Here is a 48,983-nt window from a genome sequence, read left to right on the forward strand (position 1 = left end):
ATTAGCTCAGTTGGTTCAGAGCACCTGCCTTACAAGCAGGGGGTCACTGGTTCGAATCCAGTATCGCCCACAACCTTTCAGACTTCCAAGCGGGAGTCTTTTTTTATGACGACATAGTTCGGGCGATTAGCTCAGTTGGTTCAGAGCACCTGCCTTACAAGCAGGGGGTCACTGGTTCGAATCCAGTATCGCCCACAACCTTATAGACTTCCAAACGGAAGTCTTTTTTTTTTACAAAAATTCCAAATTATGCGATTAAGAAGGATCAAGTCCTACCCCTTGGAATATAAGAGTTTTAAAATAAAGGGACCTGTCCTTGATTACTTAAAGCCGAGCCCCTTTATTTATCTCTTTTCCTTAAGCCAACTGATACGCTTCAGCCCTTAATGTTTGTCAACTATCTAAATCCGAAGTTTATACCCAAATTAAGACTGTTGAACTCGGCAAAAGTATAGTCTACATTTAATCTAAAAACACTTAGTTTAAGCTTTGTACCCAATGTTGCTCTCACACCCGAAGTGTTTTTTGAAACGGAAAACGGATCTTTTATTGTTTCCTGAAAAGGTCCGCTTTGAACTTTGTATGTTCCAAGAATATCTGTATTGGATTTTCCGGTAAGATACCCTAAACTTCCATAAAAATTAATAACAGGCAGTTTGGTAGAGGCTATAGCTTGGAATACCCATGTATTGGCATTAGTTTCAAAGTGTTGATTTTCACCATCCACTATTCCTGTATTGGTAAAATCATAACTACCATCTAAATGAGTATATCCCACAAGCCCTGAAATCGCTACCGGGAACAAACTATTTCCGGGCAACCATTGGGTAAACTCGTGCTGTATACCAAAACCGTAGAATCCAACTTTCACATCGTCTGAATCAACTTTCGGAAAAAAACGAGCCTTTACTTCGGTTCCTTTAAATAAGCCGACACTAAGCTGTACAAATGCTGTCGGTACAAAATTCACATTTTCTGAAGCCAGTCCGGTAGGAAGCGTAATATCCACACGCTCGGTTACTCCAGGAGCAACCTCACTTTCTACATACATTTCAATTCCCTCAATATCCCCCAAAGCCGTGGCAACCTGCTTGCTTGCTTTTCCATCGGCAAAGTGAAGGTTCTCATATACATCTGTATTTAATTCAAAGGCTTTTTTTTCATCCTTTACAGGGCTTATATTTCCAATAATGGATATTTCAAAACCCAAGAAGGGCTTTGCTTCAGCCGAATTAAACCATCCATTACTCATCCCATACATAAGTCCTTCACTGGCAGGAGCTAGATAATCATTTGTAAATCGTTGTGCATCATTCACACCTGCTGCAAGTAAATCATTAATATTCTGTTGTGCAGTTGACAAAAATCCTGATAATAACAGGGTAATAAGTAAAGTTTTTCTCATAGTAGTTGGTTTAAAATAATATATATATAACATGATACCCATCAGAAACCTTGTCTTGCGCCCTCAATTCTAAAAAGATAGGCACTAATCGCCATCCTAGTTTATCCTAGATACCATAACGGCTCCATTTTAAGTTGCTCCTACTTCATATCTGCCATAGGTTTATTAATTGTGCAACTATTAACTGGACATTACTTCCGGATGTCTACGGTTTTGATTTAGATCTCCGTTACATTTTTCGGGTAAAATCGTTGTCTTTTTCGTTTATTTTTCAAAATGTTAATTCCATTGTAAAAATATACAAAATATAATACGGCACCCCAACCACCTGTAAAAATTAAGTATTTATAAGAATTTAGAAATTGAAGAATAGACATCCTTGCATATCTTTTAACAACTAAGGCCTAAGCCCCTACAACCATTCTCTACCTTTAAAATCAAAACTGATTATCTCACCAATTCAATGAATAATCGACCCATTTTGACAGCACTTTATTTCAGACTTAGTAAGTCGGTGAGACTATCAAATTCATATCCCTTTTTTGTAAGCTTTCGGATCAATTCATCCAAATGATCGTAAAATTTGTCTGTTCTATCCGGGTGTGTCCCGATGTGTGTTAACAACACAAACCCATTTAAACCCTCCGTTTCCTCTAAGGACATAATGGATTCCATAATCTCCTCACTACTTCTATAATTACTCTCATTTGGAGTTGTATAATCAGCATGGGAAATTGTACCGGGTGTATAATTGATTAAACGTAAACCCATCTGGTTGGTCCATTGAGTAATAACTTTATCATGCCATTCATAAGGCGGTAAAAAATAGGGGGCATCCTCTTTTTCAATACCATATCTGGCCATTTCTTCATAGTTGGCTTTTAGGTCAGTTTTAAACTCCTCTACAAAAACTAAAGGTTTCTTTTCCGATGTCCAGTCGTTGTATAATAAATGTTGATCTGAATGGGCACCAAGATAATGGCCGTCTGCCAATGCCTTAGTGATAAAATCACTATTACTAGGATCACGGTAAAATTTTCCGGTGAGAAAGAATGCCCCTTTGATCGCATACTTATCGAGAATCTCAAGGATATGTGATGTCCCATCAGCATATTGATCTCCTGTAAATACCAATGTTAGGTTTTCTTCACCCCGATCTCCTCTGATTATTGCGCCATTTCTATCAACCGTAAGCTGTTTTTTTCTATGATTGGTCACATTCGCTTCTAAAGAGGAAAGGTAATATACTAAACTTGCGGTTCCATCCATGGTGGGCTCATTGGTAGAATAATCTCCCGCATCATCGTGATATACGACCAAATCTGATTGAAACTGTGCATATTCATCCGCCTGGTAGAGTTCAAGTCCTATAAGGCTCTTGAAAATAGATCCATAAACAGGCCCATCCACCAATCCTCCGTCTGTGGGATATCCTTCCAAAATAGTAAGCGAAGAGTGTGGTGATACTGGCGAATCTCCATCCTTGGGAAGCCCTACTATCATACTTGTTCCCCATGGATTTACACCAAACAACCAATCACGTAACGCAGCCTCCATTTCCAGATACTTGTCATCACCGGTGAGTTCCCGATACAATCTACATTGGGTAACAGCGGCGGTTACAAAATTATTGGAGCACCACACAAATGGTATACCGATAAAAAAAGGATTTTCTTTACCCCTTTGGTACAATAACTCAAGCCCTTGATCGTAATAATCACTCACTTTCTTCTTTTGATCCCCTGCCAGTGTTGAAGCCAATTCGTGGTGACCAACATTTAAAAATGGGTAGTATTGATAGTGGTTAACAGTATCCCGCCCCATCCATGGCGTAATTTTCTCCTCAGTAGCAAAAGAGAGTGCCTCCTCTCTATAATTGCTTTCTTTAGTTAATTTATACAAGACACTCGCCGCCAATTCCATATCATCAACCCAATTCTCTTCCTCGTAGAAATAGGGCCCCTTACACGGAGCTGTCTGACTTACTCCCGGATTTTGCTTACCATACTCAAAAGCATCTTCAGCGCGTTTTAACAGATCCTGGGTATAACTCGGGTAGAATTCCTCCAATACCATGGCTCCCATTGCAAATGCAGAGGCATACTTACCAGCTGTGGAAGCTACTCCCGTAGACCTGTTTTGGTACTTTTGTAAACCTTGTTTTTCAGCACTGGCCAAATATACGGGTCGTCCCTTTCGTTTCGGGTCGTAAACAGCAGTATCCTTATTCGGCAATCGAAAGCCTACATGATCTCGGTCATCCGCAATCTGATTATAGTATTCTGTTGGTGAAGGGTTCATCTTCTTTAGCCAATCAATTCCATATTTGGCTTCGTCCAAAACATCCGGAATTCCATTAGACCCAGGCAGACCATCAGCCCCATAGTAATCCCCAAAAGAGCTGGGGTTTTCTCTATAAGCAAATAGCAATTGAAAAACGGCATTGGCCGAAGTGGTTGTATACTGCAGGTAATCTGTAGCATCATGCCACCCTCCGGTAACATCGAGTCGTTGACCTGTTTTGGTCGGGTGGTAAATAATATACCCATCGTCCAAATGACAGGAATCAGCCAGATAGGGATTATAACCGCAGCGCTGTTGACGCATATATTTCATTAGAAAATCTGCGGTATGATCATAAACATTAGGATCTATTTTAAAGACAGGAGATTTGGTGTTATTGGTTTTGATATAATACAATCCACTGTTTTGAAAGTCCGAAAAATTTAAACGATATGAATGAGAAAAAGGACCAAAGTCCCCCTTTGCTTCTACCTTATCAGAGGTGTATATGAGCTTATCTGTATCCGCCTGGTAAATGGAGAATTCATAAATATCAGCTTCCCCTTTAGATCCAACAACAGCTACTTTTATAGCATCCGGCAAATATCCAAGATTGTTAACCCTAATCCAGGATTCTACTGGCTCTTTATACGGATTGCAACCAATCAATAAAAAGGATAACAACAGAAAAGTGAAAGCTTTACTCATAATAATTTCAATTGTACCGAAGATATCATCGTTCTTCTGCTATCCTTTTACAATGATTTCTTCCCCAGCATTGTATTGCTAACTTAAGAATTAATTTTTATTTATTATAATGAGATGATTTTTGTACAGAAAAAAAGATCAGACACAATTTAACAAATCGAAGATTCATATTGCAGTTCGTAAAAACTACCCCATAAAAAAACCACTACCGAAGCAATGGTTTTTTATGCATTATTCAATTTTATTTAAAACTTACGCTTAACTATCCTTTGATTGCCCAAGTCGCTCATGGACATACTCAATCTCCTTTTTATGATGGGGTGCAGGCTTACCATCCTTGTCCAAATTCACCATAATAATTTGATCAATCGTAATGATCGTTTGACGGGTCATTTTATTCCGAACCTCACAACATAAGGTTATTGAAGACCTGCCAAATTTCACAACTCCAATACCTATTTCTACAATATCCCCTTGTTTGGCTGATGACACAAAGTTGATCTCGGAAATATACTTGGTTACTACATAAGTATTCTCCAATTGAACAATGCTGTACAAGGCAGCTTCTTCATCAATCCAAGCCAACAATTTACCACCAAACAATGTTCCATTAGCATTTAAATCTTCTGGTTTTACCCACTTTCTGGTATGAAATCTCATCTGCTGTTTTTTTTAGTTCAATTTTAAAGTCCTATTATTAAATCGCAATTACTTCGACTATTTCAATGAAGCCGAGAACATCCAAACTAACTTTTCTTGTTCGGTAATATAATCACTCATCAAAGATACTGTACCCTCATCTCCTATCGAAGAAGAAAGCTCCAAAATTTCTCGTTCCACAATCAATAATTGTTTAAGTCCTTCCAATATAATGTGAAGTGCACCTTTACTGTCACTTACATTTTCGACTTCTTCTATGCTTGAAAGCCCTTTATAGGCACTAAAGGAATGTATGGGCACTAATCCTAAGGTCAGGATACGCTCCGCGATCTCATCGATATTATGAAGAGAATCGTTATACAGTTCCTCAAATTTTTCGTGGTATACAAAGAAATCACTTCCCTTAATATTCCAGTGAAATCCTCTTACGTTCATGTAAAATATTTGGTAGTTCGAAAGCAGTTCATTGAGCTTCTCTCCTACCTTTTTAGAATCCTCTCTTTCCAGTCCTATTTTATTCACTTCTGTTAATTTCATTTCGGTACATTTTTGATTTTAAATTCAATGCTAAGATAAAGAGATAACTAACTATAAACAATGTTTATCAATATCTCAATTCTATATAGCTATAAACTATAGTTATATTAAAATGTCATACAAAGAAACATAATGAGAAGGTGTCAAGGTCAAGAATTATGCAATAGATGATCAATAGGTGTTAAACTTACAATTTTAACATACTTTAACTTGCAATCTTATTAAATTTCCCGTCTTTTTGAGTTTTATAATACGATACAAATCTAAATTAAGAAGTCAATTCCTTTCTACTACTATGAAAACTAAATACATTATATACCTCTTGCTTATTATAGGTATAGGTGGCCTTGTTGCATATCGCATTAACAAGAACCAGCAAGCGAATCAGGGAAGCAAAAAAAACGCCCAAACTCAAACGCCACCCACTATAGATGGAATGGTCTTAGTTCCTACGGAATTCGAAGAGAATCTTTCTCTTTCCGGGACCCTGGAAGCCAATGAACAAATTGCGATTCGAAGCGAAGTTTCCGGATTGGTTCAGCGCATAAATTTCACTGAAGGTGGTACCGTTAATAAGGGCCAACTTTTAGTAAAGATCAACGATATCGAACTTAGAGCTAGATTATCCAAGACACAAACTGCAGAGAAACTAGCTCAAGAAAATGAAAGAAGAGCAGCATTGCTTCTGGATAAACAAGCGATAAGTCAAGAAGAGTACGACATGGCCAGTGCTGATTATTTTTCTGCAAAGGCTGAATCAGCCCTCATCAGAGCGCAACTTGAAAAAACAAGCATACAAGCACCATTTCCAGGGACAATCGGTCTTAGAAATGTCTCTGTCGGAAGCTATATTACCTCTAGTGAGGTTATCGCTAATTTAGTGAATACTGAAAAGTTAAAACTCACCTTTTCAATTCCAGAAAAATACGCCGCTAGAATTAAGATCAACGACGTATTTGATTTTACGACTTCGAGTAGCGAAAGGACACATCAAGCGGTTATCTACGCTATTGAACCTAAACTTGATTTACAGACCAGAACCCTAAAAATGCGAGGGTATACTGAAAATAAAAATCAAACACTCTACCCTGGGATGTTTGTAAATATTTCCCTCCCCCTAGAAACCATTACAGATGCCCTTATGGTACCATCTGAGGCTTTAATACCTATTCAAAACGGAAAGAAAATATTTGTTTACAGTGACGGTAAAGCTATATCAAGAGAAGTTCAAACAGGAGCCCGAACCAGTAGCATGGTACGTGTAACATCCGGTTTGAAACCCGGTGATACCATCTTGACCTATGGAGTAATGGCTTTAGAGAATGGATCACCTGTGAAGGTTCGTTTAAAAAACCCTTCTTAAACTGCTTTAAAAATGAACCTATCCACTATAAGTATTAAGCGCCCGGTGTTAACCATCGTTATGAATATTTTTATTATCCTATTCGGGATAATAGGCTATCTATTCTTGGGCGTTAGAGAATTTCCATCCATCGACCCTGCACAGGTATCTGTTCGAACCAATTACACTGGAGCAAATGCCGATATTATAGAATCCCAGATAACAGAACCTCTGGAGAAATCCATTAACTCCATTGATGGAATAAGAAATATAAGTTCTTCAAGTATCCAAGGAGCCAGTAGAATTAATATTGAATTTGAACTAGGTAAAAATCTCGAAGAGGCAGCAAACGATGTGCGGGATAAAGTTTCTCAGGCCGTGAGAAGATTACCTGAAGATATAGACGCTCCTCCGGTGGTTTCCAAGGCTGATGCTGATGCTAGGCGAATTATCGCAATGACCATTCAAAGTGATATCAAGAATATTCTTGAGCTTTCGGATTACGCAGAAAATGTTATCGCACAACGTATCGAGACTATCTCCGGCGTTAGTAGCGTGCAGATATGGGGTCAGAGGCGCTATGCCATGCGGCTTTGGATCGACCCAATGAAATTAGCCTCTTATGGCGCTACCGTTGCTGATGTCAAGGCAGCACTAATCGCGCAAAATGTGGAATTACCTTCGGGCAAACTTACAGGTGCGAACACGGAATTAACAGTTAAAACAATTGGTAATTTAGATACCGAGGAAGAGTTTAACAACATTATCATCCTTGCTACAAACGGAACAGTCGTTCGCTTAAGTGACATTGGAAGAGCTACTTTGGAGGGTGAGAATATGGAAACCAAGATGAGCGACTCTGGTCAGCCCATGGTTGCCATAGCCATCGTTCCCCAACCTGGCACCAATTACCTGGACATTGCCGACGAATTCTATGCTGAGTTCGAACAGTTGAAAAAAGATTTACCCCAGGGTTATACCTTAAATGTTGTTATTGATGATACCGTCTTTGTACGTAAGGCTGTTAGCGAAGTCGTAGAAACCCTAATGATATCCATTGTCTTGGTAATCTTGGTGATCTTTATTTTCTTCAGGAATTGGTCTATGGCTCTTCGTCCACTTATAGATATCCCAGTTTCTTTGATTGCAACATTCTTTATCATGTGGATGCTCGGTTACTCGATCAACGTACTAACGCTACTGGCCATAGTATTGGCTACTGGTCTGGTGGTCGACGACGGAATTGTAGTTACAGAAAATATCTATAAAAAAATAGAAGAAGGACTAAAGCCAATAGACGCCGCCATTCAAGGTGCGAAAGAAATCTTTTTTGCGGTAATTTCAATTTCTGTAACCTTGGCAGCAGTATTCCTACCCGTAATTTTCCTAGAGGGATTTGTGGGCCGGTTGTTTAGAGAATTCGGTGTGGTGATAGCCTCGGCAGTACTAGTTTCTGCTTTCGTTTCACTAACCCTTACTCCAATGCTAAACGCCTATATGATCAAAACCGGAAAGCAAAAGCATTCAAAGTTCTACCAGGTGACCGAACGTTATTTTGTAAGTATGAATAACAATTACGCCAATTCATTGGGTAATTTTATGAAGCGAAAATGGCTGAGTTTTCCGATCTTATTATTTTGTATGCTTATGATTGGTCTGTTTTACTCCTTGTTAAAGAAAGAAACAGCACCCTATGAAGATAGAAGTTTTGTCAGTTTAAATGTAACTGCTCCAGAGGGATCCTCTTATGAATATATGGATCAGTATATGACTGAGATTACCAATCTGATCAATGACTCTGTTCCGGAGAAAAAAGTAAGTCTAATCCTCACCTCCCCTAGTTTTGGAACCTCTTCAGTCAATAGTGGAAGAGCAAATATAGCATTGGTCGAACCTCATCTTCGAGAGAAGTCTCAAGCTGAAATCGCCACTGATTTAAGCCACTGGACCCAAAAGTACCATGGCTCAAAAGTCAGCGTGTCTCAAACACCTACTATTTCCGTTAATAGGAGAGGTGGACCGCCAATACAATACATCATACAAGCACCGAACTTTGAAAAGTTACAAGAGAAAATCCCGTTATTTATGAAGGAGGCGGAAAACCATCCAACTTTCTCGTATACAGATGTAAATTTAAAATTCGACAAACCTGAGCTCTATGTAAGTATTAACCGAGAAAAAGCCGAAAGTGTTGGAGTAAGCGTCAAAGAAGTTGCGGAGACACTACAACTATCTCTAAGCGGGCAACGCTTTGGGTATTTTATCAGAAATGGTAAACAATACCAGGTCATTGGCCAATTTGATAAGTCCGATCGAGAAACGCCAACTGATCTTACCTCAATATTCGTAAAGAACAACCAAGGACAACTCATTCAGCTGGATAACTTAGTTACTACAACTGAATTTAGTAGTCCTCCACAGCTGTATCACAATAACCGCTATATGTCAGCAACGGTTTCCGCCAACTTGGCAAGTGGACAAAGTATAGGCGATGGAATTGCAGCAATGAATGAAATTAAAGAAAAAGTGCTGGACGAGTCCTTCACCACGGATTTAGGAGGAGAATCTAGGGACTTTGTAGAGAGTAGTTCAAATACGCTTTATGCGTTTTTCTTAGCACTCTTACTTATCTTTTTAATCTTATCTGCACAATTTGAAAGTTTTATTGATCCATTTATAATCATTTTAACCGTGCCTATGGCTGTTGCAGGAGCCTTATTTTCACTATGGCTATTCGGACAGAGCTGGAACATATTTAGTCAAATTGGCACCATTATGCTTATTGGATTGGTAACTAAAAACGGAATTTTAATTGTTGAGTTTGCAAACCAACTTCGAGAAGAAGGAATGCCAAAAGAAGAAGCAATTCTCAAAGCATCCGCTTCACGTCTAAGGCCAATTTTAATGACAAGTTTAACCATTGCTTTGGGTGCAATGCCAATTGCATTATCTCTAGGTGCGGCATCCACAAGTAGAATCGGTATGGGAGTGGTGATTGTTGGTGGAACTATGTTTTCACTATTATTAACCCTATATATCATCCCTGCTATCTACTCCATGTGGTCCGGTAAAAAGAAACTAAGAACTGAATATGAAGCCAACTAAAATCACCCCTATGTCTAGTTATAAATATATCTTAGTACTGCTTTTTGGAATCTGTTCAACAGTAGGATACACCCAAGAAATACTAACAGCAGAACAGGCCCTGGCCACAGCATTGGAAAACAATTATGAGATCCGAATGGCTAAGAACGAACTTCGTATAGACAGCCTAAGTCACAGTCCTGGGTTCGCTGGAATGCTCCCTAGAGTGAACGCTTTCTTGGACGATAATAATAGTATACAGAACTTAGAACAAACCCGATCAGACGGAACCGTTAATTCTCAGGATGACGCCAAAAACAACAGCCTGAATTATGGGGTAGAATTGGATTGGACATTGTTCGATGGTTTTAAAATGTTTGCCACCCACCAAAGGTTAAAAGAACAAAGAAACCTAGGAAGCAATACACTGAAAGAATCCATCATAGGTAACCTTAGCGACGTTTTGATCACCTATTATGACCTTGTGCAACAACAGCAGCAACTCGCAGCCTTGGACAGTACTGTAGTGATTTCAAAACAACGAGTAACCTTGGCTCAAAATCGCTTTGACATCGGAAAGGCCTCCAAATTAGAAGTCTTGAACGCCGAGGTTGATTTGAACACGGATCAAACCCTATTCTTAGAGCAACAGGAGTTGTTTGCCAATACCAAGGTCGTACTAAATCGTTTGTTAGCTCGAGATATTCAAACTTCCTTTAGCGTAGAGGCCGAAATTAAAATAGATAGCGGATTGTTTTTACCAGATTTAAAAGCAATGGCCATGGAGAACAATCCTGAACTTCTGAGTCATATTATTCAAAACAAAATAGCCAAACTCAAATTTAAAGAAATAAGAGCTTCAAGATATCCCACTGTTATTGCAAGAACATCTTATAACTTTAGTGAGTCTGAATCGAGCTTGGGCTTTACTACCAATTCTTCCTCACATGGATTGCGGTATGGCGTTGGTATAAACATGAATATCTTTGACGGATTAAACCAAAACAGAAGTGAGAAAATAGCAAAACTAGAAATTGACAATAGTAAAATCCTCATTGAACAGCAACAAAAAACATTGCTTTCTCAATTGCATATTGCACATCAAACTTATCAAACCAATCTTAAGCTAATTGCATTAGAGCATAAGAACGATGCCATGGCGAAGGAAAATTTAGAAATCACCATGGAAAAATATCGTATTGGAATTATCCCTACAATTGAATTCCGGACAGCTCAACTCAATTACATAAATGCTCAGTTGCGTTATAGCAACGCCGTATTTAAAGCAAAATTATCTGAGATTTCATTAAAAGCACTCTCTGGAAATTTACCGTTGTAACACCTGTGGCGAGAATGCCTTAGTTAAATAATGCTTTCATGGTAGTGGCTTCATTGGGCTCTTCGGTACTTTTCTGATCCCACATATCCATAAAGCGCTTAGGACTCACCCATACCGTTTGTATCATTCCTTGATATCGGGATTTCATCTTGGGTGTAGCCGAGGCTCGAAGCTCTCTAAGTAAGTGCTGTTGATCTATTGCAACCTGTGGATTACGCCAGGTGCAGCTGGCTACATCAAAGCCTTTCATTGCAAAGAGGACTGCCGTAGGATCTGCACGTTCGTAATGCCAATCACAAATAAACACATCCTTTGGTATCAGATCAATGGCTCTATGGGTAGCGTTCATGCTAGCCTCCCACATCCCCATCCCAGTCGACTTGCCATCGATTAATCGATCTCCCCAAATCCAAAGTCTTTTACCCTTAGAGGCCAGATGATTTCTGATTTTAGTAACCTCTGATGCAAACAATTCTGCCTTATCCATACCCCCACATCTAGGACAATTGGGACTCCCAATATAAAACACCTCATCCATACCGGCGTGAAATGCATCTGCTTTAAAAGCTGCTACAACCTCATCGACAAGTGCAAATACGATCTTGTGTACATCGGGGTGCAATGGACAGTAGCTTTTGCAGTATAAACCATCATCGTTCGGCCACTGATACACCTTTGGTAATGTGACCTCCGGAGTTTCGTCAAACTGAGGATACACCTCCAATAATTTCCCTAGATCTTCAGCCCAAGATTGATGGCCTAAAAGGTTAATCTGCGGAATAATTGAAATTCCGTGTTTGGTACATATTTCCACTATTTTATCGACATCCTTTTGTGATAAAGCATCCTTCTCAACAAGTTCAGGATGAGTCTTATATTGGTAGTTGTAATCCACCCGAAGTATCAAGGTATTAATTTCAAGCGGACTCAGCTCCTTGTCTATAAAACTGACAAAGCGATCTACATTTTCTTCTGAGGGCGCTGCAATAGCTAGTCCTCGTAATGGTAATTGCTCCTGAGCAGAGGCAAAAAAGGCTATAAAAAGCAAGATGATGCTATAACGTCGCATATGTTATAATTTAAGTTTTATGTGAACTTTTGAAAGTAAAGCAGCAAAACCAATCATAAGAATGGCCCATGCTAATGAACCACAAATGGCTAAGAGCGCTGACTCTGATTGTTTGTAAAAAAATACATTCAACCCCAATCCCCAAATACTGTAATATATAATATCAGGAGCTAAATACGTCGTCAGTGAGTTTTGTCCGGCAGGTAAAAATAATTTGGTCCAAGCTGACCATTTTAAAACATCAATCACAAGGAATAACATACAAAAAACAAACACACTGATACCGCTGCAGTACATCGCCCAGCTAGGGGTTCCAAGAATTTTAGACACTATAAAATATTGGTGCAAAATCGCTCCCAATATCAGAAAAAACACTCCTATAGGGACAAGAATCCCCATGAGTCTAACCAGGTTATTTTTATATTTTTTCACCACCATTCCAACGACTAATCCACTTAGTACTATAGTAGGTATATTACCATCGAGAAGTACCCCTATATAAGGATCCAAAACATTAAGACCATCTAGACTACCGAGCTGTGATAGTATATTCAAGATCAAAAACAACAGCCATACTATAATCACTCCAACAAACTTACCCCGAGTACACACAAAGGTAGCTGAAGCGGAAAGATACCCCCAGCCAATAAGCCCTAATATCCCCCACCAACTCGTGTGAAGCCATTCAGGATTCTCTGTAGTTCCTGCTTTAAACAATACGACGAGTAAAACCAATGCTACTACCCCTAGTATTCTAAGCAATCTGAATATTCTGGTATTTTTTGAATGTCTGGGATACTGGTTCCAAATCAAAAAGACGCAGCCATAAACCAATAGGGCCCATAATTCTGCAGGCATGCTAGTAAGTTCTGGATTTAAACTTGAAATATTGACCATCAACACTCCGATTAGAAGAAGACTTAAAGTTCGAGTTAGGATATGAACCCATATTTTGAACCCATCATGTCCTTTTTTCTTCCTGGCCGCTATAGCATAAGGAATAGCAAGCCCCACCATGAATAAAAAACCGGGGAAAACCCAGTCTGCAAGGCCCATACCATCATCTGACGCTTGGGTATGTACCAACCACTTTGGGACGCCCGGGCTGTACAAATCGTTCACGAAGAGCATTAGAAAAAGTGTGATACCCCTCATGATATCAATGGACAGTATTCGGCTAGAATTCATAAGAAAAATGAATTGTCAAAACACCAAATAGACTTGATTGAGGGTGCTAGTATATTCGTATCAAAGCGATTACTATTATTTTTGGGAAGGTCAATACTTTTCTCGGACCACTTTGTGGCAGAAAAAAGATTACCTAAGTAGTTATATATCATTTTATGGTTTAATGGTTGGTTAGTTAGGTTCTAAAATACAAACAAATCAGTAGTATTCAAAAAATAGTTTAAGTCACCCCAAGAACAGCACTTAAGATTAGAAAGGATACCCAAAGGCAAAATTGAGAATCGGCTTACTCAGATCAAAATTATAGCGATCCTCATAAGGCTTGTGAATAGGAGCAGCCAAATCAAATCGAATCACAAAACCTTGGACATCCACACGCAGTCCGGCACCTACTCCAACTCCCAATTCTTTCATAAACCCGGAGGATATTTCTCCTCCCACAAGTGCTGGGTTACTTTTTATCAACCATACATTTCCGGCATCAGCAAACAGAGCGCCTCGAACAAATGACATGATGGGAAAGCGATACTCCAAATTTGCCTCTAATCGTATGTCACCGGTTTGATCGATATAAGAGGCGGTATTTAGTTCTCTATTGTCTGCATCGGGCTGATAGGTCCCTGGTCCAAGTGAACGGATTCTAAAAGCTCTGACACTAAAAGGACCTCCCGCATAGTATTGCTTCGAATACGGCATACTGATAGAATTCCCATAAGCATATCCAATACCACCAAACAGTCTGGCAACCAGAGCCTGATTCGCATCAAATCGGTATTGAACTCTAAAGTCAACATCGGTTCGAATAAATTGTGCGTATTCCATCCCCAGTATTTTCTCTGCCCCATTCTCACCGGCATCACCACTAAATAGACTTAAAGCATTCCCGGCCATCTCAAAATTGGCAGCGAAATAAATGGGAGCTTTCTTCTCGAGATCATTCACCTCATTGTATACGAATCCATAGTTTAATCCGGCTATAAATTTTTGTTCAAAGCTGTTTCTCAAATAAGGATTACTTGCTAGCAGCTCTTCAAAGGCCTGCGAGGTATTGGAGAGACTACTGTAATTAAAACCTATAGGTACCAGCTCGTGGTAGACGTATTTGTTGGCATTCCACGTATAGCCAAAGCCTGCAAGAAGCGAAATCGAACGGTATAGGTCTTGACGGTTTAAGTATTCAATTGCTGTAGAAATCCTCGTCTTTGGAACCTCGTAATCAAAACCAAAATCCAACTTAAAAGGGAATAATATTCTTGGGAATATCAAATCAGTCTTTAAACCTAATTGTAAGCTACGCGAACTAGAGCCTTCCCCCTCTCCACCAATTTGTTGCTCAAAACCAAAACGAGCTGTTGTACTGAGGATCTCACCTCCTCTAAACAGATTTCTGTTGGTATAGGTCAAGGCCAAGGCAGGTCCCACAAAGTTATTGGATTTAGAGTTTGCTTGCAGCTCAGCCCTTAGGGCATGTTTATTTAAAGGGGATAAGAAAATTGAAGCATTTAATAAGGCAACGCTATCACCTTCTATGGGTGCTTTAATTTCGTCATAGCGGATGGATGCATACTTATAAACCCCTATTTTAGAGAGTCGGTTAGTAGTGTACTTAGAGGTAGTCGGATTGTAATATTGATCCTTCTCAAATAAAATAAACGGCGCCAGTCGATCAGGCCTAAAGAAATCGTCATGCTGTATATAAGTAATACCTTGGTATTGTATGGTATCGGCAACTTCCGATTTGGTATCTACAGAATAGTTTGCATGTACCTTTATAAGGTTTAGTTTGTAAGGGATTTTGGAGGCATATGGTGTTTCATCCTTGAGCTTTAGATAGAGGTCTAACTTTTTTCCTTTATATTGATTGGTGTCCGCCTGAAAAAGCAAGAAATCATCATTGAAATTATAGAAGCCCTTAGCTTTCATATAGCTATCAATTCGCTCTCGTTCACTTTTAAACAAATCCAAATCAAACCGTTCCCCTGTAGAAATCAAACTCTCGGATAAGGATGTGTCTATATGCTGATATACTATGGTAGAATCCTGTAATAAATTATAAGAAGCAATGCGATACGGCTCGTTAACTTGGACCTTGTAATCTACAGATGCTGTATGCTTATTCTTTGTCAAGCTGCTACTGATAACATTCCTATAAAACCCTCTATTTTCCAGACGATTATCAATGAGTTCTTCTGTCTTTTGAGTATTGACATCTGATACGTAAACTGGCTTCTCTCCTATTTTCTTGTTGAAGAATTTATTGATAAAACCGGCATTCTCACGTTGTGCCCTATAATGTGACCTGAGCCCTAATCGCATTCCTAAAAATTTAGAATTTGGAATAGGTCTTAAAAGTTCCTCTAGCTCATCATTAATAAAACCGGGAAGTTTTAAACTATCGTTTTTAGTACCTAGTTCAATTTCAGCACCAGTATACAAATATTCATCTTCAGGAATATATTTTCGAACACCACATGAGTGAAGACATACCATCAAAAGCAACCCTATGAGTGGTTTGTAATTTTTCAATGTTTTATCTGTTTTTTGCTTCATCTTCACTTGTATCCATTAAAGGTCCCTCCTTGGGATCCGATTCTGTATTTATAGTATCCTCTTGCTTTCCCGTATTGGGTTTCGTCTCCTTATCCTCTTTGAATTCTTCTCTCATTTTACGTTCCCATAATTCCTTAAACTTATTGAATTCTTTACTAAAAATAAGTGAAATTCCGGTCACGATAAGCTCGCCGTCCACCACGCTCTCAAATTGATTTTTACGATAACCTCTCAGACGATAGCGACCATCCTTGGTAATTAAATATTCTAGGGCTACGTTCCCGATCACAGGAGCATTTCGACCTTCGGCACTACTGCTACCTTGAATATCTACCTCGCTTCCAACTTGAATCACAAGGCGATTGTCAAAAAGGCTTTTAGAGGCATTGATATCGAGTTCAGTGCGTTCTTGCGGGGTTTCAGATTGATAATCAGTATAACTATCCAATCCAAAATTTAAAGCGACGCCTGTATTCCCCATTAGCTTATTTGAGAAACTGTTCAACTGGTCGGACAACACATTATTGACGTTGTCACGAGCAATTGAAGCTGGTCCTCCTGCACTACCATCACTTCCGGAACTGGGAAAGAACCTATTGAGTACAAGTAACGAAAACACCTGCTTGTTTAATTCTTCTTCTTGATTGTTGAGTTGTTGAACATAACCATAAACATTCCCACCTAAAGCCCCTTGACTTTCCTCTGGCATATCGAGCTGAAATGATAATTCTGGAGCTAAGAGTTCCCCATCGACGTTCAAATACACCATAAACGGGAGTTCCTGACGATAGGATCGCATCACCTCTTCACTCACTCCGACAGTTTGAGTTGCCATAAGTGCAGCGGCCGAGGTCTGCACCTTATAGATTGCCTGAAGATCCAACTGTGCCTCCAAGGGATCTCCGTTCCAAGTTAGTCGACTTCCTTTAGCGATATCAAATCTTCGCTTTACAATATTGTACAAACTGGCCTCGTAATGGCCATCTTCTACCTCGTACTGCCCTGAGAAATTCATTCTTCCGTTAGGTGTCATCATAAAAGAAAACTCACCCATTCCGGTCACCTCTAAATTATCTCCACTGCGTTTATCCATGATGATTTTAAGGGTGGAGTTTTTATCAACTTTTAAGGCAACATCCAAATCGAAGCCCTCCATAAACTTAACCGCTTGTGATTCGGATTGATTTGCAGTTAGTATATCATTAGTGTTGGATTTATTTACAAACACAACAACACCTTCTCTTTGATTGATATCCAGTTCGGACTCCGGAACAACCATGGTAAAGCTGGAGCCCTCATCAATTCTCAAGCTTCCCCTAACCACTGGAATTTCTACATCACCCTTAATGGTGAGATCAGTACTTAAACTCACATCTCCATAGAAGAGCTCATTTTCTTCTACCGTAGAGTGAAGGACATTAAAATGATCCGCTGTCATCACTAGATCAAAACTCGGTTTACTAAGTTGTTCTGTTCTTATACCTCCATCAAGGGTAAAAGCACTTCCCTGTACATCAGTAAACTTAATCGTATTGAAGTAAAAACCATCATTGTCAAAGCTCACCACTTCATTTTCAAGTTTAAACTCAGTACCAAGAGTTGTTGGAGTTAGGCTTAGCTGATGAAAATCAAATTCTCCTTTATAGATCGGATTCGAAGCCATCCCCGAAATACTGGCATGTCCACTGATATAACCATCCGCCTTAGAGATCGCTTCTTTCGCAAGAACCTCCACCGCTTCCATTTGTATCTCATTGATATCAATTGCGAAGTCCAATTCGCCATCATTTTGCATTGCTAAATAATCACCCCTCATATCAAAATCCACATAACCGTCCTTTAAGGAAAGGTCGAGGGTATACTTGTTGGCTTGACTCGCTAAGGCTTTCATGGACAAGGTACCTAGTGGGAGCTGCATAGCCTCAAATTCCTTAATATTCAAATCAGCCTGAATTCCTGTTTTAGTGAAAACGTGATCTACTTCAAGATGTCCATTTAAGACACCCTTAACCAGTGATTCACTTGGATTCAAAAGATTCATCACGGTGGCCAAATCAAAATTCTCAAAAAGCAACCGCAGAGAGACCTCTCCTTGTGGGGTATCCTTGTTTTCCAAGGTAATATGTTGCTTTCCGTGATTGAGATCAAAATCACGAACACCTATATAATCTGTTGTATACATAATTTCATTGGACGATGCAATAAACCACGGTTCCTTGTTGAGAATAAGCCCTTGTGGTCGAATCTTTAAATGTATACTGTCATTTTTAAATACAACATCTGAATGTACATCCACAACCGCTGTCAGGGAATCCAAACTTTGAAAGTGCACAGCGAGATTGTGATTTTTATAGACCGCCTTTAGACCCGTGTTTCCCATGGCAATCGGTCCGGCATTGACTGCACGCCAATCAAGCCCCAGATCCATCACTTGGGCAGCTCCTTTGACATCTAACTTTAAACTGTCAATTTCATTATCCTGGTAATTTAAATGCGGTATATCCACATGTGCTGAAAGCGTTTGCTTGCTTTGATCAAAATCCAGCACCAAACTAATGGTATCCATAGACTTCAGTCCCGGTAGCAATACTTTATTGAGCAGTGGACCATTTTTTACATGCAATCGCAGATCGACCAAGGCATTTTTACCTACTAAGGAAGAATCCACAACAATGGAGTCCGAGGCATAACCCATGAGGTAGTCTTCTATGGCGCGCCTAAGCAGTTGTGGATTGACATTGGAGTTCAATTTCCCTTTTATGATGTCATGATTAATTTTAAAACTAGTTTGATTTTCAGATACTCCGGCACTTAGTTCCAACACCCCAATATCATAGGTGCTGTTTTGAGCGATAACCACCCCATCTTCCAAACGACTCTCCAGTGTAAAGTCCTCTAAACTCCCTTGAAATTTTGCACTCAGGTTAAAAGCAGTTCTTATGTCCTTATTAGTAAGCCCAAGTTTATAGAGATTGGCGCCTTCTACATCCATAACCAAGTCGGCAATAGAATTCACAGAGTCCAATTTCACATCGACAGCTGTGTGCATGTCTATATTCTCATCTTTGAAAACCATAGTAACACTACCCTTCCCATTGGTGATTTGGCCAACTAATTTTAAGGGACTAAGATCATAGCCACCATAGCGAAGAGAATCAAAATCAGAAGTCAACGAAGCGGTTAGATCATTTAATGAGCTTCCACCACCCATGCTTTTTATGGAAACACTGACCGGTGTCAACAACGAATCCCCAATGATACGACCGAGATTCAATTCTTGGGTTCGAAGATCTACGGCATATTTGATGGTGTCTGAATTTAAAAAGTTTCCAGCAAAGTATACATCACCCTGGGTAGAGTTCAGATGTAAATCTGCTATGACGCCTTCAAGTCCTCCGGACAAACTCCCTTTTAACTGCAAACTATCGGGTAGTTCCAGTCCCAGCTCCTCTTTGGGGATAAATCGGTAAATAGCATCATTATTAGATTGTATATCCAGATCAGGAATCTCTACTTGCAATTTGTCAGTGTCCAAAACTGAGGTGGCAACTCCGTTTAGGCTAACAAGACTGTTTTGCCATTTCAGTATAAAAGAATCTATGTTTAGACTGTCTAAGCTCCCATTGGAAGTGAGCTTTCCGCTTAGGCGATCAGTACTCAGTGCATTTATATAAGGGTTTTCTAATAGTTCAGGTTGAAAATAACTCAGATCATTTACATCCAATTCGAAAGGGAGGTTTAAAGAAAGTAGCGCTGATTCTGGATTATTTATAAGCGCATCAACAGAAGTATATCCAATGCTAGCATCTCCTGTGACTCTTGTGTTTGAAGTCGAAAATTCAAATCCAGATAAGGTGGCGGACTCCTTTTCAACCACCAGATCAAAGGCTATGTTTTTTAACCAAAAACGCTTAGCATCCCTAAAAGTAAAATTCTCAAGATGAGCCCTCAGTTCCTTTGGTGCGTAGTGCAAATGGTCAGCATTTAGGGTTAAGGCTTCTATCTGAAGATCGGAAGCGTTGAAATTTTGATGTGGTGCTACCATACTATCCCTATAGTAGACCTTGTTATTGACAAGTGAGATTTCTTCTACGTCCACCTGATAATTAGGCCATACCAATGGAACTTCTGCATTTTGAATAACCGTATCTTGAACTACCTCAGCAGAAGAAAGATTTGTATAGGTGATATTTGTATTCTCCAAGGCAAAGGAATTCAAGGCTATCTTAGCCTCTGGGAGATTGAAATCCCCATCTTTTAAGGATGAATTACCTAACTCCAAATCAAGTGAAACCTTCTCCAAAGGCAAGTCGTAATTGAATTTGATATTATTAAGATAAAGCTCTTGTATCCTTAAGGTCGGAGTTGTTGAATCCTCTTCTGCAGGTTGTGTGCTGGGCGCAGTAGCTTTGTTTTGCTGATAGACCAACTTACTGTCACCCAGTTTCAAGGATTCCACATCAAAGTCCATGTGCTCCAAGTCAAACACATCCATTTCCAGCTGCAAACTTCCCAAATCAAGATCCGCCAATATACCCTGTTGTAAATCCTGATAACGCAATTTAATATCACTCAGGGCCAAGGCATCTATCAAGAACACTGTAGCCGAAGTTGTGTCTACTGCGGTGGTATCCTCACTTGCAAAAGCCTCAACGATATAATCAAAGTTAAAAGTACCTTCAGCATCCCTATATACATTAGCACTAAGGCCATCCCAATCAATATTTTTAATATGTATTTTAGTTCCTCGTATCAACGGCATCAAGGCTACAGACAATTGTAAATTCTTAGCATAGACCAAGCTGTCTCCTTTTTGATCTTCCATATACAATCCTTCTAAGGAGAGATCACCTGAAAATGTGAGATACAATTTCTCAATGGAGACCTCTGTTCCAATTTTCTCTTCAATATAAGTAACAGCTTTGGAGACTATGAGGTTCTGACCCCATTTGCTTTGTATGAAAATAATAAGGATTCCAAAAAGCAAAATGAGAACCACAGCTATACGTAGCAGTATGCCTAGCCATTTGGGTTTAGTAATCTTTTTTTTATCTAACATACCACAATGAAACCTTAGAAGGTGGTGGTTCAGGGTACCGACAAATATACGTAGGTAATTGCGGAATCAAAAGGTATACACTATTATCAATGCAATAAAAATCTTGTGAATCGTTTAGTAATAATACTAAAGCAATACCCATGGTATATAACTGACCTAAGATCCTATAAGTTACGCCGCCTTACATAGTATTACTGAATAGCAGATTATAATCAAAGGGAATCCGAACAAATCGAAAACAGGCAATTTTAACAAGTAATTAGGTCAAAAATTACCAATATATCAAAGAGTCAACTTATATTTGAAAAATAACACGCTAAATAACAATCTAAACATGAATAAAGTTTTATTCGCAGGGCTATTCTTAGCCATGTCATGTAATAGTGCGCAGCACAATGACAGCACTACAAGCAGCGATGTAGCCCAAAAAGAGGTAGCTACTAAAGAACAAAGGGTTGCATACGCAGAAACCATCACCGAAGAGGATTTAAAAAAACATCTCTACATTTATGCTTCCGATGAATTTGAAGGAAGGAACACCGGTGAACCTGGGCAAAAGAAAGCAGTTGAATATATCAAAAATCACTACCAGGATATAGATGTTGCTGCAGCACAAGGGGGCGAAAATTATTTTCAAGATGTCCCTTTAGAAATCAGTGGAATCCCTACTGGATCTATCACTATCGCAGACACTGATTACACCTTAGGAGAAGGGATCATCACCTTTTCTACGATACCAAACCAATCTTATGATGTAGTCTATGCAGGCTTTGGTATCGAGACTGACGGATATTCAGATTACAAGGATATTGATGTCAAAGGAAAATATGTCCTCATCAAAATTGGAGAGCCAAAAGATGCTAACGGAAACTATATCCTTAGCGGAGATGATCAAGCCGGGGTTTGGTCCAACTGGAGAGAAACCCTAAGTCAACGCGTTGATATCGCTACGGACAAAGGTGCTGAAGGAATTATCTATTACGATGATCAGTACTACAACCGTTCAAAACGCAGATATGATTATTTCATCCAATCAAAAAGTGGTGGAAATATGGCGCTAAAGAGCGACGAGAAAAAACTCCCTTATATATTCGTCAATAAAGATGTTGCAACCAGTATCTATCCTGAGATCGACAGCAATAACACTGCAAAAGATTTAGAAGAGCAAATCACCTTAAATGTTAAGAGCGTTACTAAGGATGTAGATTCTGAGAATGTAGTTGCTATTATCAAAGGAAAAAGCAAACCTAATGAATATGTTGTCATTTCATCTCACCTTGATCACGTAGGTGTAGATCCAAGCGGAGATGTGTTCAACGGTGCTGATGATGACGGTAGTGGTACCGTAGCCATGTTAGAAATAGCTGAAGCATTTAAAAAAGCAGCAGCAGATGGTAATGGTCCTGAAAGATCTATTGTATTCTTACACGTAACTGCCGAAGAAAAAGGACTTTTTGGTTCTCAGTATTACACGGATAATCCAATTTTCCCATTGGCTAACACGGTAGCTGACCTTAACATCGATATGATCGGTAGAATAGATCCTGAAAGAGAGGGAGACAGAAACTACATCTACCTTATTGGATCTGATAAACTCAGTACAGAATTACATAACATTTCTGAAGCTGTAAATAAAGAGTTTACGCAAATAGAATTAGATTACACTTATAATGATGAAAACGATCCAAACCGTTTCTATTATAGAAGTGACCATTACAACTTTGCAAAACACAATATTCCAATTATATTTTACTTTAACGGTACTCACGAGGACTATCACAAGGTTACTGACACTCCAGACAAGATCAACTACGATCTTTTGAGAAACAGAGCGAGATTGGTTTTCCATACCGCTTGGGAAGTTGCTAACAGACCAGATCGAATTGTAGTAGACAAAGCTACTCCACAAGAGTAAAGAAGGTTAAAAGATAGAATACTGATTAATTGATTAAAGTGCTTTTTCCAGCAATAGAAGAAGCACTTTTTTTATGCCTCAATTTTAAACTTTCCTTAAAGCAATGGACTTGGTAAAAATGAAAGTAATCAGATCGATCTTAAAATAGGAACAAAAACTAATGCAAAGGCAACGAAGTTAGAAGTGGGGTCTGGTGTATAATTAGAAAAAGCTCCTTAAAAAAGGAGCTTTTAGAAGCATTTGGGTGGAAGACCGGGTTCGAACCGGCGACCTCTGGAACCACAATCCAGCGCTCTAACCAACTGAGCTACAACCACCGTATAATTGCGGATGCAAATGTAAATTAATTTACCTCATTTGCAAAGAAAATTATCAACTTTTTTAGATCACATCACCTAACTCATTCACTCCCAACAATCGTTCTACAGTAAACCCTTCAGCGTGACTCACTCCAATGAGCCTTCCAAGATCTTTTGCCCTGTAATCAACACTGTCAAAAAAGTTCTTACTCGTTATTGGCGTTTCAGGTTCTTCGCTGTTTGGATCATAGAATTGCGAAGAATATGCCTTGATAGCTTCAATCTTTTTATCGATAAATCCGCTGACATCCACCACAAAATCAGGAGTCAAATTCTGCCATTGGATATAGTGATATACCTGTTTAGGTCTCCATTGATTCTGAGACGCACCTTGATGGGTAGTCTGAACCTTTATCAGGCCACTCAAAAAGCAGGCGTCACTGACAAGCTTACTCCCTTTTCCATGATCGATATGTCGATCCTCAACAGCATTACACAACACAATTTCCGGTTGGTACTTGCGTATCATTTCAATAATTTTCAATTGATGTTCCCTATCGTTGACAAAAAAGCCATCAGCAAAGCCTAAATTTTCCCGAGCAGTCACACCAAGTATTTTGGCTGATCGCTCTGCTTCGGTTGCTCTAATGGCCGCTGATCCTCTGGTACCCAACTCACCTCTGGTCAAATCGACAATACCCACTGACTTTCCCAGTGAAATTTCTTTGGCTATGGTTGCACCACATCCCAACTCCACATCGTCAGGATGTGCTCCAAATGCCAGAATATCTAATTTCATTAAAGTGTGCTTTTAAAGTGTCATGTATCGCAATACATTTAATTTATGCTTTTAGTTGTTGAGCTCTTACCTTTGCAACAGCCTGTTCAAAATCAGCAATCAAATCTTTCCTATCTTCAATTCCTACTGAGAATCTTAAAACACGATCACTAATCCCCTGAGCTTCTCTTTCCTCTGCTGTCAATAAGGCGTGTGAGGTTTGAGCTGGCGATAGTATCGTACTCTCAACACCTGCTAAGCTCATTGCAGGTTTTATAATTTGTAATGCATCCAAGAACCTGGAAACGTCGATATCCTCCTTTAATTCAAAGGACATCATACCTCCGTAACCCCTCATCTGCTTTTTAGCAATGGCGTGATCTGGATGTGACGAAAGTCCTGGATAAAACACCTTTGAAATCGCCTGGTTTTTGCTGAAGTATTTCGCAAGCTTTTTAGCGTTTCGATTCTGAGCTTTAACACGAACTCCCAACGTCTTAATACTACGTTCTAGTAGCCATACCGTATAATCACTCAAGGTACCACCTAGGTTTTTAGCTAAGGAATGTATTTGTTGTATATGAGCCTCGCTACCGCATACGGCACCTGCAAGTATATCACTGTGTCCACCTAAATATTTGGTAGCACTGTGAATAACGATATCAACACCAAGTTTAATTGGATTCTGATTTACAGGAGAAGCGAACGTATTGTCAATCATCGACAAGACTCCTTTTGACTTTGCCATCTCGGCTATGGCTTGAATGTCCAACACGGATAATAAAGGATTCGAAGGAGATTCCAAATAGACAACCTTGGTATTAAACTCTAAGGCTCTTTCAAAATCATCGACATTTTTTCCCTGAGCAAAACTATATTGGATTCCAAAACGCTTGAACTCCTCTACTATAAAGTTATGCGTTCCTCCATAAAGCTCCTTTTGAAGCACGACGTGATCACCAGATTTCAGAAATGCAAGTACGGCGGTGCTAATGGCGGCCATACCGCTCCCAAAAATAAGTGCTGATTCCGCAAACTCCAAGGCTGCTAATTTCTTAGCTAATGCTTGTTGGTTTGGTGTGTTAAAATACCTTGGATAGCGTTTTTCATCCACATGCTCAAAAGGATAGGCGGTTGAGGGAAACAGAGGAGAAATTGCTCCTCCAAATTGTTTGTCCTCAAGTTCACCTGCGTGTACACATGTAGTATTGAGTTTAAAGTTTTCCGTTTTCATTAGTTTTTTTTACTTAAAGTTCAAAGTTAAAGCTTTTGTCTTTAAATAAATATCCAACTTACAAGAACATCTGTTATATTATTCCACTATCAATCAATATTTTTCTTCGAATACATTTTCTTAAAGCGCCAGTAACTAATAGCCCCAATTATAAATACAAAGGCTACTGAATAATATACCGAATTTGGTGTAATCACCTTGTCTCCACTCGCATATGAATGTAGCCCAACCAGGTAGAAGTTTACTCCGAAATACGTCATCATAATACTTGCAAAAGCAATAACACTGGCAAAACTAAATGCCCACTTACTTCTTAGTCCGGGCACAAGACGCATATGGATTACAAAGGCATAAACCATGATACTAACCAGCGCCCAAGTCTCTTTAGGATCCCATCCCCAATAACGTCCCCAACTTTCATTAGCCCATTGTCCACCAAGGAAATTTCCTATTGTTAACATCACTAAACCAACCGTCAAGGCCATTTCGTTGATAATAATAAGCTCTTGGACATTAATAGCCATGCGTTTCTTATTTTTCTCAGTGGTGAAAATCATTAGGAACAGGGTAACCAATCCTAAGATCATTCCAAGAGTGAAAGGACCATAACTTCCCACAATTACCGAAACGTGGATCATTAACCAATAACTATCCAAAACCGGCTGTAAATTTGCGATTGCCGGATCGATCCAGTTTAAGTGTGCACCAAACAGTATAATTGCGGTTACAAAGGCTGTTGAAGCCACTGTTAAATCACTTTTACGTCCAAATATTAACCCTAAAGCAGCAGTACTCCAACCTACAAACAAAATACTTTCATAGGCATCACTCCATGGCGCGTGTCCACTGATATACCAGCGTGCAATCAAACCTGCAGTGTGTAGCAAGAAACAAACCAAGAGTGCTACTTTACCTACCTTAACAATGGTTTCATAAATGGAGTTGTTCTTGAATATTTGTAAGATTATGACCGTAAACAATACGATTCCGACAAGGAGATACCACACTAGAAGCTCTTCAAATATGTTGTATTTATTATACTTCAGTTCAATATCAATTTTACGATCAGAAGGCATAACCTCTCCACCGTAGTTTCTTTGGTTTTGCTTGAAAGCATCGAGTAACTTATCCGCTTGATCGTAGTTTCCTGTGCGTTTAGCATTCTCTAAAGTCATTAAATAAAACGATAATGACTTATTGATGAAGTTTGCATAAAGACTATCCTTCACATGGAACTCCCCTTTATGGTAGTCGGTAAGGGAAATCCACTTGTTATTTTCATCTTCAGGCAAGGGGAAAATTCGTAAGATGTTCCCTCCTAAGGCCTGATTTAAAAGTCCTAGTTTTAAATCAAAATTTTTAAAATCCTTCTGAAATTGATTAGGAGTATTTGTGCTATAGGCCTCCTCTAAATATGGGCCTAATTTATAGTCAAGACCTTCGAAAAAGTCGACGGCCTTCAAGTATTCTTGACCCTCTGCTGCGTTAACAATTTTACGAATACTATCATTCTTCTTTGTAATATAGACAAACTCCACATTATACCACAGTGGAGGGTTTTGTAACATGGAGAGCAAAATCTGATTTTCATCCATTCCCATAAATGTTTCAGAACCATGTATTTTACGCATAAGTTCAGAAGCAAAGGTATTTACAGGCTTCATCCTTCCCTCGTAATCCTGAATCACCAAGGCTCCAAATTTGGCAGCGTGTTCTTTACTGACCACAGTGGTTTTCAAAATAGAATCCACCTCATGTTTGGTAGGAGCTCTATGCAGATGTGAATTATCAACTGCCTCTACTTCCTCTTGTTGCACATGGGCATGTTCGTGCTCATCTTTGTTTGGCTCATTTTCATAAACCTGAGCCCACGTATTTCCTACAAGAAACAGCACAAGAATTGCAGTCATTCCCGCTTTCTTAGCCTTAACTTTTTTAAGCATCTTTCCTAATTTTCTAAATCTCGTATTACCAACAAACATAATAGCGATAAGACCTATGTACAACAATGTATATCCAAGATAGGTAATCCAAGTTCCCCACCAATCGTGATTTACAGACAGTATGGTTCCTTTTTCATCTGGATTAAAACTCGCTTGGAAAAAGCGATGTCCGCCATGATCAAGCACGTGGTTCATATAAATATCAAAGTCAAAGGTGCGTTCATCATTAACAGTAATCCTACTCATATAAGAGGAATACCCTTTTTCTGTACCAGGATACTTCTCTGCTATAAAGTCGTTTAGGGTAATACTAAATGGCAATTCTACTTTAATAGAGCCAAAACTTAAGTGGAAATCTAAACCACCAACACTAATGGATTCCGGTTTACTGATAATTCCACTTCCCCCTAATAGACGTACTTGCTTGGTTTCACCATTGGTGGTTACATCCAAAATCAAAGCATCAGCTTGATTCGGCATTTTTTCTTCTGTTTCGACGATTCCGTAGTATCCGTTTACTACAGGATCTGGAAGAACAAATTGCATTCCTGCCATGGAGTATAATGAACGATACATAAGTGGCTGTACACTATCCTTTGTCACCTCTCCTTGAAACTGATCAGCCATTCGCAAATAAGTGCCTTCAAATGGCGGTTCAATAGTACTTAAGGAATCTGTAACGGTTATATTGATTGCCCCTGGGGTGTGCTTGTTTAAAGCAAATAAGATATTGTGAATATTAGTAACTTCTCCTTCTTTAAGGTAATGATCGTGTCGATCTCCTCCTCCGGCTTCAACGATCTTGAGGTGAGTTTCCCCATTTTCATCTTCAATTAGGCCTTCTTCAGCACCTTGTATGAATCCCGCATAGGATATTTTGAAATCCTGTCCATTAAAATCTGACTTCCAAGGCAGGGAAGTTTTACGCCCCATTTTAGAAACCATAATCTCGTCTTCTAACGATTTTCTTTTAGGCTCACCGTCGATTTCACCATCTACAAGTACAGTCACATACTTTTTCTGGGTCAACATATAGTCCACAGTTTGACCTTCTCTTATCGGCATAATGCCTTCATAACCAATATAACGAGTAACCCCTGCACCCACCAGAATTATGATAAATGAAAGGTGAAGCATTAGGACGGGCCAATTTTCTTTTTTAGATAAGTTATAACGTTTAATGTTACCACAGAAGTTGATCACAAAGAATAACATGATCAGTTCGAACCACCAGGTGTTATAAATCCAAATTTTTGAAGTTTCTGTATTGTACCAACTTTCAATAAAGGTACCCATGGCCAAGGCTACTGCAAATACTACAAACAAGATGGCCATTAATCGCGTAGAGAATAGTACTTTCTTAAGGGAGTCTAACATTAGATATGCTGATTTTACCAATTGATTTTCCGATGGCAAAAATAAGGTCTTTTTAGGAGTTTAAACGTTAAATATTCGTTTAATTACATTGGACTTGTGGGGAATCCGACAAAAGTACCCGAAATAGGATCGAGGTAGTTGTAATCCACCAATAATCCAAAATAAAATTCAGGAAATCTAGTCCGTTTAGCTAACCTAAACAAATTTTAAAAGCAGTACAATTTGGCCAAGGTGGTAGGCATCATGTTGTAATATTCCGTGGATATGTTTGTAGTAATCCATCATGTTTGGCCTATACTGTTTCGCTAAATCTTCTTCTTTCACGTTTTCCAGATAAGACATCCAATCTTGTTGGCTTTGTCCTAAGACTTTTACGGTTTTTACCCAAGCATCTTCAGAGGTATCTTCAACCTCTTGAAAATAATTGTTTTCTGGGCTTACCAATTCATCACCATTCACGCGCCTCAAGACATTCTCCCTCCAGCTGATCATGTGATTGACAATCTCCCATATAGTATTACAATTTTTAAGCGGTCTTGACGACGCCATTTCCGCATCAATTTTACAAAGGTTTGCAACAATGGTCACATCCAACCATGGATTGCCATCAAACAAATCTTCAAATAAACTACGAATTCGCATCCCTTCACTTCCTTCCATAAAAATCGATTGAGATGGTTTTAATTTACATGTTTACCTGTGAATAATATACTGTTTTGCCACTATTTAGCACGCTCCTACTCACAGTCCCAACGAAAGTTCGCTACCTGATATCCTAAGGTAGGCCTGTAATTATAATGCCACCATTCAGAAGTAATGGCACCAAAACCAAAGGCCTCCATTCCAGATTTCAAGAGTTTTCTGTTGTCCAAGACCTCAATAGGTAGATCCTGATAGGCATGTCTAGCTTTCCTTCCAAAAAAGTCAAAGGTCGTTCCCATATCGAGTTGCTCACCATCCAAGGTGGTCAAGGTAATATCTACTGCTCCTCCTTTATTGTGGATAGAACCTTTAGCAGGATTTGCAACGTAGGTGGCATTGGGAACAATCTTCCACATTTTCTTTTGCACATCATGAGGTCGGTAACAATCAAAGAACTTAATGCGATATCCTTGCTCCATAAAAGCTTTGTTCGCCTTAAGTAATGCCTTTGCCGTAACGGCACGAACGTAGCACTCCCCACATTCATACACCTGAGCTTTTAAAAAGTTATTCTCTGTAGCATAGCGCATATCATAATCAAAATCATCGCTATAATCCGCCAATCGTACGAAGGTGGTATCCGCAAGTGTGTTTAAATCAGGTACTTGTTTTTTCGCCACCTCAGGAACCTTTACAACAGTGTCCACTACTGCGGTAAGGTCTACAGTTTTAAGCTTCGGCTGCTTAATGGATTTCTTTTGTGACGGCTCCTTACAACCTATAAAGAGACCTACTATACTGAGTACTAAAAACAACTTCATATAAAAACTTATTTATCAAATGTAGAAAAAATTTAGGGACTACCTAAAAGCCCGAACGTCAAATCAAAAATTCAGGACCCCTAATTTTAAACATCTATTAAAAGGAAGGCCAAAATTTTCATTATCCTTAAAAATAAGTGATTTACGTAGATTTAATTGAAGTTAATTAGTTTGTAATAAGTATTAATACGTATATTTGATACGTAAATCACTTACTTATGAATAAAATTATTGTTATCGGAAATGGAATGGTCGGGTATAAGTTCTGTGAAAAACTAGTGAGTTCCGAACGAAGTGATGAATTTGATATCACGGTTTTTGGAGAAGAACCAAGGCCGGCATATGACAGAGTTCATTTGAGTGAATATATGAATGAGAAATCTGCGGAGCAGCTTTTACTTGCCTCGACAGAGTGGTATCAAGAGAACAATATCAAATTACATACTTCTTCTTTGGTGTCAGAAATTGATCCGAAGAACAAACAAATTACCACCTATAAAAATGAAGTCTTCCCTTATGACTCACTTATTATTGCAACAGGATCTTCAGCTTTTATCCCGCCTATTGAAGGACTCGATAAAAAAGGCGTTTTTGTTTACAGAACCTTGGAAGATTTGGACGCTATCAAAACCTACGCAAAACACCTCAAAAAGCAAGGACGAAATGACGCTGTTGTCTTAGGTGGCGGCCTACTCGGTTTAGAGGCCGCAAATGCAGCCAAGGCCTTAGGACTAAACACCCATGTCATAGAGTTTGCTTCACGACTAATGCCAAGACAGCTGGATGATACAGCTAGCGCTTTATTGGTTTCAAAAATTCAACATTTAGGTATAGGTGTACTATTAGAAAAATCCACCAAATCCATCCTAGGAGACTCCTCCATAGAAGCTATGGAGTTTAGTGATAACTCCCAATTAAAATCCGATATCTTAATTATTTCTGCAGGAATACGCCCCAGGGATGAGTTGGCTAGAGCTGCCGGAATTACTGTTGGTGATCGCGGAGGAATCCAAGTGAACAACAGAATGCAAACTTCTGAAAAAGATATTTATGCCATAGGAGAAGTTGCGCTCTACAACCAGTCCATTTATGGATTGGTAGCCCCAGGCTATGACATGGCAAAGGTGGCAGTAGCACAACTACTAAAGGACTCGGAGTCCATCATGAACTCAGAAATCGACATGTCCACTCAATTAAAACTCATAGGGACTGAAGTGGGAAGTTTTGGCGATCCTTTTATCTCAGATGATAGTGTGTCTGTGATTACCTATGAAAACAAGTTCAAGGGCATCTACAAACGAATCAATATAAGTAAAGATGGCCAAAAACTATTCGGAGGAATCCTAGTTGGAGACACCTCAGATTACAATGGTCTTTTCCAATTGTACAGCAACCAAATGAAGCTTCCAGAAAATCCAGAAGACCTCATCCTTGGTTCGCGAGGTTCTCAGACTAGCAGCTCAGCTAATGTGCTAGATTTACCGGATACTGCACAGATTTGTTCCTGTGAGAGTGTCAGCAAAGGACAAATATGTGGATTAATTGCTGATGGTAGTTGTAACAGCCTCTCTGATGTGATAAGCGTAACAAAAGCCACAACAGGTTGTGGCGGATGCAAGCCCATGATTAGTGACCTGGTTAATGGCACTTTAAAATCGATTGGAAAAGAAGTAAAGCAAACTATTTGTGAGCACTTTAATTTTAATAGACAAGAACTCTATGACTTGATCAAAATCAATAAGATCACCACATTTGATCAAGCCTTAGACCTTTTTGGTAATGGATATGGATGTGAAACCTGTAAGCCATTATTGGCCTCTCTTTTTTCGAGCATCTATATGGAAACAGCTAACAGACAAGTCGAAATTCAAGATTCTAACGATCGCTTTTTAGCAAATATTCAAAGAAATGGCACCTATTCGGTTGTTCCCCGTGTTGCAGGTGGTGAAATTACCCCAGAAAAACTGATCGTTCTGGGAGAGGTCGCTCAAAAATTTAACCTCTATACCAAAATAACCGGGGGGCAACGTATCGATATGTTCGGAGCTCAATTACATGAGCTACCTCTTATATGGAAGGAACTTATCGAGGCTGGATTTGAAAGTGGACATGCTTATGGCAAATCATTGCGCACCGTAAAAAGTTGTGTAGGTTCTACCTGGTGTCGTTTTGGAATGCACGAAAGCGTGTCCTTTGCCATTGAAATTGAAAATAGGTATAGAGGCCTGAGGTCACCACACAAACTCAAAGGTGGTGTTTCCGGATGTATAAGAGAATGCGCGGAAGCCAGAGGTAAAGATTTCGGACTTATTGCTGTGGAAGGAGGTTGGAATTTATATGTATGTGGTAATGGGGGCGCTAACCCTAAACACGCCGTACTGCTAGCGCAGCAACTGGATGAAAAGACCTGTATTCAATACTTAGACCGCTTTTTGATGTTTTACATTCGTACTGCAGCACCACTGATGCGAACTGCGGCATGGCTTGAGAAATTAGACGGAGGAATAGATTATCTAAAAAAGGTGATTGTAGAGGATTCTCTAGGAATAGTCACAGAACTAGAACATGAAATGCAAGGCTTGGTAAATCGCTACGAGTGTGAATGGAAAGAGGCCATAGAAGATCCAGAAATGAGTAAGCGCTTTAAACATTTTATCAACTCTGACCATAGTGATGACACCCTAACATTTGTACCCTTACGAGACCAGAAGATGCCCAAGGCATGGACCTAATTAAATCGAAAATCAAGCTTAAACTGACCGTGATTTTAAAATAATTTCAAAACCAAAATGATACACTATGGAACAACTGCTCCAACAATACGACACCGTCCCTCAACACAAAGTTATGCATTGGTTTAAAGTGGGAATAGTTTCTGATTTCCCGGAAAACGCAGGCGCTTGTGTGAAGTACAAATTAAGACAAATAGCTGTCTATAATTTTGGACGAGGTAATCAGTGGTATGCCTGTCAAAATCTGTGTCCTCATAAAATGGAAATGGTTCTTTCCAGAGGAATGATTGGCGATCTTAGTGGAATTCCTAAAGTAGCCTGCCCCTTGCACAAAAAAACCTTCTCTCTAGAAAATGGAGAAAGTTTATGTGGAGATCAACTCAAATTAGCCACCTATCCCGTCAAAATTGAAAATGAAAATGTGTATATTGGCTTTGTAGATTAATTACACCAATAAATGAGTCAAGAAAAATTTCATCAAGCCATTCAACAGATCGATCAACTCAATGCACAGGACCCAAATACTGAGCATTATAAGGGCAATGACTATCCGAAAGAATTGTTATATGCCCAGCGTATGAGTGAGGCCCTTGACCGATTTGAACCCCAGGCCAAAGAAAGCCTTAAAATTGCGGCGCGAGCGCAGCATATTGCACGTTGGAAAATTGATCGCCAGGTTTACCCTATGGATCGTGCAGGATACCTAAGATGGCGTACAGATCTCAAAAAAATGCACGCGGAACTCACGGGGTCAATATTAGATAAAGTAGGCTATGACCCAGAGTTCATTAAAGAGGTAGGTGATTTAATCCAAAAAAAATTACTCAAGAAAAACAATGATACTCAAACCCTTGAAGATGTGGTTTGTCTGGTGTTCTTGGACTATTACTTTGTTGATTTTTCTGAAAAACACACCGAAGAAAAACTCATCAGCATTCTTCAGAAAACTTGGGCCAAAATGTCCGAAAAAGGACAAGCAGCTGCCTTAGCTTTGAACCTAAGCACTCCTACTCGTGCTTTGATCGAAAAGGCTTTGTCTTAGAAATAGAAAACGCAATAGCACGAGGTGATGAATGTGGAGACAAAAAAACTGGATCAGACTACTTTTGTTAGATTGGAAAGACTATTCTTGATCACCATTACTTGCATTGGCATTTGTTTTTTCGTTGGTTATGGCATGGTCAACACTCAGTTAGAGGATCAGGAGAATAACACCGCCTTACTCAACACGACTTTAAAGCAACGGATACTGAGTCAGAAAATAAGTAAAGCGCTGGTCACGACTCCATATAAAACACCAGAAAAAGTAACTAAGGTAGAATTAAGCACCGCTTTAACGCAATGGAAGGGTGTTCACACTTCCTTAATTCACAAATTACAAGATTTAAAAACCCAAGACAGGGAGTTTATCCCAGCATTAGATGAATCTTTCAAAGACTACTATACGGCTGTCAAATCAACTATTGAACAACTTAAGACACCAAGCCAAACTTCTGCAATTCAAACCGAGGTAGAAGGTGTTTTAAAACTAGAAAATAAGTATTTAGGCGAGCTCGACCCGCTTATCAAACTTTACCAAGATCGTATTGAGCAAAATATACAAAGCCTTCAAACCCTTCTGATAGTCCTACTAGCCCTTGGGGTTGTGATGCTTTTAGTTGGCTTTTTCATCATTCTAAGACCAGCAGCAAAATACAGTAGTAAAATCATTAAGGAACTATTATCATCAGAGAGGACTGCTCAAGAGAAAGCGCGAAGTTCTGATATTCTCAGTCAAGAAAAACAACACTCAGTCAATCAGTTACAGACGCTTAATTCCGTAATGGAGCAAAGTTTGCTATATGCTAGAATTGACCCACAAGGATATATCATCAGCGCGGGAAGTAAATTCTCAAGGTTTTTTAATTATAATCCTAATGATACTGAAATTCAATTTTCAGAACTTATAGCCAAAGAAGAAAGGGATCAAGAGTATTTTAACAACATCCTAAGCACCCACAAAAATACAGGTTGGCAGGGAGAGATCCAGGGAAGCAATCCAAAAGGAGAACCGTGTTGGTTCGAGATATCCATCAATCCCTACCATGGAGAAAATAACGACGAGGCTTTGCTTGTAATTTGTTTTGATATTACTCAACGAAAAAAGGCCGAAATGCGGATTAGCCAACTCACCAAAGAACACTTTGAGTTGGAGATGAATCGACAAAAGGAGCTTTCATCCAAAATTATAGAAAATCAAGAACAGGAACAGGACCGGATTGCGAAAGATATACACGATGGTATTGGACAAATGCTAACAGGCCTGAAATTTACCATAGAGAGTGTTCAACCTAACAATATTGAAGCCACAGCGGAGAAAGTCGAACAATTAAAAAACTTGACCTCCGAAATCATCACAGGGGTGCGCAGTGCAACCTTTAACCTGTCACCGCCGGAACTTGCCGACTACGGTATCGCCGCCTCTCTTTCCAAGTTAAGTCAAGAGCTCTCCAAATTTACAGGTAAAGAAATTATCACCACAAACAAAACAGACTTTAATTTACGGCTCGAACCCTTGGTCGAAATCAACATCTACAGAATCGTTCAAGAGGCCGTTAACAACGCTATTAAATACGCAGAATCTTCCCAGATCATAATCAGCATATCTCATAGTGAAGATATGCTAAGTATTGTCATCGACGACAACGGAAAAGGCTTTGATCCGCAGGATGCCCAAACTCAAGATACACACCAAGGCATGGGAATCACCTTTATGAAAGAACGCATTGCATACATCAATGGGCGTTTATACATCTCCTCTAGTGAAAAAGTTGGTACTCGAGTGACTTTAAACATTCCTGTGTAGGTCCATTGCGTCAAAGTACGTATTTTACACTACTTTTGTACTTAGAAACAGATATGATGGGAAAAATCAAACTAATCCTTGTAGATGATCATCCACTAGTTATCACTGGAATCAAAGCCATGTTGGAAGATTCTACTGAATTTGAAATTATCGGTGATGCTAATGATGGTGAACAGGCGTTAGCATTAGTGAAAAACATTGTACCAGATCTATTGGTGCTCGACATTCGAATGCCAAAGCTTACAGGAATTGAAGTTGTTCAAAAATTAAAAGCCCAGGGCTCATCAATAAAAACTTTACTACTCTCCATGCATGATTCAGAAGAATATGTCCTGAATTCAATTAAGGCTGGTGCAGACGGCTACCTACTTAAAGGGGCTACTAAAGAAGAAATAATTAAAGCCTTTCGCATTATTGCAAACGGGGGGAAATTCTTTACCGGAGAGGTTTCCTCAAGTATTATCAGTACTATTATGCATCAAAAACCATTGCAGCCAAAGAACGATTTTAATTTGACCAAGCGCGAATTGCAAATTTTAAACCTGGTATTACAAGGAATGAGCAATCAAGAAATAGCTGATGGATTAGAAATCAGTAAGCGTACTGCCGAAGTGCATCGTTTTAATCTGATGAAAAAAATGGATGTTAAGAATCCTGTGGAACTCGCCAACAAAGCACGTGAGTATCAATTGGCCTAAGGGCTATTCTGAAATTGTGAATTTCTACCCCCTAAATTTTCCGGAAACGCATTTCAAAACGCTGCTGTTTCTAATTTGATAATTCTTCTGAAATAAGCAGTTCTCATTTTTATAAATTAAGTATTTCTACTTAATTTTAATCCAGAAACACGAGTTAGACTGAATATGAATCACAATCAAATTGAGCGCTGATTCGAGCGTGAATATGACTGTTGCAATCCTAGGACACTTTTAGGTTTTGCACCACGCTATGCTTCCGTAGCATTCAATTTATGATTGAGAGGTCTTGTTCAACTGAATTCGAAAAATACAAGCGATCCAACAGCCTAATATCATCAAAATCAAGGGGGTAAATTTAAGAATATCAAAACTACTACCCTCCTAAATTAGGGCATTGGCAAATCGTCATGTGCATGTTCGTATTGTAAAAATATTTATTGAACTTAGTAAAAAATCACACATATGAGAGGGAAAGAAACAGTAAAAACAACGTGTTCCTATTGCGGAGTTGGGTGTGGGATACTTGTCACAAAGGACACTCAAGGCAAGGTCGAAGTTAAAGGAGATCCGGACCATGAGGTTAACCAAGGAATGTTGTGTTCCAAAGGGATGAATTTACATTATGTCGCCAATGATATCTCTGACAGAATCCTCTATCCTGAAATGCGATGGAGTAAATCACATCCGAGAGAACGCGTTGCTTGGGATGAGGCTTTAAAAAGAGCTTCAGCAGTGTTCTCCTCAATGATAAAAAAATATGGACCGGACAGTGTTGGCTTATACATCTCAGGACAGTGTTTAACCGAAGAATACTATATCGCCAATAAATTGACTAAAGGATTTTTAGGCACCAATAACATAGACACCAATTCTAGACTATGCATGAGCTCTAGTGTGGTTGGTTATAAAAACACTTTTGGGGAAGATTCCGTTCCCATATCCTACCAAGATATAGAACTTGCAGATTGTTTTTTACTTGCAGGTGCCAACCCAGCTTGGTGCCATCCTATTCTATTTCGGCGAATCGAAAAGCACAAAGAGCATAATCCGGATGTAAAAATCATCGTGGTTGACCCTAGAAAAACAGATACTGCTAATTTCGCAGATCTCCACCTTCAACTCATACCTGGTACAGATATAGTACTGTATAATGCCATTGGCAGGCGTTTATTAGAGCGTGGACTTATCGACTATGAATTCATCAAAAACCATACAGACAACTATCAAAACTACAGAGAGCAAATACTTTCGGTGAGCTTAAAACAAGCCTCAAGAGTATGTGGAGTACCTGAGAAGGACATCAAAAAGGCTGCGGATATGATCGGTTTGTCAGAAGGATTTATCAGCATGTGGGCCATGGGCCTGAATCAAAGTGTCATTGGGACTGATAAAAATGTCGCGCTGATCAACCTCTCCCTTATTACGGGCCAGATTGGTAAACCAGGGGCTGGACCTTTTTCACTAACAGGGCAACCCAATGCTATGGGCGGCCGTGAAGTCGGTGGTATGGCCAGTTTGCTCGCTGTTCATAAAGAGCTAAGTAACCCTCTACACCGTAAAGAAGTTGCTGACTTTTGGGGCGTCAGTAAGATCTCTGCTAAGCCAGGTTTATCAGCCACCGAAATGTTTGAAGCCCTAGAAAAAGGTGATTTAAAGGCGATCTGGATAATCGGGACTAATCCTCTGGTAAGCATGCCTAATGTACGAAGGGTTGAAAAGGCTTTAGCTAATGCTAAATTCGTCGTGGTACAGGACATTTCTCATAAATCAGACACGACAAAATTTGCCGATTTACTTTTACCAGCTGCCGGTTGGTTAGAAAAACAAGGAACCATGACCAATTCTGAGCGAAGAATTAGTTATTTACCTAAGGTCATCCAAGCGCCCGCAGAAGCACGGCCCGATGTAGAGATTCTTTGCGAATTCGCCGCTCATATGGGCTTTAGAGGATTCAACTATCAATCCAGTGAGGAGATTTACAGAGAATACTGTAAGATGACCAAAAACACGAATATCGATATTTCCGGGCTAAGTTACGATCGACTTAAAACCCAGGGGAATATGCAATGGCCGGTTCCCAGCTTTGCACACCCCGGTACACCAAGACTATTTGTGGACCATAAGTTTTTCACCCCGAATCAAAAGGCTAAATTCAATGTTCCATACAGTGTCAATAACGCCTCTATACCTACCAGCGCTGAATACCCTCTAATTCTGACCACCGGACGTATTAGAGATCAGTGGCACAGCATGACCCGAACTGGAAAGGTGGCGCGGTTACATACGCATTATGCCCAACCCAAAATTGAGATTCATCCTGTGGATGCCTATATCCATCACATCAAGCATGGGGATATTTGTGAGGTAAAAAGTAGAAACGGTAACATACGTCTAAAAGTTAAGATTACCGATGCGGTACGCGAAGGTGTTTTGTTTGTGCCCATGCACTGGGGGAAAATATTACAAAGTGATCTCGGCAGAGTAAACAACCTTACCAACACCATTGTCGATCCTCAATCCAAAGAACCTGATTTTAAATTTACTGCGGTTTCAATATCAAAGTATGTAAAGCCTGTAGAAAAAATCTTAGTTATTGGTGCAGGTGCTGCAGCGTTTCGGTTTATTCAGAATTTCAGGGACCTAAACTCCACGGACGAAATTGAAGTCTTCTCACAAGAACCCCATCCTTTCTATAACCGGGTACTTTTACCAGAATACATCACCGAAGAATTATCATGGGAGCAATTGAAGAAAATAAAGCAGGAGCAGCTCGGTAAACTCAAAATTAAAATTCATCACAACAGCAGTATTGTCGAGGTAGATAAGGTTAACAAAATCGTTGTCGATGTTCATAAAAGACAGTATAGTTATGACAAACTTATACTAGCCACGGGAAGTAGTCCTTTTATTCCTTCAGATGCACAGTTGGAGTTGCCTGGTAGATTTACCATGAGAACCAAAGCTGATGCAGATCGTTTTAAAGAACACCTGAATCATATCCCGCTTCCGACACCACAAAAACATGTCGTTATCGTCGGTGGTGGCCTCTTGGGGCTGGAATTAGCAGCAGCCTTAAAACATCAAGGTTTAAAAATCACCATCATACAAAGATCCTCTCGTCTTATGGAAAGGCAGTTAGATAAAACCTCAAGTACATTACTAGCCTTGGATGTTCAAGAACGAGGAGTTCAAATCTATTTTGACAACGAAGTAAGCACAGTATTTGATTATGCCGAAAATAAAGAATTGGCCATCACTCTTAAAAGTGGAAAAATGTTTACAGCTCATGCCGTGGTATATTCTATAGGAACGCTTCCCAATATTGCGATAGCCAAACAAGCAAAATTAGATTGTGGTAGAGGGGTAAAAGTAAATGAGCACTTACAAAGCTCTGACCCCTCTATTTTTGGAATCGGTGAAATCGCCCAATTTAACAATCAATTATTTGGCATAACAGCGGCAGCCGAAGAACAGGCAGATGTATTGTCTAATTATCTCGCCGGGGACATTAGCAGCGTCTATAATGGTTCTGTACCCATGAATATTTTAAAGTTCAATGACCTCAACCTCTGTAGTATTGGAACACTTAAAGTCCCGGAGAATGATCCCTCCTATGAAGAGATTGTATTTTCAGATTTCAAGAAGCGTTACTATAAAAAATGTATTGTCAAGGATGATCATTTGATTGGCGCCATCCTTATGGGAGATAAAAATGAGTTCGCAGAATTCAAAGAAATGATTTCAAAGGGAATTGAGTTATCCGACAAAAGAAACCATTTGTTACGATCCACCGCCAACACTAAAGAAGTCAAGGGTGCGCTCGTTTGTTCATGTGGTCAAGTGGGACTTGGCAACCTTCAAGAAGCCATCCAAGCTGGCCATACGGATTTTACCACCTTATGTCAGCAGACAGGAGCAGGTCTGGGTTGTGGCAGTTGTAAAACAGAAATAAGAGAACTGCTTAAAAATAAAATCGCACTAATTTAACAGCCATGAAAAAGGATTATTATAGATTGCTGATAAAGGGGGGCGTGCTCTCACCGGGGGAGTTAAAAATGATTGTTAAGCCACTTATGGAGGCGGGATTAAACCATATCAGTTTTGGTTCCAGGCAAGATATTTTATTTGCAACCGACCTATCGGTAAAGGATATAGTGTTTAATGCCGATGTATACTGCATAGACCCACATCAAAAAGAGGTAGAGAATATAGTGTGTTCCTATGCATCCACTGATATTCTAGCAAATACGCCTTGGCTTACCGGTGACCGTTACCTATACATCCTAGAGCAGTTTAAATTCCAACCAAAGCTAAAAGTAAACATCGTTGATCCTCTACAACGATTAGTTCCATTATTTAGTGGCCACATTAACTTTATAGCCTCCAAACACGAGGATTACTGGTATTGCTATCTTCAAATGCCGAATTGGAATTCCCTAGAACTTTATCCCGCATTAATATACAGCTGGGACATTGCTACCATAACCAAAAGTATCGAAAATTTAGTTCAGGAAGAGCTAGAATCCATAGACACCCTTTTTGAACTCATTAACGATAGCATAGAGACTAACAACAGAACCATTGACTGTCCTTTAAACAATCCATTTCAACCCTTCCCCTATTATGAGGGGATGAATAAAATGAGTACTGACAAATACTGGTTAGGCTTGTACTGGCGAAATAATAACTATGATCTCCCATTCTTACTTGCCTTATGTGAGCTTTGTGCGCAGTCCAAAATAGGAAAAATATGCATCACGCCTTGGAAATCCTTTATCATTAAAGGAATCCCTGTAGAGTCCAAATTAAAATGGGAAAAATGCTTAGGTAATCACGGTATTAATATTCGCCATTCTCAACTGGAACTCAACTGGCATCTTCCCGTTGGAGATCCTAAGGCGCTCAAACTGAAAAATTATTTGGTCTCCAAATTGGACAGTTATGATATCAGCACCTATGGCCTTACCATTGGTATATCTATGGACAGTAGCAAGGTGATTCACTTCACTTCCATTGTAATTCAGCGCAATCCTCCGGCACTTGATCAAGCCCATCTCAAACTTAGGGCTACCTATAATTTACGCTTTGCAAAAAATTTCGACCCTAACACCAGGGTCTATATAACCTATGCCATGGATATAGATAAAATGGAATTGCCGGGCCTGTTAATGGAACTCAGTAAACAGTATTTTCAAGGTCTCGATGAGCTCGTAGAAGATTCTGAAAAAGTGATAAAAGTAGCAAACACTCCACAAGCAAAACCCCTTAGTGACCGAACAGTTTATCAGTGCAGTGACTGTCTTACTGTATATGACCAAAACTACGGAGATCCGAGTCAGAATATAGCAAAAAATACTCCATTTGAACTCTTGGCAGAGACTTATCATTGCTGCCTTTGTGAGGCTCCAAAATCAAATTTCAAACCTATACAACAGCCGAGGATCACTACAAATTAATCACGAAGAACTCCTATGGACTCAGTGCTGTGTTTGTCCTCTTAGGATTTTAAAGACATGAAGTAAGTTCGGAAAGACCGCTTGCATGGATTCTCGAGCACCATTAGTAGAGCCTGGCAAGGCCATCACCAAACAATTGCCTATGGTTCCAACGACACTTCTGGATAACATAGCGTAAGGCACCCTTTGTTGACCATAGGCTCTTATAGTCTCTTCGATACCTGGAATTCTCCGTTCTAATAATGGCTCAAGCGACTCAGGTGTGACGTCTCTTAGAGAGAGGCCTGTCCCACCTGTAAAGATTAACAGATGATGATCCTTGGAAAGGCTGCTTGCACGTTGAGAAATGATATTACTTTCATCAGGAATAACTTGATAGTGCTTAACTTTGACTTGATATTTCTCTAATTCAGCAATAATAGCCTTACCGGCGGCGTCTGATTTAGATCCATCCGAGATACTATCAGAGCAAACGACCACAGCTGCGGTAAGCCCACTTGGGTACATTCTTTTATCTGCAACATAAGGATTTTTGCTTTTTATAATTTTAGGAGCTCCAAGAGTTACACTCCCTTTTGGACTAATCAACTGCATAAGGCTTACACCGGCTACCGAAAGACCATACAAGACTTGACTATCTAGAGTCGTTTTGTGTATGGCTTGTATATTGAGCTGATAAACCAAGCTATCCGCAACCCGCTCTTCGGAGAGGGTAATGGCATCAAATGCTGCCATATGCACCCCGGGAATCACTCCAGAGGCGTTCTTTACCGCCAATTCTACGGCGACTTGAACCGAAGCAAATACAGATGCATTGTAAACCTGCCATGCCCTTTCATCCATCTGAATTTCGATCTGTGCGATGGCTACACAATTTGCTGTAATATGATGCCCTATATCGTCCATACTGCTCAAGGAATTAACACCTTTAAATTTTATATTTTCCTATTATTTATTGACCTTCCACTGATGGGTCTGGTCTTGGAATAATTCTTTACCGAATATTGGAACTTCCGATTTGATGCGATTGACAATTTCTTCAGTAGCCTGATACACTCCAGTTCTATGAGGAGAAGAAACAAAAACAAAAAAGCAAATCTCTCCCACTTCTACCCTTCCTATACTGTGGTAAATATGCATACAGTTAAGATCATATTTCGCAAAGGCATCTTCACGAATTTCGTGGAACTTCTCATCTGCCATCGACTCATAGGTCGTATATTCAATTGCAGCCACCGTCTTATCATCCTTGCGATCAGCTCTGATTTGACCTAAAAAGATATTGTGTGCTCCAATAGAGTGTTTGGATTGATGTTTTGCAATAGATGCTGCGATAAACTCTGGAGATATGGCCCCTTCTATAAATACTTTTTTCTTCTTCCGCTCCATATTGTTGTTTTTCCTTTTCGTAAAATTACTGAACTAAATCCAGATATTGAACTTGATCTCCAATTTCAATAAACTCCACATCTTCTGGGATGTATACCAGCACATTTGCCCCAATTAAACTCTGAAGTAAGGACGAACTTTGATTTTCAAATACTTCAAGAATTCCATTAGTGCAGGTACCTCTTAAAAACAAGGCCTTATTCGACCTATTTACAATCCTTTGATCACAAACTCCTATTTTAAAACTAAAGGATGTTTTGCCAAACCTTCGTCTTAAGGCGGGTGTTACATAGACCTGAAAGTTAATAAAGCATGCCGCCGGGTTTCCGGGAAGTCCGAAAATCACTTTATCGCCTTTTAATCCAAAATAAATCGGTTTCCCAGGTTTTTGATTGATTTTATAAAACTGTTCCTCTACATGATTTGCCTCAAATGCCATATGCATTAGATCGTAATCTCCCACGGAAATTCCACCGGTGGCCACTATAAAATCATGGCTTTCAAGAAGCTTTCCAACGGTGGACACACAAGCTTGAACATCATCCTTTACATAATGCAAAGTGACCTGTTCTACTCCAATACTCTTGAGTAAGAATTGTAAAATAAAAGAATTGCTATCATAGGTTTTTGCTTGCTCCCAAGGATCACCGGGTTGCAAAAGTTCATTTCCACTGATCAAAACGGCTACATTTGGCTTTTTATATACCTTTATTTTAGCGACTCCCAAGCCCGCTAAAAAAGAAAGAGCCGCTGTATTGAGTACGACTCCTTTTGACAAGACGACATCACCACGCTTTATGTGTTCTCCTTGAGCCTTGATATTGGTTTTCTGCTGAAAATTAACCACCTGAATGTGTGAGGTCAGATCCTCCACATGCTCCTTCATAATGACCCTATCTGCGTCTCTAGGAACTCTAGCGCCTGTGTAAATTCGGACAGCCTCTCCTTTTTGAAGAGAAACCTCCTCACTTGAACCCGCTTGTATTTCTCCTTTTATAGTGAATTCATTTTCCGCCCATGTTCGCACTGCAAATCCATCCATGGCAGATTGTCTAAAAGGTGGTAAATCGATATCGGACACCACATCTTGGGCTAAAACAAAACCAAGTGCATCAGTGATGCCTAACTCACAAAAATTATTGGATTTAACATGCTTCTCGATAAGGGATAATGCCTGCGCAACAGTAATCATGTGATTCGATTTAGACAAACAAATTTAAGCAATACTTTACTAATCTTTATGTAATTCACATAAAGAAATTCAAGAGTAACCGGTCTTAATTTAACTAATTTTCAATTGGATAAAATCCCAGCTAAGTACACGTTTTATCTACTGCTCAATCCAGTCTATTACACTTTGGTCTGTCGGTAATGTTGTGGGAGAGATCACTTTGGCTAATTGCCCATTTTCATTGATAAGATATTTCTGAAAATTCCATGCAACCTCTGAATCTTCAACCCCATTTTTCTCTTTTTGAGTTAAGAACCTATAAAGGGCGTGCATATCATCCCCTTTCACTGAAATCTTACTCATCATAGGAAAACTAACGCCGTAGTTAGCTTGGCAGAATTCAGCAATTTCTTCATTGCTTCCCGGTTCTTGATTGCCAAAATTATTAGCAGGGAATCCAACAATGACAAAATTTTGATTTTTATAGGTGTTGTATAAACTTTCTAATTGCTCATACTGAGGCGTTAAACCACATTTACTAGCCGTGTTTACAATCATAAGCTTTTTACCTTCCAAGTCACTTAATGCAAAATCTTCTCCGTTAATATCTTTAACGGTAAATTGATAAATAGAAGTGTCATTCATTTCTTTCACATTTTGAGCGCTCACTACGGCTGAGCACCATAACAAGCATAAGACTATTATATTTTTCACAGGTCTATTATTTAAAAACAAGGTACAAAACTTTGCAGAAAAACAGTCTTTAAATACTGCTAAATTTAAATTCTACAATCTTGAGTTAGCAGCAGATAATATTTCACGTACCCTATCTTTCAACGAAATAGGTTCTATAATTGTTGCATAGTCAGCAAACATCAAATACCAACGTGCAAAATCGTTGTCTATATTAGAAGTCATAAAGGTCATCTCTACCTTATCCCCTTTGGGAACTTCTGACAACAAACCATGATAATTTGCATTGCTTTTCATATAACGAGCTACTTGCTTATCAATCAGAAGAACGATTTTCGTTTTTTCATTTTCTGGCCTTTCTACCCTATAATCCTCTATGGGTCCGTGCGTATATAAATAAGGTATTGACGTCCTTTTAATGCGCTTCATTCGGTCAGTTCTAAACTGCCGATAATTCTTTCTAAGATGGCAATACGCCATCAAATACCAATAATTATGCTCGTGGAACAGCCCAACGGCTTCTATACTTCTCTCGCTAGGCGCATCCGCTTCCAACGACTGGTAAATCAAAAATAATTGTTTTTTTTCGGCAATACTCTCGAAGATGATCTCAAGGGCGTCAGGAATGTCCTTGTTAAACAAATTTCGAGATTGATTGATACTAACTTTAGACTCAATGGCATCTATCCAATCACGTTCCCCACCGCGAAGTACGGATTTAATCTTATACATGGCAGATTTAAAGTAGGCCCCCAAGGTATCGTCGGTGAATTGCTCCATGAGTTTCTCCGCAGCCACAAAGCTGCCCGCCTCTTCCCTAGTAAACATCACAGGAGGTAGTCGATAACCTTCCATGATGCTGTAGCCCACTCCGGCCTCACTAACAATCGGAACCCCCGAAGATTCCAAGGTACGGATGTCCCTATAAATTGTTCTTAAGCTCACCTGGAATCGATCTGCCAAATCCTGGGCGCGAACAATTTTTTTGGACTGTAGTTGGATGTGTATGGATACGATTCTATCGAACCGTTTAACGGTTTCATCACTCATAACTGATTGGGCTATAGCCCAAAGATAAAACATCCATTGAAAGTATCGCTCTTCAAAGGTCATGAGTTTCTTTATTATATAATAAGTTAAAAACCCAAGAACCGCCAACACGCGGTCTATACAAGGATTGAATTACAAATGATGTGACTATTCTCATAATGATCTGATTTAAAATACCCTACAAAGGAACACTTCCTTTGTGACAGCCCAATGTCATCATGATTTACATTTTTTTTAATTATTTTTTTCACTACTGACATACCCTTGTCATATACCTCTTATACTTTTGGAGAGAAATCAAAATCACACAAATCTATTTATTATGGAAAATTCAAAAACACAAACCCAACAAGCAACAGTTATGACCCCTAAAGAACTCTTAAACCATTGGCAGGGACATCGTGGGCTTACCAGAAGAACAATTGAGGCCTTTCCAGAAAAAGAATTCTTTACCCATAGCATTGGAGGTATGCGAACCTATGCAAAATTAATTCAGGAAATGCTAGCCATTGCAGGGCCTGGAATTAAGGAAATAGTGGACGGAAAAACTGCAAAATTTGAAGAGTTTGATTACCAAAACAAAAAAGAGAATTATTTAAAAGCCTGGGATGAGACCACAGAGGTTATCAATGAGTATTTCCCTAAAATCAAATTGGAAGATTTTCATAAAAGCATCAAGACCTTTGGTCAATATGAGGGCACAGTCCTCTCCTCCATATTTTATTTCATCGATAATGAAATCCACCATAGAGGACAGGGGTATGTCTACTTAAGGAGTCTTAATATAGAGCCGCCTTATTTCTGGGAACATTAATAAATACTATTTATGCCAGTTTATATATTCAAGACAAACGTCATCAATCAATCACAAGTCAAAGGTTTAAAGTCTAACTTAAATCAATTGGCTCGTAAAAACGAACGTTGGAATTTTGACTTGGAGGATTGCGATAAGATCCTCCGAGTTGAAACCAGGGAACCATCCGCAAAGAAATTTGCCAAAGCCCTTGAGATACAGGGCTTCCATTGTGAAGAACTTTAATAAGATACCAACCACCAAAACTCTGGGGTCAAGACGCAGAAAATACCCAATATTATTCAGTTCTTTGGCCCCATATTTTTTGAGACGGATCCTCTTTATCCTTATGTCAGTCGGCTGTATTCTTGTCTTGAGCACATTATTTGTATTCACGATGGTATTAAAAGATCCTTTTGAAACTTCAGAGGGAAGCACTTACAATACCGAATCTGTTGCAGAAATCAAGGAAAGTGAAAAACAGATGAAAGAGGGAAAAAAGAACTAAAGAAATTTCTAGAAAAAGAGTAATGGTTGTGAATTGCTTTCTCCTAAAAAGCCAAAGAGCATTTAAATGTGCTAAAAAAAACTGGAGACCGAACCATAATGAAAAAATATTCAAGTTGATCGAGAACATTGAAAAACACCCTTTTGAGGGAATAGGAAAACCCGAAGCATTAAAATATGATCTTTCCGGTTTTTGGTCGAAGAGGATCAACTGGGAACACAGGTTGGTTTACAAGGTTACAGATACAGGAGTAATAAAAATATACTGGCTAAAAGGCCATTACTAATTTACTTTTTTATCTCTCTTTTAAAACCCTATCGAGCGAGCATCGCCCTGGTTCTCCAGGCAGACGCATTAAAAAAACCTCGACATTGTTTCTCTACTTTAGGCTGGCTACGAACTGCACGCATTGATAAGGTTGATCGGTGTTAATATAACTTACACCAAGACGGGCAAAGGTTTCCCATGCAGACTTATCATCAGGAGTGGCCCAAAAACGAAATGGCTTTTGATATTTCTGAGCGGTATTTATAGCGTGCTCTATCGCTTCGATTTCATCCGCAGTCATTTCACCGTTTCCATCCCAACTAGAAAATTGACGAAAATTCATACTGATCATCGCTACCTTTTTCATTGCTTGTTCTGAAATAGGTGATAAGTCTTGATGATCAAACCAAATGAAACCAGGATAGCTACTATACTTTTCCGGTTCAGGACGATTTCCGGAGATTACAAAACGGAGTTTATGATGACTTGTAAGTTCAGTGTAATGACTCAATAAATTTACCAAGACATCTAGACTTATAGCAGCCTTCGACTTTAAATCTATTAAAATTTGCAACTGTTGAACTTCCCTAGGGTCTTGAATTTTCTTTGTAGTTCCGTATTGCTCTTGAAGTGGCTTTAAGTATAATTCTTCTAGGGTTCTTTCCTGAATAATTCCACCCTCGTCATGTGTAACATAGAGCACGCCGTTCTTTAAAAACACATCTACCTCTAAACTATTAACTCCACTAGAATAGGCGCTCCAAAATGGGGGATCTTGATTGTAATCATTATGAGAATGTACCATTGTCACTTGAAACTCTTGAGCAAAGATTCCAACAGAAAACAGAAGAAAACAAAAAAATATGACCCGATTATTTTTCATAAACTTACTGCGCAAACCCATTGATCTTTAGTGGATGGGAGGAAAGCAGTAATCCCTTTTTGTTAATAACTATTTTTTATTGACTGGTAATCATGTACCAACTTTTATGAACTTTGTACTATGAAATTGACCTTGAAAATCAAGCTTTTGCCTACCGATCACAAGACCATATTGCTCCTTCAAACCACCAGGGTAGCTAATGCTGCATGCGGTGCCATTTCTGAGGTGGCATGGCAAGAAAAGATTTTCAATAAAGCCAAATTGC

Annotated in this window: 34 protein-coding genes and 2 tRNA genes; 16 read left to right on the top strand and 20 right to left on the bottom strand. The window is 39.3% G+C overall.

Annotated elements, in window-relative coordinates; all coding sequences use genetic code 11:
• Positions 1–120: 120 nt before the first annotated feature.
• Positions 121–195: transfer RNA gene (locus ACN0TV_RS15750), tRNA-Val, on the top strand.
• Positions 196–397: 202 nt separating this feature from the next.
• Here ACN0TV_RS15750 and ACN0TV_RS15755 read toward each other — a convergent pair.
• The 4 genes from ACN0TV_RS15755 to ACN0TV_RS15770 all read right to left on the bottom strand — a co-directional run bounded on the left by ACN0TV_RS15755 (position 398) and on the right by ACN0TV_RS15770 (position 5,593).
• Positions 398–1,405 (bottom strand): DUF6588 family protein, encoded by a 1,008-nt coding sequence (locus ACN0TV_RS15755; RefSeq protein WP_417364108.1) that lies wholly within the window; start codon positions 1,403–1,405, stop codon positions 398–400.
• A gap of 492 nt (positions 1,406–1,897) precedes the next feature.
• Positions 1,898–4,396, bottom strand: coding sequence for a glycoside hydrolase family 9 protein (locus ACN0TV_RS15760; protein WP_417364110.1), 2,499 nt, complete (start codon positions 4,394–4,396; stop codon positions 1,898–1,900).
• Positions 4,397–4,654: 258 nt separating this feature from the next.
• Positions 4,655–5,056: an acyl-CoA thioesterase gene (locus ACN0TV_RS15765; RefSeq protein WP_417364112.1), complete on the bottom strand. Its 402-nt coding sequence runs from the start codon at positions 5,054–5,056 to the stop codon at positions 4,655–4,657.
• A 57-nt stretch (positions 5,057–5,113) separates the two neighbouring features.
• Positions 5,114–5,593, bottom strand: a complete 480-nt coding sequence (locus ACN0TV_RS15770) for a Dps family protein (RefSeq protein WP_417364114.1) — start codon at positions 5,591–5,593, stop codon at positions 5,114–5,116.
• Between the two features lie 295 nt (positions 5,594–5,888).
• On the opposite strand from ACN0TV_RS15770, the gene ACN0TV_RS15775 reads away from it, so the two are divergent.
• From ACN0TV_RS15775 to ACN0TV_RS15785, 3 genes are read left to right on the top strand one after another with little or no spacing between them, the layout of a single operon-like run.
• Complete coding sequence (locus ACN0TV_RS15775) at positions 5,889–6,956, top strand: efflux RND transporter periplasmic adaptor subunit (RefSeq protein ID WP_417364115.1); 1,068 nt, start codon at positions 5,889–5,891, stop codon at positions 6,954–6,956.
• A 12-nt stretch (positions 6,957–6,968) separates the two neighbouring features.
• The gene (locus tag ACN0TV_RS15780; RefSeq protein WP_417364117.1) at positions 6,969–10,040 is read left to right on the top strand and encodes an efflux RND transporter permease subunit; all 3,072 of its coding nucleotides are present in this window, start codon (positions 6,969–6,971) and stop codon (positions 10,038–10,040) included.
• A gap of 10 nt (positions 10,041–10,050) precedes the next feature.
• Positions 10,051–11,358 (top strand): TolC family protein, encoded by a 1,308-nt coding sequence (locus ACN0TV_RS15785; RefSeq protein WP_417364119.1) that lies wholly within the window; start codon positions 10,051–10,053, stop codon positions 11,356–11,358.
• A gap of 19 nt (positions 11,359–11,377) precedes the next feature.
• Here the strand turns inward: ACN0TV_RS15785 and ACN0TV_RS15790 are convergent, their stop codons facing one another.
• The 4 genes from ACN0TV_RS15790 to ACN0TV_RS15805 form a co-directional block, all read right to left on the bottom strand.
• Complete coding sequence (locus ACN0TV_RS15790) at positions 11,378–12,427, bottom strand: family 20 glycosylhydrolase (protein ID WP_417364120.1); 1,050 nt, start codon at positions 12,425–12,427, stop codon at positions 11,378–11,380.
• Positions 12,428–12,430: 3 nt separating this feature from the next.
• Positions 12,431–13,615 carry a DUF5009 domain-containing protein gene (locus ACN0TV_RS15795; protein WP_417364122.1) on the bottom strand — a complete coding sequence of 395 codons (1,185 nt, stop codon included), beginning with the start codon at positions 13,613–13,615 and terminating at the stop codon, positions 12,431–12,433.
• A 249-nt stretch (positions 13,616–13,864) separates the two neighbouring features.
• Positions 13,865–16,165, bottom strand: a complete 2,301-nt coding sequence (locus ACN0TV_RS15800) for a BamA/TamA family outer membrane protein (protein WP_417364124.1) — start codon at positions 16,163–16,165, stop codon at positions 13,865–13,867.
• Complete coding sequence (locus tag ACN0TV_RS15805; RefSeq protein WP_417364126.1) at positions 16,146–21,224, bottom strand: translocation/assembly module TamB domain-containing protein; 5,079 nt, start codon at positions 21,222–21,224, stop codon at positions 16,146–16,148. Before ACN0TV_RS15805 ends, ACN0TV_RS15800 begins: the two co-directional genes overlap by 20 nt.
• A 334-nt stretch (positions 21,225–21,558) precedes the next feature.
• On the opposite strand from ACN0TV_RS15805, the gene ACN0TV_RS15810 reads away from it, so the two are divergent.
• Positions 21,559–23,139 (top strand): M28 family peptidase, encoded by a 1,581-nt coding sequence (locus tag ACN0TV_RS15810; RefSeq protein WP_417364127.1) that lies wholly within the window; start codon positions 21,559–21,561, stop codon positions 23,137–23,139.
• 242 nt (positions 23,140–23,381) lie between these two features.
• Here the strand turns inward: ACN0TV_RS15810 and ACN0TV_RS15815 are convergent.
• The 6 genes from ACN0TV_RS15815 to ACN0TV_RS15840 all read right to left on the bottom strand — a co-directional run bounded on the left by ACN0TV_RS15815 (position 23,382) and on the right by ACN0TV_RS15840 (position 30,233).
• Positions 23,382–23,457 (bottom strand) — tRNA-His (locus ACN0TV_RS15815).
• A 63-nt stretch (positions 23,458–23,520) separates the two neighbouring features.
• A complete protein-coding gene (gene bshB1, locus ACN0TV_RS15820; protein WP_417364129.1) occupies positions 23,521–24,237 on the bottom strand; it encodes a bacillithiol biosynthesis deacetylase BshB1 in 717 nt (238 codons plus the stop codon).
• Between the two features lie 43 nt (positions 24,238–24,280).
• Complete coding sequence (locus tag ACN0TV_RS15825) at positions 24,281–25,450, bottom strand: trans-sulfuration enzyme family protein (protein ID WP_417364131.1); 1,170 nt, start codon at positions 25,448–25,450, stop codon at positions 24,281–24,283.
• An 89-nt stretch (positions 25,451–25,539) separates the two neighbouring features.
• The gene (gene ccsA, locus ACN0TV_RS15830; RefSeq protein ID WP_417364132.1) at positions 25,540–28,770 is read right to left on the bottom strand and encodes a cytochrome c biogenesis protein CcsA; all 3,231 of its coding nucleotides are present in this window, start codon (positions 28,768–28,770) and stop codon (positions 25,540–25,542) included.
• A 195-nt stretch (positions 28,771–28,965) separates the two neighbouring features.
• A complete protein-coding gene (locus ACN0TV_RS15835; RefSeq protein WP_417364134.1) occupies positions 28,966–29,430 on the bottom strand; it encodes a DinB family protein in 465 nt (154 codons plus the stop codon).
• 77 nt (positions 29,431–29,507) lie between these two features.
• Positions 29,508–30,233 carry a M15 family metallopeptidase gene (locus ACN0TV_RS15840; RefSeq protein WP_417364136.1) on the bottom strand — a complete coding sequence of 242 codons (726 nt, stop codon included), beginning with the start codon at positions 30,231–30,233 and terminating at the stop codon, positions 29,508–29,510.
• A gap of 218 nt (positions 30,234–30,451) precedes the next feature.
• Between ACN0TV_RS15840 and nirB the strand changes: the two genes are divergently transcribed.
• The 7 genes from nirB to ACN0TV_RS15875 all read left to right on the top strand — a co-directional run bounded on the left by nirB (position 30,452) and on the right by ACN0TV_RS15875 (position 41,964).
• Entirely contained in the window at positions 30,452–32,965 is a 2,514-nt protein-coding gene (nirB, locus tag ACN0TV_RS15845; protein ID WP_417364138.1) for a nitrite reductase large subunit NirB, read from the top strand.
• Between the two features lie 67 nt (positions 32,966–33,032).
• Positions 33,033–33,410 carry a nitrite reductase small subunit NirD gene (gene nirD, locus ACN0TV_RS15850; RefSeq protein ID WP_417364140.1) on the top strand — a complete coding sequence of 126 codons (378 nt, stop codon included), beginning with the start codon at positions 33,033–33,035 and terminating at the stop codon, positions 33,408–33,410.
• 12 nt (positions 33,411–33,422) lie between these two features.
• Complete coding sequence (locus ACN0TV_RS15855) at positions 33,423–34,007, top strand: DUF4202 domain-containing protein (protein WP_417364141.1); 585 nt, start codon at positions 33,423–33,425, stop codon at positions 34,005–34,007.
• A 27-nt stretch (positions 34,008–34,034) separates the two neighbouring features.
• Entirely contained in the window at positions 34,035–35,810 is a 1,776-nt protein-coding gene (locus tag ACN0TV_RS15860; protein WP_417364143.1) for an ATP-binding protein, read from the top strand.
• A gap of 53 nt (positions 35,811–35,863) precedes the next feature.
• Positions 35,864–36,508 (top strand): response regulator, encoded by a 645-nt coding sequence (locus ACN0TV_RS15865; protein WP_417364145.1) that lies wholly within the window; start codon positions 35,864–35,866, stop codon positions 36,506–36,508.
• Between the two features lie 462 nt (positions 36,509–36,970).
• Positions 36,971–40,495: a molybdopterin-dependent oxidoreductase gene (locus ACN0TV_RS15870; RefSeq protein ID WP_417364147.1), complete on the top strand. Its 3,525-nt coding sequence runs from the start codon at positions 36,971–36,973 to the stop codon at positions 40,493–40,495.
• Positions 40,496–40,500: 5 nt separating this feature from the next.
• Positions 40,501–41,964, top strand: a complete 1,464-nt coding sequence (locus ACN0TV_RS15875) for a rubredoxin (RefSeq protein WP_417364148.1) — start codon at positions 40,501–40,503, stop codon at positions 41,962–41,964.
• A gap of 21 nt (positions 41,965–41,985) precedes the next feature.
• Here the strand turns inward: ACN0TV_RS15875 and ACN0TV_RS15880 are convergent, their stop codons facing one another.
• The 5 genes from ACN0TV_RS15880 to ACN0TV_RS15900 all read right to left on the bottom strand — a co-directional run bounded on the left by ACN0TV_RS15880 (position 41,986) and on the right by ACN0TV_RS15900 (position 46,267).
• Positions 41,986–42,870, bottom strand: a complete 885-nt coding sequence (locus ACN0TV_RS15880) for a molybdenum cofactor synthesis domain-containing protein (protein WP_417364150.1) — start codon at positions 42,868–42,870, stop codon at positions 41,986–41,988.
• 42 nt (positions 42,871–42,912) lie between these two features.
• On the bottom strand, positions 42,913–43,353 hold the full coding sequence (locus tag ACN0TV_RS15885) for a molybdenum cofactor biosynthesis protein MoaE (protein ID WP_417364152.1): 441 nt from the start codon (positions 43,351–43,353) through the stop codon (positions 42,913–42,915).
• Between the two features lie 25 nt (positions 43,354–43,378).
• Positions 43,379–44,545 (bottom strand): gephyrin-like molybdotransferase Glp, encoded by a 1,167-nt coding sequence (gene glp / locus ACN0TV_RS15890; RefSeq protein ID WP_417364154.1) that lies wholly within the window; start codon positions 44,543–44,545, stop codon positions 43,379–43,381.
• 138 nt (positions 44,546–44,683) lie between these two features.
• Positions 44,684–45,238: a glutathione peroxidase gene (locus tag ACN0TV_RS15895; protein ID WP_417364156.1), complete on the bottom strand. Its 555-nt coding sequence runs from the start codon at positions 45,236–45,238 to the stop codon at positions 44,684–44,686.
• 72 nt (positions 45,239–45,310) lie between these two features.
• Entirely contained in the window at positions 45,311–46,267 is a 957-nt protein-coding gene (locus ACN0TV_RS15900) for a helix-turn-helix transcriptional regulator (protein WP_417364168.1), read from the bottom strand.
• Positions 46,268–46,589: 322 nt separating this feature from the next.
• Here ACN0TV_RS15900 and ACN0TV_RS15905 point away from each other — a divergent pair, with 322 nt between their 5' ends.
• From ACN0TV_RS15905 to ACN0TV_RS15920, 4 genes are all read left to right on the top strand, one after another.
• On the top strand, positions 46,590–47,081 hold the full coding sequence (locus tag ACN0TV_RS15905; protein ID WP_417364158.1) for a DinB family protein: 492 nt from the start codon (positions 46,590–46,592) through the stop codon (positions 47,079–47,081).
• Positions 47,082–47,093: 12 nt separating this feature from the next.
• Complete coding sequence (locus ACN0TV_RS15910; protein WP_417364160.1) at positions 47,094–47,306, top strand: hypothetical protein; 213 nt, start codon at positions 47,094–47,096, stop codon at positions 47,304–47,306.
• A 151-nt stretch (positions 47,307–47,457) separates the two neighbouring features.
• Complete coding sequence (locus ACN0TV_RS15915; protein WP_417364162.1) at positions 47,458–47,568, top strand: DUF2683 family protein; 111 nt, start codon at positions 47,458–47,460, stop codon at positions 47,566–47,568.
• Positions 47,569–47,590: 22 nt separating this feature from the next.
• Positions 47,591–47,854, top strand: a complete 264-nt coding sequence (locus ACN0TV_RS15920) for a Txe/YoeB family addiction module toxin (RefSeq protein WP_417364164.1) — start codon at positions 47,591–47,593, stop codon at positions 47,852–47,854.
• A 93-nt stretch (positions 47,855–47,947) separates the two neighbouring features.
• Here the strand turns inward: ACN0TV_RS15920 and ACN0TV_RS15925 are convergent, their stop codons facing one another.
• On the bottom strand, positions 47,948–48,640 hold the full coding sequence (locus ACN0TV_RS15925; RefSeq protein ID WP_417364166.1) for a hypothetical protein: 693 nt from the start codon (positions 48,638–48,640) through the stop codon (positions 47,948–47,950).
• Positions 48,641–48,983 lie beyond the last annotated feature (343 nt).

This window comes from Galbibacter sp. (assembly GCF_048266365.1).
In the GTDB taxonomy this organism is placed as follows: domain Bacteria; phylum Bacteroidota; class Bacteroidia; order Flavobacteriales; family Flavobacteriaceae; genus Galbibacter.

Bases quoted from the DNA above. Each gene is read 5' to 3' on its own strand.
- ACN0TV_RS15770 (WP_417364114.1), bottom strand. From the start codon at position 5,593: ATGAAATTAACAGAAGTGAATAAAATAGGACTGGAAAGAGAGGATTCT.
- ACN0TV_RS15775 (WP_417364115.1), top strand. From the start codon at position 5,889: ATGAAAACTAAATACATTATATACCTCTTGCTTATTATAGGTATAGGT.
- ACN0TV_RS15780 (WP_417364117.1), top strand. From the start codon at position 6,969: ATGAACCTATCCACTATAAGTATTAAGCGCCCGGTGTTAACCATCGTT.
- nirD (WP_417364140.1), top strand. From the start codon at position 33,033: ATGGAACAACTGCTCCAACAATACGACACCGTCCCTCAACACAAAGTT.
- bshB1 (WP_417364129.1), bottom strand. From the start codon at position 24,237: ATGAAATTAGATATTCTGGCATTTGGAGCACATCCTGACGATGTGGAG.
- ACN0TV_RS15755 (WP_417364108.1), bottom strand. From the start codon at position 1,405: ATGAGAAAAACTTTACTTATTACCCTGTTATTATCAGGATTTTTGTCA.
- ACN0TV_RS15790 (WP_417364120.1), bottom strand. From the start codon at position 12,427: ATGCGACGTTATAGCATCATCTTGCTTTTTATAGCCTTTTTTGCCTCT.
- ccsA (WP_417364132.1), bottom strand. From the start codon at position 28,770: ATGTTAGACTCCCTTAAGAAAGTACTATTCTCTACGCGATTAATGGCC.
- ACN0TV_RS15860 (WP_417364143.1), top strand. From the start codon at position 34,035: ATGAATGTGGAGACAAAAAAACTGGATCAGACTACTTTTGTTAGATTG.
- ACN0TV_RS15795 (WP_417364122.1), bottom strand. From the start codon at position 13,615: ATGAATTCTAGCCGAATACTGTCCATTGATATCATGAGGGGTATCACA.
- ACN0TV_RS15885 (WP_417364152.1), bottom strand. From the start codon at position 43,353: ATGGAGCGGAAGAAGAAAAAAGTATTTATAGAAGGGGCCATATCTCCA.
- ACN0TV_RS15905 (WP_417364158.1), top strand. From the start codon at position 46,590: ATGGAAAATTCAAAAACACAAACCCAACAAGCAACAGTTATGACCCCT.
- ACN0TV_RS15825 (WP_417364131.1), bottom strand. From the start codon at position 25,450: ATGAAAACGGAAAACTTTAAACTCAATACTACATGTGTACACGCAGGT.
- ACN0TV_RS15910 (WP_417364160.1), top strand. From the start codon at position 47,094: ATGCCAGTTTATATATTCAAGACAAACGTCATCAATCAATCACAAGTC.
- ACN0TV_RS15875 (WP_417364148.1), top strand. From the start codon at position 40,501: ATGAAAAAGGATTATTATAGATTGCTGATAAAGGGGGGCGTGCTCTCA.
- nirB (WP_417364138.1), top strand. From the start codon at position 30,452: ATGAATAAAATTATTGTTATCGGAAATGGAATGGTCGGGTATAAGTTC.
- ACN0TV_RS15915 (WP_417364162.1), top strand. From the start codon at position 47,458: ATGGTATTAAAAGATCCTTTTGAAACTTCAGAGGGAAGCACTTACAAT.
- ACN0TV_RS15865 (WP_417364145.1), top strand. From the start codon at position 35,864: ATGATGGGAAAAATCAAACTAATCCTTGTAGATGATCATCCACTAGTT.
- ACN0TV_RS15925 (WP_417364166.1), bottom strand. From the start codon at position 48,640: ATGGTACATTCTCATAATGATTACAATCAAGATCCCCCATTTTGGAGC.
- ACN0TV_RS15785 (WP_417364119.1), top strand. From the start codon at position 10,051: ATGTCTAGTTATAAATATATCTTAGTACTGCTTTTTGGAATCTGTTCA.
- ACN0TV_RS15805 (WP_417364126.1), bottom strand. From the start codon at position 21,224: ATGTTAGATAAAAAAAAGATTACTAAACCCAAATGGCTAGGCATACTG.
- ACN0TV_RS15920 (WP_417364164.1), top strand. From the start codon at position 47,591: ATGGTTGTGAATTGCTTTCTCCTAAAAAGCCAAAGAGCATTTAAATGT.
- ACN0TV_RS15855 (WP_417364141.1), top strand. From the start codon at position 33,423: ATGAGTCAAGAAAAATTTCATCAAGCCATTCAACAGATCGATCAACTC.
- glp (WP_417364154.1), bottom strand. From the start codon at position 44,545: ATGATTACTGTTGCGCAGGCATTATCCCTTATCGAGAAGCATGTTAAA.
- ACN0TV_RS15835 (WP_417364134.1), bottom strand. From the start codon at position 29,430: ATGGAAGGAAGTGAAGGGATGCGAATTCGTAGTTTATTTGAAGATTTG.
- ACN0TV_RS15840 (WP_417364136.1), bottom strand. From the start codon at position 30,233: ATGAAGTTGTTTTTAGTACTCAGTATAGTAGGTCTCTTTATAGGTTGT.
- ACN0TV_RS15810 (WP_417364127.1), top strand. From the start codon at position 21,559: ATGAATAAAGTTTTATTCGCAGGGCTATTCTTAGCCATGTCATGTAAT.
- ACN0TV_RS15880 (WP_417364150.1), bottom strand. From the start codon at position 42,870: ATGGACGATATAGGGCATCATATTACAGCAAATTGTGTAGCCATCGCA.
- ACN0TV_RS15765 (WP_417364112.1), bottom strand. From the start codon at position 5,056: ATGAGATTTCATACCAGAAAGTGGGTAAAACCAGAAGATTTAAATGCT.
- ACN0TV_RS15800 (WP_417364124.1), bottom strand. From the start codon at position 16,165: ATGAAGCAAAAAACAGATAAAACATTGAAAAATTACAAACCACTCATA.
- ACN0TV_RS15900 (WP_417364168.1), bottom strand. From the start codon at position 46,267: ATGAGTGATGAAACCGTTAAACGGTTCGATAGAATCGTATCCATACAC.
- ACN0TV_RS15870 (WP_417364147.1), top strand. From the start codon at position 36,971: ATGAGAGGGAAAGAAACAGTAAAAACAACGTGTTCCTATTGCGGAGTT.
- ACN0TV_RS15760 (WP_417364110.1), bottom strand. From the start codon at position 4,396: ATGAGTAAAGCTTTCACTTTTCTGTTGTTATCCTTTTTATTGATTGGT.